Source organism: Niallia sp. 01092, assembly GCF_052318935.1.
Lineage (GTDB): Bacteria > Bacillota > Bacilli > Bacillales > Cytobacillaceae > Niallia.
On record NZ_JBQRKO010000001.1, the window covers coordinates 346,029 to 389,461 of the forward strand.

Consider the following 43,433-nt stretch of genomic DNA (forward strand, 5'->3'; position numbering starts at 1 on the left):
GTTAGCAATGTAAGTCTTCGATATGGTGACAGAAAATTATTTGAAGATGTTAATATTAAATTTACGCCAGGAAATTGTTATGGCTTAATCGGTGCAAACGGTGCCGGAAAGTCCACTTTTTTAAAAATTTTATCAAACGAGATTGAAGCACAAACTGGGAATGTCTCTCTTGGCCCCGGCGAACGATTAGCTATCTTAAAACAAAACCACTTTGAATACGAAGAATTCGAAGTATTAAAAGTAGTAATAATGGGACATGCTCGCCTTTATGAAGTAATGCAAGAAAAAGATGCTATTTATATGAAAGCAGACTTTACTGATGAAGATGGCATGAAAGCAGCTGAGCTTGAAGGGGAATTTGCAGAATTAAATGGTTGGGAAGCTGAATCAGAAGCAGCCATCCTTTTAAAAGGGCTTGGAATTGGTGAAGAGCTTCATACTAAAACAATGTCTGAACTATCAGGTTCTGAAAAAGTAAAGGTTTTGCTTGCGCAAGCATTATTCGGGCAGCCTGATGTTCTTTTATTAGATGAGCCTACCAACCATCTTGACCTTAATGCAATTCAATGGTTGGAAGAATTCCTTATCAATTTTGAAAATACCGTTATTGTTGTCTCACATGACAGACACTTTTTAAATAAAGTTTGTACGCATATTGCCGATTTAGACTATGGAAAAATCCAAATATATGTTGGGAATTATGATTTCTGGTATGAATCAAGTCAATTAGCATCTAAAATGGCTAGTGATGCCAATAAGAAAAAAGAAGAAAAAATTAAGGAATTACAAAACTTTATTGCTCGATTTAGTGCAAATGCATCTAAATCAAAACAAGCAACTTCTAGAAAGAAATTATTAGATAAAATTTCTTTAGATGATATTAAACCATCATCAAGAAAATATCCTTATGTAGCTTTCACGCCTGAAAGAGAAATCGGAAATGATTTATTGCGTGTTGAAAACTTATCTAAAACAATCGATGGCGTAAAAATTCTCGACAATATTAGTTTTATTATGAATAAAGAGAATAAAATTTCCTTAGTCGGAAAAAACGAGCTGGCAAAGTCAACCTTATTTAAAATCTTAATGGGTGAAATCGAACCAGACAGCGGAAGCTTTAAATGGGGGATTACAACTTCTCAAAGCTATTTTCCAGCAGATAACTCTAATTATTTTAGTGAAGACGATCAAACGCTTGTTGATTGGCTGCGTCAATATTCACCGAACGATCAAACAGAAAGCTTTTTACGTGGTTTCTTAGGAAGAATGCTATTCAGCGGCGAAGAAGTATTAAAAAAACCAAGTGTACTTTCTGGAGGAGAAAAAGTTCGCTGTATGCTTAGTAAAATGATGTTAAGCGGTGCAAATGTGTTGCTGTTAGATGAACCAACAAACCATTTAGACCTTGAATCGATCACTTCTTTAAATAATGGATTAATTAATTTTAAAGGTTCTTTAATTTTTGCATCCCATGACCATCAGTTTATTTCTACCATTGCCAATAGAATCCTAGAAATTACTCCAAATGGCTTAGTGGATAAACAAATGAATTATGACGAATATTTAGAAGATACAGAGTTACAAAAGCAAATTGCGCAAATGTATAAATAAGAAAAGTGGAAGCGCCTGTCAGACTTCAGAAAATTTATATTTCATAAAAAAAGTAGTGCATTTCGTAATTGAAATAGCACTACTTTTTTTATCAACTGGTAACTATACTTTATGAACGTTTTTTTGCAACTAGCATTGTTACTTGTGCTGAAGTAAATGGCAAAGATGACTTTTTCCGATAAGCTAAATATTTCGGTTCCCAGATATTACAATATTTATTCTTGAAATTTCTTAATCCTCGGAAATGGTAAAATGCATGACCATGATGAAAGATTTGATCTGCAATTTTCTCACTTAAAAATGAAAACCTCGATACACCAAGATTTGAAAGTGGCGCCATGCCAAGATTACAATAATGCACGTTCTGTTCTTGTAAATAAATAAACGTATGTAAAAATAAAAAATCCATTACACCAGTTGGTGCATCAGGCAAACTTCTCATTAAATCAACCGAATTCATTTCTTTATGATAGGTTGGGTTTAAGCTTAAAAAAGCAATGATATTTTTATTACTGTCGGTGACATAAACAATGCTGACAGTATTTATATAGTTCTTATCATAAAAACCTAATGAAAAGCCTTTTTCAACTCTCCCTTGCAACCATTCATCGCTCACATGCTTTAATTGATTAATTAAACTGTTATCGTGTGGAGGTGAGGAAACAAAAACTTGATACCCTTCTCTTTCAAATTTATTTTTTAATGCCCTTTGGTTTTTCATTTTTTTACCAGATAAAGAAAATTCACTAATATCAACATGACCTTCTTCACCCAGCTTAAAAAAGTCATAGCCGTTTCCATGTAGAAATGGAAGCATCGATTTGCTAGTTTGATAAAATACAGGTGTATAGCCATATGTATCAGCTTTTTCATAAAGTTCTTCAATTGCTTTTAAAAAGTAAGCTTCATCCCCAATAGGGTCTCCTAACACAATTAATTTATCTGCATATGTTTGATAAGAAAATAAAACATTTTTAGAACTGTTCCAAAATATATACTTATCATGTAAAAAAATTAAATGAGACAATGTTGTACCCTTGTATGTATTCAAATGCTCAATAATCTCTTTTTCATCTAGTTTAGAGTGGATTTTTATCCAATTTTTTGGCTTTTTTATTAAATAGCCCAACAAAATAATAACAAAAGCTAGGAATAGACCAATAGCAGCACTAATAAATAAACTCTCCGCATTTAATAAAACATATGGAGCAATAATAGAGGGTACTTTAAGTTGAGTTGATGGCAAACTTAAATACCCTAACCAAAGATATCCAAATGTAAAAAGTGCAATCACAAAAAAATCAAAAGTGATTTTCCCCCATGTAAGGACAAAGCTTTCTCGATAAAATCTTCCTTTCGAAAGTACGAGTAAAATAATAACACCGATGATAACTAAAGCCTCTTCATAATCCAACCCTTTTAAAAATGTACTAATAGCGGCTATTACAAGAACAAGCAACGTTAAATGATACGTTCTTTTTTCTCTATATTCAATCCCTCTTGCAAGCCCTAATAGAACAAACCCAGTACCTACAGAAACATTGTGGGTAATATTCATTACTTTAATACTTAATAGTTCTTGTGAAATTTGCAGTCTTGTTAAAATACCCGGCATGGCGGCTGAAACTAGCAGAATAATTCCAGATACAAACACAAGTATAGTTAAAAAGAAATGACTAATATTTTCAACGATTGTTTTTGGAATATTACTCCAATAGCTATTCCACTTTTTCCATAAATCGCCTAGAAATAAAAGAAGTCCAGTTAAAAACGGTACAAAATAATAACCGATACGATATAAAAGAAGCACTACTATTAATTTTTCAGTAGGAACCCCTAAATAATCAAATCCCCATAAAAACACTAAATCAAAACTCCCGATTCCACCTGGAATCATACTAACTATACCTGCACTTACTGCAACAAGGAAAATTTTTATAAAATCCCACGTCGAAACGGGTAGATGCATCATGCATGCTAATGAATATAAATAAAGAAAAACAAAAAGCCACTCTGTCAGAGATGCAGCAATTAATTGAATAACAAGACGCGGTGATTTCATTAAAGTATGTAATTTCGTTTTTTTAATAAAAAAACCAGCTAGAATAACCGGAAAAATTAAACCAACTATTAAAACAGAAACAAATAAAAAATGATGATTTTTGATTAAAGGCATGTTCCAGCTATCAAAAAAAACAAGCCATGCAAAGATACTGATTCCCGACAAATAAAACAATGTGACAAATGCAATTCCTTTTAAAAGAATTCTTTTGTCACTTTCATATTTTTTATAAAAAAAGGTTCTTAATGCAACACCAATTAAACCTCCAAAACCGAGTAAATTAGAAAATGAGTTGCTAATTAAAGAATACTTTCCTAATTGCTTTAAAGGGATCTTGGCTTTCAGCTGCTTTTTTAACACAATGTCGTATAAGAACATTGGGCTAATCGCAATAAATCCTCCTATCACAATATATAGAATAGAAAATGAATTTAGTTTTTTTAAATATTTCATTAATAAGTTTCTATCAATAGATAAAAACATATCACGAAGTTCTAAAGAAACTAGTAATAATAAAGTAAACGGAAATAGTATTTTTACAATTAAAAATAATCGGTCTTTATTTAAGAACGACATCGTTTTCACCTCTCAAATTGCATATAACATATGTAGCATATAAAAGAACAGACCCCCTTATCATAACGTAAAATGCTTGTATCGCAAACTAAAAAGGGAAAATTTATAAAAACTTCTTATTAAGAAAAGCAAAAGCGCCTTGCTTATCCCTTAAGAAAAATGTTCATTTGACACGAGAAATTGCTTTTAAATGGTTATTTCAAAAGCGGTATTCTCTGGCCGAAAAGAACACCACATCCTTCTGGCTTCAACATCCAACTTCAAAAATTTTATGCTAACTTATTTTTGAAACAACCTTTTTTTCTGTAGAGATTATGATGACTTTTCCTTCTTATTATTGGTCATCCAATAATAATCTAAGCATATATATAGAAAAAATTTACAATCAAGCAAAGTAAAACGCTTTCAACTATTGTATAACAGTATGTTATTTATCAATGGAATTTATATAACAGTTTTAATAACAAATAATTCTTCCTTTTAAATATTTTTTCTCCAAGAATCTAAAAAACACTGATATAACAAGAGTTCACATTTCAGACACAGAAACTTCGCAAGATGTACACATTTTTGTGAATAATATCACATTAAATCTGTTATAGTTATTTTAGCAAGAAATTAACACTCTGTTATATAGTTTTTCATAAAATGTTGAGGTGAATTAAAATGGAAAAAGTGGAAGCGAACTACTGGGATGGTTTTAAAAGTGGAACATGGCAAAAAGAAGTAAATGTTCGTGATTTTATCTTAAAAAACTTTAAACCCTATTATGGAGATTCAACTTTTTTATCAGGTCCAACTTTAGAAACTACTGAACTATGGGAACAAGTCTTAGCGCTTTCAAAAGAAGAACGCGAAAAAGGCGGCGTTTACGATCTAGATACTAATATAGTTTCAACGATTGTATCACATGGCCCAGGTTATTTAGATAAAGCAAAAGAAAAAATCGTTGGTGTTCAAACAGACGTTCCATTCAAACGTTCATTCCAGCCAAATGGCGGAATTAGAATGGCAGTGCAAGCATGTGAATCATATGGATATAAAGCAAGTGAAGAATTAGAACAATTCTTCACTGAGCATCGTAAAACACATAACGCAGGCGTTTTTGATGCTTATACAGATGAAATGAGACTTGCAAGAAAAGCAGCCATAATAACTGGCCTTCCAGATGCTTATGGTCGTGGACGTATCATCGGTGACTACCGCCGAGTTGCACTTTATGGTGTAGACTTCTTAATTCAAGAAAAACAAAAAGATAAAAAAGCAACTAGTTCTGTCATGTCAGAAGATACTATGCGTTTAAGAGAAGAACTTTCAGAACAACTTCGTGCATTAAACGAATTAAAACAATTAGGTGCAAGCTATGGATTTGATCTATCTCGCCCTGCAGCCAATACAATCGAAGCATTCCAATGGTTATATCTTGGTTACCTAGCTGCCATTAAAGAACAAAACGGTGCAGCAATGAGCCTTGGACGCGTATCTACTTTCTTAGATATATATGTAGAAAGAGATCTTGAAAACGGCACATTAACGGAAAAAGAAGCTCAAGAAATTGTCGACCATTTTATTATGAAACTTCGTTTAGTAAAATTTGCTCGTACACCTGAATATAATGATTTATTTAGCGGTGACCCAACATGGGTAACGGAATCTATTGGAGGTATTGCGAATGATGGCAGACCTTTAGTTACGAAAAATTCATTCCGGTTCCTTCATACTTTAGATAACTTAGGACCTGCTCCTGAACCAAACTTAACTGTTTTATGGTCTACGCAGCTTCCAGAAAACTTTAAAAAATTCTGTGCGCAAATGTCCATTCAAACTAGTTCTATTCAATACGAAAATGATGATATCATGAAACCACAATGGGGCGATGATTATGGTATTGCATGTTGTGTTTCTGCAATGGAAATTGGAAAACAAATGCAATTCTTCGGTGCTCGTGCGAATTTAGCAAAATGTCTATTATATGCAATTAATGGTGGTAAAGATGAAAAACTAAAAATACAAGTAGGTCCTACCTTCTCCCCTATTACTTCTGAATATCTTGAGTATGATGAAGTTATGGAAAAATTCGACAATATGATGGAATGGTTAGCAGGACTTTATATCAATACATTAAATGTAATTCATTACATGCATGATAAATATAGCTATGAAAGAATTGAAATGGCATTACATGACACAGAAATCCTTCGTACAATGGCAACAGGTATTGCAGGTCTTAGTGTTGTAGCTGACTCTTTAAGTGCGATCAAACATGCAAAAGTAAAAGTAATTAGGGATGAAAACGGCATCGCTGTTGATTTCGAAACAGAAGGAGACTTCCCTAAATACGGAAATAACGATGATAGAGTAGACAGCCTTGCTGTCGGTTTAGTGGAAAGCTTTATGAAAAAATTACGTAAACATGCAACATACCGTAATTCTCTTCATACAATGTCCATTTTAACTATTACATCCAATGTAGTTTACGGTAAAAAAACAGGAAATACTCCAGACGGCCGTCGTGCTGGCGAACCATTCGCACCAGGGGCAAATCCAATGCACGGCCGTGATACAAAAGGTACTCTCGCTTCCCTTTCTTCGGTTGCAAAACTACCTTATGATTATTCATTAGATGGTATATCTAACACATTCTCTATCGTACCAAAAGCACTCGGTAAAGAAGAAAATGCTCGTTCATCTAATCTAGTATCTATTTTAGATGGTTATGCTACAAAAGCAGGACATCATTTAAACGTAAACGTATTTAATAGAGAAACACTTTTAGATGCAATGGAACATCCAGAATTATATCCACAATTAACTATTCGCGTTTCTGGATATGCAGTTAACTTCATAAAATTAACACGAGAGCAACAAACCGATGTTATCAACCGCACATTCCATGAATCTATGTAATTAGTTTTATCTAAGGGGGATGGGAGCTTCCCTTCCCTCTCTTTAAATAGTAGTCTTGTAATACCCGCTGGTTGTTTTTTATTAAAGGAGCTATCAACAGCTGTTATTAAACCATAACAAATCGTAACCTTTGGTTTATTATGGAGGGTTGATTGCTCTCAAGCTTAAGTGAGTGTAGTCTCTCGAAAGAAAGATAGCACGATGAACTACGTTGAAGGGGTTCGGTAAAAACACACCTGACGGAATGTATCCGATGAGATGTTCTTTCAGTCTCCTGATCTGTGAGTGTTGAGGAAGAAAGCTAGCCTAGGTTATGGAAGCGAAACACCAAAAACACATGTCCGCCCTTTGACTTTAGCAAGAAGGAAAATACCCTTTTGGAGTTTGGTCAGAGATGACTTCTTATTGCTTAGTAATGGAGGAAAACTATCATGATTGGCAATATTCACTCAATCGAAACTTTTGGCACGGTAGACGGCCCAGGTATACGCTATGTTATTTTTACTCAGGGCTGTTTACTGCGTTGCCAATTTTGTCATAATGCGGACACATGGGAAATTGGAACAGGAAAGCAAATGTCCGTGAAAGATATTATGGATGATTTACAAACATACCTCCCTTTTATTGAAGCATCCGGTGGAGGTATTACAGTTAGTGGCGGAGAACCATTGCTTCAAATGCCATTTTTAATTGAATTATTTAAAGAGTGCAAAAAAATAGGCATTCATACAACTATTGATTCTTCCGGCGGCTGCTATTCAACTGCACCACTTTTTCAAGAACAGCTGCACGAACTATTACAATATACCGATTTAATTTTATTGGATTTAAAACATATTAACCGAAAAAAACATATATCTTTAACAGGAATGGGCAATGAACATATCTTGTCTTTCGCAACATTTCTGTCAGATAAAAAAATTCCTGTTTGGATTAGACATGTTCTTGTTCCAACCATTAATGACAATGAAGAAGATTTAAGTGGTCTTGGTGATTTTATCGCTACACTATCCAATGTTGAAAAAATTGATATCCTTCCCTACCATAAGCTTGGCGTATATAAATGGGAAGCATTAGGTCTGGAATATCCATTAAAAGACATTGAACCACCAAACGAAGACTCCGTTGACTTTGCTTATAATATCCTTACTAAGTCTTCTGCACATCAGCAATAAAAAAACATGAGGCATATACTCATGTTTTTATTGCTGATGAATATCATATGAAGAATTTTTTAAAATTGCAGCCAAAATTCAAGTGTTATGATGCAAGAAATGCTAAAAGAAATGAAAGAACAACTTTAATAGTGAAAAGAAAGGGTGTCATTTTCTCGACACCCTTTCTTTTTATTTCCACCAAGTATCAAACATGGAGACAGGTACTTGACGCTTATGTTCTGTAATTAAATAACGTGTTTCAATCTTTTCTGCAACATCTGATGGAACTTTTTTTCCTTCTAAATAGTCATCTAATTGATCATATGTAATTCCTAATTCTGTTTCATCCGCTTGTCCAGGATTACCATCTAATAAATCCGCAGTTGGTACCTTTAAGTAAATGCTTTCTTCTGCATTTAATTCCTTTAATAACTGTTTGCCTTGACGTTTACTTAAACCCGTTAATGGGAGTATATCCGCTCCGCCATCACCATATTTAGTAAAGAATCCCGTTACCGCTTCTGCAGCATGGTCAGTTCCTACTACAAGCAAATTTTCTTGACCGCCAATCGCATATTGTGCAATCATTCTCATTCTTGCTTTTACATTACCTTTATGATAATCTCTCAGCTGCTCACCTGTTGTCATATCATCATACACTACTTTTAACTGATCGACTGGATTTTTAACATTAAAAACATACTCTTTATCAGCTTGAATAAAGGAAAGAGCTCGTTTCGCATCCTCTTCATCTGCTTGTATGCCATAGGGCAGGCGCACCGCAATAAAAGTTGCGTCATATCCTTCTTCACGTAATTGTTCAGCTGCTAGTTGTGCTAATCTACCTGCTAGAGATGAATCTTGTCCTCCGCTTATTCCAAGTACAAATCCTTTTGCTTTCGCTTTTTTTACATATTCTTTTAAAAAAGTTACACGTTTTTTTATTTCCCCTTTTGGATCTATTTCTGGCTGAACATGTAATGCTTTAATAATTTGTTGTTGCAAACTCATGTTTAATCTCCTCCCTTTATTGTTTCATTTTTTATCGTTTTTTTCACTTTATCCAAATGCTGCATTTTATTTTCCCAACATAATGTACTTAAATCAACTGGATATTCTTCCGGATTTAAAGAACGTTTATACTCATCCCATAAAACATCCAAATTTTCACCAGCATATTTTTGAATGGCAAAGATATCAGGCGTTTGATAAATTAATTGACCATCTTTAAATATTTCCTTATGAATATCTTTTGCTACATAATTCGTTACAAATTTACTAATATACGTATGGGTCGGATGAAACATTTTTAATCGTTCTTCTTTTTCTGGATGTTCTGATTCTAAACAAATATAATCCCCTTCTGACTTTTGGTTCATACTATTAATAATCCGATACACTTTCTTTAACCCTGGCGTTGTCACTTTTTCCGGATTCCCACTTATTTTAATCGTATCCTGCATGTTGCCTTGTTCATCTTCAATGGATACTAGTTTATACACCCCACCTAATGCTGGTTGATCAAATGCAGTAATTAATTTTGTGCCAATGCCCCATACATCAATTCTAGCACCTTGCGCCTTTAAATTCATAATGGTGTATTCATCTAAATCATTACTAGCGATAATTTTTGTATCATGGAATCCTGCTTCATCCAACATTTTTCGTGCTTTCTTTGATAAATAAGCAAGATCGCCGCTATCCAGCCTGATACCAATAAAGTTGATGCTATCTCCAAGCTCTTTTGCTACTTTAATTGCGTTCGGCACGCCGGACTTTAGAGTATCGTATGTATCAACTAAAAAGACACAGTCCTTATGCCTTCTTGCATACTTATGAAATGCTGTGTACTCATCCCGATAAGCTTGAATCATGGAATGAGCATGAGTTCCAGATATCGGAATTCCAAATAATTTGCCTGCTCTTACATTAGAAGTGGATCCAAAACCTCCGATAAATGCAGCTCTCGTTCCCCATAGTGCTGCATCGAGTTCATGTGCTCTTCTACTGCCAAATTCCATTACTGTGCCATCACCAACTACATTTTTTATCCTAGAAGCTTTAGTAGCGATCAATGTTTGATAGTTCACAATGTTAAGTAATGCCGTTTCAATAATTTGAGCTTGTGCAAGTGGTGCTTCCACTCTTATTAACGGTTCGTTTGCAAAAACAATTTCTCCCTCCGCAACCGAACGTAAATTTCCTGTAAATCGAAAATCTTTTAAACATTCTAGAAAATCATCTTTAAATCCTTCTTTTTTTAAATAGTGAATATCACTTTCTGTAAACTGAAGATTTTGTAAATATTGAATAATTCTTTCTAATCCAGCAAACACAGCATACCCATTATTAAATGGCAGCTTTCTAAAATAAGCTTCAAAAACGGCATTTTTCTCCGCAATTCCATCTTCCCAATATGTCTCTGCCATATTAATTTGATAAAGGTCCGTGTGTAACATTAAACTATCATCTTCATATTTATAACTCATTTTGTCCTCCCAATACTGCAATTACACCTTTATTATATAGTTGTTTCTAATACTTCCTATCCTTTATTCGATTAATCCCTGCCATCTTCTTGTATTTTCTAAAAAAATAACTTCAACTCAATCTCGAAGCAATCACCCTTAGTATGTATAGAAATGATAAACACAAAAATAACGTGGATAACAATATCCATTTTTTTGCTTTGTTACGAAGTATGCAAGATTTGTCGATAACCTGATGAAAATTATTATATCGAACTTCCTTTTAGTTTGCCATTCTTTTCATGTTTCTATTTTCCTATTATCTTTACGTAACATGTAATTTTGGAAATAATATTTTGTTCCCTCTCATCTAATAATTTCAATCAAATTACCAACAGGTGTACCACTATCATACACCCTATTACAAAATATGAAAGGTAGAATTTAATCCATATAAAAATTTATCCTTCGTTCATAATGTCTTCTTCTTGTTTTTATTCGATTGTTTTAATCCTTTCATATATTTAAAAGTCCTCTAAGATAAAAAACATAAAAATCGTCACAATATTGCCTTATTTAAACTATAAATTCCATATCATCTTCTTTGCTTTCCTCTCATTTTTCCGGTATAATTTTATTGCTGAATACTAATAGAGGTGTATAAATGTTAGAATTCTTATTGGATATAACAACCATTCCAAGCTATCAAACCATTTACTTTACGATACTAGTTGGTTTAATGGTCAAATATTTTTGGGATTGGAATTTACAAACTACAGTTAATGAAAATGTCATTGCTTCCGAAAGCAGTATTAACTTTCAGGCTAGCATTGCAACCATAAATATAAATGTACAGAAATATAACTCCCCAATTTTACATTGGATTTGTAAAAATATAAGAAAACGAACAAAAAGTTCAGCAGATGATCCAGAAAAGCCTAATTCCTCCTATCTAACTATCTAAATTTTTCACAAAAATGGAGGAATTATTTTGAAAAAGTCATCTAAACAATTATTAGTTATTTTTCTTATTACCATTACTACGCTTTTATTGTCCGCTTGTTCTTCTACACAAGCTGGAAAAAGCGATGGTTTTTTTCACCATCTTGTAGTAGAACCTTTTGCTTCCTTAATACACAGTACTGCTATGTTATTTAATGGAAGCTTTGGATTGGCGATTATTTTAATTACGTTAATCATTCGTTTATTATTAATGCCACTTATGTTAAAACAATATAAAAAACAACAAGTAATGAAAGAAAAAATGGCAAAATTGAAACCAGAAATGGATTTGCTGCAAAAGAAGTTAAAAACAGCAAAAGATCCAAAAGAACAGCAAAACCTACAGCGGGAAACAATGGAACTTTATAGAAAACATGGGGTAAATCCGTTAAATATCGGTTGTTTGCCCATGTTAATTCAAATGCCAATATTAATGGGATTTTATTATGCAATAAGAGGTTCTGCAGAAATTGCTTCCCATTCCTTCCTATGGTTTAATTTGGGGCATTCTGACCTTGTTTTAACTGCTATTGCAGGAATCGTTTATTATTTACAATTTAAAGTTTCTCAAAATACGCTTCCTGAAGAACAGCAAAAGCAAATGAAACTATTTGGGTTAATGTCTCCCATTATGATTGTGATGGTATCTTTTCATGCACCAGCAGCCCTGCCTTTGTATTGGACAGTCGGAGGTACCTTTTTAATTTTGCAATCTATGTTAGGGAAAAAATTATATCCGCCAACTACCGTAACCAATACGATTAGTACAGAAAAATAATAATGGAAATAAAAAACTGTTAATCTTTTGATTAACAGTTTTTTACTCGTTTAATAACATGTTGTCTGTAGTTATTATTGCATTTTTTTCAAACTACTTTGACTGTACAAACACCTAAAAAGGCAAAGAAAATTCCACCTATAAAAGAAATTCCTGTATATAATAGAAAGTCTTTTCTTTTTTTAGAACGGAAAAGTTGAATGGCTTCCATAGATAATGTTGAAAAAGTTGTATAAGCTCCTAAAAAACCAACGCCAAACAAAAAATAGAAAGTTTCAGCTGCATGTATACTAACTAACACTCCTAAAAAAAACGAACCGCTCAAATTTACGATGATAGTCGGAATTGGAATTGAATACGTCCATCTTTTTTTCAAAAAATTAATCAGTGCAAATCGACTAATACTTCCTAAAAACCCTCCCGCAGCGATACAAGCAATCCATTTAATCATGTTTTAATCTTTCCTTTCAAAAAACTCATTTCACCTAGAATCATACCACCATATGCTGCAGACAAACCAAGAATCATGCTAGTTGCTATGTAAATACAAGCTTCCGCATAATGCTGATGTTCCAATAGCTTGATTGTATCAACACTAAAAGTAGATAATGTAGTAAAGGAGCCAATGATACCTGTCCCAATAGCGGTACTAATATCTTTTCGAATTGTTTGTCTTTCTGTGACAAAAACCGTAAAAACAGCAAGTAAAAAAGAGCCGAAAATATTAATGATACTGGTATTTAACGGATAGCTGTTAGCAAGTGGAATGAGACTGATAAAATATCTTGCTAAGCTTCCAATTATTCCTCCTATTCCAACATAAACATACACCAACAAATACTCATCTCCATTCGTTTTATCCATTCCATCAACAGCGATTAGATCTTTTTATGAATCAAAATGAAGGAAGAAAACAGTTGTTTTCTTCCTTCATTTTGGTTAAATATCTTGAAAGTAATCTTTGTAGAAGCCGCCAACTTTACCTGAATTATCAATGATAAAATAAAATTCTTCTGTTTCATTTTTTACTTCATAATTTTGACCCGCAGTTAAAACTCTATTAACAATATATTTATTTGCATCCGTATGTACACATTTAACCGTTTTCACCGTTTCTTTTTTTTCCCAATTTTGATGTATCATTTTTTTCTTGCCCCTTTCTTATATACTACCTTAGTATATAAGGAAAGGAATGGGCGATGCAACAAACTTCTCGAAATTCTTACCTTGTTTTTAAAATATGAACGATGTTTCAGTTCTGGCCGATTTCATTTCTTAAATCTAAAACTTTTTGCTACTTTCAACTAATTTCCAATCTCCATGTTCTATTTCTTCTACTAGCATTTGTTTCCGATTACAAATATAAATATATGCATGCCATTTTGCATTTTCACCGTATACCTCGATTAACATTCTTTCGTATATGTTATCTATTGCTCCCGGTATAAACTCTTCAAAATCATCTAGTTCCTTGATTTTTTCTACCGGCACTTCATATATTTCACCAACTACTTTTTTTTCTTGATCTAATGTAAGAAAAGGATAGCCTGCTCCTGCATCATACAGCTTTCCATAAACCCAAACTTCTTTTGCGATACAACGATATTACTGCACCATAAAATGATTTTGTTCCCCTTGTCTTAATGAACCGTATACAAACACATTTATCCACTTTTCCATATTAATCATCCTTAAGTTCGAATTAATTTTATATAATACTGACGGTTCCGCGGTCCGTCAAATTCACAAAAATAAATTCCTTGCCACGTTCCTAACAGCAATTTTCCATTTGAAATTAATATCGTCTGGGAAGCTCCCACCGTGCTTGCTTTCATATGTGCAGCTGTATTTCCTTCCAGATGACGATCTTTTTCCAACTCCCATGGAAAAATTTCATCAAAGCGACGAATCATATCTGAAACAACATCTGGATCAGCATGTTCATTTATGGTGATCCCGGCAGTTGTATGCGGACAATACACATAAGCAACTCCTTCTTTTACTTGATGCTTTATCACTGCCTTTTGTATTATTTCTGTTATTTCTATAAACATATCATGTTTTTTTGTATTAATTGTTTCTTTTGATAACATTACCTTTCTCCTTTCAATTTGATCATCCTAAATGTGAATGATAGTCGGTAGCCAATACTATAACTTTTCTTTCTTTTTCTTCTAATCCCTTTTTCTTAGCAAAGAAAATATGTTGTAACAAACTACCTATTTTTTTTTCCTATTGATATTTCACTTCTCATAGAGTGAAAAATAGGTTATGATTTAATTGTTAGAAAATTCAATCCATTTTATTTAAGGAGGAATGCTAAATGAAAATTATGAGTAATGAACAGTTAATCTTCTCTTATCGTGATGCATTAAAGGCCGGAAATGAAAAGGAATGGGTTTCTATACTTAAGGATGAAATTAAACGTCGTGGATTAAAACCTAATAAAGGCTAAATTTGTTGTCAAATATGGATGGATGGTGATGATAAACAGACTATTTTGATGATAACTGTTTTCCTTTCACCATCTTTTTCTTACACAACGGTTTTGCCGCAAACAAGTGCTGACTCCTAAAAGTCGATTTTTTCGAATTTTTTGGAGTCAGCTATTTTTGTATAAGAATAAAATTTTTGTGGTTTAATAACTGACCATATTCAGAGCTGTTCAAGGCGCTTCCGCTTTAGTTCAAAGATAAGAAAGTATAAAATTTTCAACTTAGACGAGTGTCTAGCTCCAGCGCCCTATCGACTTCAACGCTTCCCTCACCTCGTCTACGATAAGTCAACATCGACGCTTGCGCTCTTCGTGTTTCCTTTATCTCTGTAAGGTACACAATCTAAAACCGCCACGTCCTGTGGCAACGATTGTGTGATCCACATCCTGTGGAACTCACCTTTTTCCGTCGATGAGCAAGGGCGCTTGCGCTTTTCTTATTACGCCTCAAATAATAATGATTCTGGATCTTCTAATAATGCTTTTATTCTAGCTAAAAATGTTACTGCTTCTTTGCCATCAATAATACGATGATCATAGGATAACGCAACATACATCATTGGTCTATTTTCCATGTTTTTTTCATCAATGGCAACAGGGCGAAGTTGAATTTTATGCATACCCAGTATTCCAACTTGTGGTCCATTTAATATAGGAGTCGACAATAAGGAACCAAAAACGCCTCCATTTGTAATCGTAAACGTTCCTCCTTGAAGGTCACTTAACGATAATTTATTATTTCTTGCTTTGTTGGCAAAGTCCATTATATCCTGTTCAATTTCTGCAAAATTTTTACGGTCTGCGTCTCTTAAAACAGGAACCACTAAACCTTCGTCAGTTGAAACAGCAATGCCAATGTCATAATATTTTTTTAAAAGGATTTGATCTCCTTGTATTTCCGCATTTAATAAGGGCGCTTTTTTTAAGCAAGCAACGACCGCTTTTGTAAAAAAAGACATAAAGCCTAATTTCACATCATTTTCTTTTTGAAATTGATCTTTTCTACGATTTCTAAGTTGCATAATATTCGTCATATCCACTTCATTAAAAGTAGTAAGCATCGCTGTATTTTGCTGTACTTCTAAAAGTCTGTTCGCAATCGTTTGTCTTCTTCTCGTCATCCGAATTCGTTCCACTTTTTCCTCTTTTTCATCCTCTAGAACCATTGGGGCGCTATTTACTGCAGTATTAGAGTCAATGACAGGTTCTTTGACTTTCTTCGCTATTGGTTCATATTTTTCTACATCATGTACTCTAAGTCTCCCTAGTGGATCACTTGTAGGAACATTCGTTAAATCAATCCCTTTATTTCTAGCCATTTTTCGTGCAGCAGGAGAAGCTATCGGTTTATTTAATGATAAAGGAAGCGTTTCATTCTGCTTCACTTCTGGTTCTTGCACTTCATTTACGGAAGAGTCCTCCACTGTTGACATTTTTTCTTCCTGCAAAGCATCTTTTGATACGATGGCAATTGTTTCACCAACTAAAACCGTATCACCTTCCTTTGCTTTTAACTCTTGTAAGATACCGCTTTCCTCTGAAATAATTTCCACGTTCACTTTATCTGTTTCTAATTCAACAATATATTCCCCTTTTTCCACAAATTCGCCCGTTTTCTTTAACCATTGTGCTACCGTTCCTTCTGTAATTGATTCAGCTAGTTCTGGTACTTTAATTTCAGCCATTTAACATCCCCCTCAGTTCATTCCATGTTAATGCTTCTTCAATGATTCTTGCTTGTTCTTTACGATGCACATTTGGGTCCCCTTCTGCAGGACTAGATCTTCTCCGTCTGCCAAAATATTGCAGAGAAACAGAAGCAGGGACAATTTTTTTCAATCGAGGCTCCAGAAAACTCCATGCTCCCATATTTTTTGGCTCTTCCTGAACCCAAACCACTTCTTTCACTTGTGGAAAACGAGAAAAAATGTCTTTTAATTTATTCTCTGGAAATGGATAGATTTCCTCCACTCTTACTAGGTGGAATCGATGCATATTATGTTGCACTTTTAATGCTTGATGAAGATCGATCGCCATTTTACCAGTAGACAATATGATTCTTTTCACGTCGTTTACATTTTTAAATAGATTCTCTTCCTCCATTACAGACTGAAAACTTCCTTCACTTAGTTCCTTTCCATTTGATGCGACATCTGCATTTCTTAGCAAACTTTTTGGTGTCATCAGTACAAGTGGTCTGACTTCTTCCATATTTAAAATTGCAGCTTGGCGGCGTAAAATATGAAAATACTGAGCGGAAGAAGATAAATTTGCAACGGTCCAGTTATTTTCAGCAGCTAATGCTAAAAATCGCTCCAACCTGCCGCTGGAGTGTTCTGGTCCCTGCCCTTCGTAACCATGTGGAAGCAGCATTACCATTCCTGATTTTTGCCCCCATTTTGCTCTTCCCGCTGCAATAAATTGATCAAATATTACTTGAGCAGCATTGGAAAAATCTCCATATTGTGCCTCCCAAAGTACTAATGTTTCAGGAGCAAAAACATTATATCCGTATTCAAACCCTAACACTGATCCTTCAGAAAGCGGGCTGTTATGTACGGCAAATGATGCCTTTGCAGAGGATAAAGCATGTAACGGTGAAAAGGACATTCCTGTTACATGATCATGCAGCATAATATTTCTTTGGGCAAATGTACCTCTTTGTGAATCTTGTCCGGATAAACGAATCGGCGTGCCATCTTGCAAAATACTAGCAAATGCTAAAGTTTCCGCCAGCCCCCAGTCTATCTTGCCGTCTGCTTCTAAGGCATTTTCTCTTCTTTTAAGAATTTTTCCTAGCTTTTCAAAAATTTGAAACGAAGGCGGAAAATGAAGCAGCTCTTTGTTTATTTGTTTTAATCTTTCTAAAGGAACCGCTGTATGAATATCTGGAAGCAGTTTCTCCACCGAATTGGGTGGATTCTTAACTGTAGGTGCCTCTTTTTTCTTTGGCACTAATTCATAAGCTTTTTGTAATGTCGTGCGGACCTCTGTTTTTATTTCTTGCACTTCTTGTTCTGAAAAAACAGCTTCCTTCCTTAACTTCTGCTCATACAATTTTGTTACAGTTGGATGTTGTTGAATCAGTTTATACATTAACGGATTAGTAGTCATTGGCTCATCCATTTCATTATGGCCATATCTTCTGTAGCCAATTAAATCAATTAAAAAATCCTTTTTAAATGTTGCGCGATATTCACATGCTAAAAGTGCAGCCTTTATACAAGCTTCAGGATCATCAGCATTTACATGTATAACTGGAATTTCAAACCCTTTTGCTAAATCACTTGCATACCTTGTAGAACGGGAATCCATTGAATCAGTAGTAAAACCAATTGTATTATTAGCAATAATATGTATGGTTCCTCCCGTTCGATATCCTTTTAATCCTGTTAAATTTAATGTTTCCGATACAATTCCTTGTCCCGGAAATGCAGCATCTCCATGTATTAATATTGCCTGGGCAGAGTTAGAATCTTCGACCGGAAAACCAGCTTTACCCCGATCGTCTTGTGATGCTCTTGTAAAACCTTCCACTACAGAACCAACAAATTCTAAATGACTCGGATTATTGGCAAGTGATAAACGAACGGTTGATGTGCTGCTGTTTTTTAATTGCCGGTTTAACCCTAAATGATATTTAACATCTCCTGTCCATCCAAAACTGATTCCAACTGACCCTTCTGATGGTACTAATTGTTTATTTGGCGCATGCTGGAATTCAGAAAAAATCATTTCATACGGTTTTTCTAAAACATGTGCCAATACATTTAATCTGCCGCGATGAGCCATACCGATATTTATATTTTTTGCGCCATTCACCACAGATTGAGAAATAATTTCGTCTAGTATCGGCACCATTGTATCTAAACCTTCAATCGAAAAGCGTTTTTGTCCAACAAATGTTTTATGTAAAAAATGCTCAAATTCTTCTACTTCTATTAATCTTTTTAATAATTTTTTCTTCATAGAGAACCCATATTGTGATTGAAGACTGCCTGACTCTACTTTATTTTGCAGCCAGTTTTTTTCATGAAGGTCATTCACATGATAAAACTCGAATGCAATTGTGTTTGAATATACCTTTTTTAAATAATTGATTGCTTCATAACCATTTTTAATTGTTGGTGGTGCATCAGGACAAATGAATGATGCTGGTATATTTTCCAAATCTTCTTTTGATAAATGAACATGAGAATGCTCAAAAATGTCGTCTTCTCGTTTTTGATCTTTCAGCGGATAAATATCAGCTGCTAAATGGCCATATGCTCTTATTTTATTTACAAGTGTAACAGCCGCAATTACCTTTTCCATTTGAACAGTTTGATTAGAACTATTAAAAGAGGAAGAAGAGTCTTCTTTCCTTTCCAATGGAGGTCCCCAAAGATCAAAATGATGTCGTATATCATCTTCTACTGAATAAGGATCTTTTTCATACATTTCATATAATTCCATTGCAAGCCCAAGATTCGGCCCATAAAATTTTGGTTGACGTGAGCTTATTCCGTTAGTTGGCTTTCCCATGAAGAACCCCCTCCACCACAATTTAATTCATCGGTTATTACCTTATTTTCTAATTTACACTAAATTTGTACAAATTCAAAAAATAAACATTTAAAAATTTAATAAAAATTCTAGACTTTTGTTTAGAATGATTACTAATCATCATAGACTATCAGAATATTCACTTATTATACTACAGGATACATAGCAAAAAAATAAAAATCCTAGAATCGAATACGATTAACAAACATTGCAAACAAAATGTTTCCATTTCATGATTTATCGTATTTTTCATCAAAAAAAGACTGAGTGTATCAGCCTTGTAAAAAGTAGTTTATTCATTTATTCAGGAAAGTTACAATAACTTTTGTGCCTACTCCTTCTTGACTTTCAATAACAATTTCCCCTTCATAGTATTCCACTATTTTTCTGGCAATTGCAAGTCCTAAACCTGTCCCACCTTGTTCTCTACTTCTTGCTTTATCTACTCGATAAAATCGATCAAATACTTTCGGCAAATCTTGTTTTGGTATACCAATCCCGTTATCGGCTATCTTCAATACAAACTTTCTTCTCAGTTCCATTGTTTCAATCGTAATTTCCTTTTTTACGGGCGAATATTTAACCGCATTATCTAAAAGTATCGTAAGAATTTGTTGAAAATGTTGCTCTGTAACTCCATATAAATTAGTATACTGTATTTTTTCGATAAACTGAAAATCTTTATAAAGCATATGAAAATCTTTGACGGTATGGTGAATGATTTCTCCCACGTTTTCAGGCATAATCATACTTCCGCTCCGTGGATGATCAAGTTTTGATAAATTTAATAAGGAAAGCACTAGTTTTTTTAATTTCGCTATTTCTTCTACCGAAGCTTGCAGTGATTCTTCTAATATATCTGGATTTTTTTTCCCCCATCGATTTAGCATGGAAAGATGTCCTTCTAATATCGAGATCGGGGTGCGCAATTCATGTGAGGCATCTTCAATAAACTGTTTTTGCTGCTGAAAAGTATCATCAATTCGATCCATCATTTCATTAAATAAAGTGGAAAGCTCTGAAATTTCATCTTCTTGTGTATACACTGGGATTCTTTCTTTAAAACCGGCACTTTTAATTTTGTTCATCGTTTTTGTAATAATGCTTAATGGTTTTAATAATTGTAAAGATAGAATATAACCAATACCAGCACTTATAAGGATGGTTGTGAGTGCAAACAGCATCATTGCAAATGCTAAATGCTTCCTTACTAAATCATACGAATCCAACAACCGAATAATTTCTACTTTGCCGGAAAAGTCTTTCCCATTTAAAGATTGACTGTAAATCAATGATTGTTGTTTTCCGATTGTGAAATAACTGATTTTTTTATATCCAAGTAGTTGATTCGGTTCTATTATAGGAAAATCACCATTCATTTGAGATACTATCAAATTTCCTTTTTGATCAGTTACCCGTATTAGCTGATTTTTTGTATTTATTTTTTCCATAAATGGCACACTAGCTTGAATTTCTTCCTTTGCAAGAGATCCTGAACTAGAATGGAAGTTTTTTAATAACTCATTCATTGTTTGTTTCACAGAATTTTCTTCTTGTTTTAATAACCAAGAAGAAACCGTATGGTATTCAAAAAAAGTAAAAATGCTAAAGGTAAAAAAAATACTAGCGGATAACCATACTGTCAATTTCCACTTCCAAGATAAAAGGGATATTTTTTTTACGATGTTCATCTCATTACATATCCTATTCCACGAACGGTTTCAATATAAACTGCTTTACCGGTAGCATCAAGTTTGTTGCGTAAATAACGAACATATACATCGATTACGTTTGTTTCCACTTCTGATTCATATCCCCAAATTTTATTCAATAATACCTCCCGTGTCAGCACAATATTAATATTGTTCATAAACATGCTTAATAAGTCATATTCTCGTTTTGTAAGGGAAAGGATATGATCCCCTTTTTTCGCAATATGTGATTCCACTTCTATCGTGATATCTTTAAAGTTGAGGATCGTCATTTTTTGAGAAGACGGGTTGGCACCCACTCTCCGAAACAAAGCTCGTAAGCGTGCTAACAGCTCTTCTATTGCAAATGGCTTTACTAAATAATCATCTGCTCCGCTGTCTAGTCCTGAAACTTTATCAAGGACACTGTCTCTTGCTGTTATCATAAGGATTGGAGTATCTTTTACTTGCCTGATTCTCCGGCATACTTCTATTCCATTTAATTCTGGAAGCATTAAGTCTAATAAAATAATATCCCAATTTTCTGTCATTGCTTTATTTAATCCATTTCTGCCGTCTGAACAAACTGCGGCTTCGTATCCTTCATATGATAATTCTAATTCAATAAATCTTGCTAAGTTTTTTTCATCTTCAATAATCAAAATTCGTCTCATACTTCACTCTCACTGATTCGTATATTGTTACTTCATTTTTTTATGAAAACATAAATCCATTATAGCATGGGTAAATGCGATCATCTGATAGCTTAATAAAGAAACTGCCGTAATAGAGAAAAAACTAATCACAACATATCGTAAAATCATCAACAATTGGACCCTCTCCCTTCATTTGGCCGATATTCAGCAAATTTTCACTTCTCCCTTCCCCCAGATTTTTACTAAACCCTTCTTGTGATTCCGATTATCTCAATGGTAAATACCATTAACCTGTTACTGATGTTATTAATACTGTAAAAATAAATACAACTATGGTCTTTTTTCATTCTAAAACCTTATCGAGAAAAACAAATGAAAATAGTGTTAAAATTACATGAGAATATTTTTATAAAGGATAAAATCGAAATAAATGACACATTATAAATGATAGAATTCATTAGGAGGCAAAAACATGAACATAGGAAGAGCCATTGAGATTATGACCACTGGAGATATCATAAATGTTCGTTACCAGGGAGAAAGCGTGATTATTCAACATGTTGACGAAAACGCGAAAACAGCAAGAATCTATCCAAAAGCAAATCCGGATCAGGAGATGGAAGTGAATGTACAGCAATTATCAGAAGAACAATAACCACCATATAGTCAGTAAAAACGGACATAATACTATTTCATAACTCATAATTATCTCATAAGACATCATCATCATTTTCTAAACAACCTTATTATGTACAAATTTTCCCTTCTTTTAAAAAAAAGAGAATCATTAAAAAAATGGTTGCTATTCTTATCAAAGTATAGTAAATTTATAGAAAATTACATAGATAATTTCTTATCGAGAGAGGTTGAGGGAATGGCCCGAAGACACCTCAGCAACCTTCAGTCACACGAACTGAAAAGGTGCTAATTCCATCAAGTTAAAAAACTTGACAGATAAGGAGAATGACCTTATAAACTAACACAAGTCTTCTTCTTACTTTAGGAAGAAGACTTTTTTATGGAAAAAAACTTGTTGCTACTTCGGGTAATGAGTATCATTCACAGATACATATAAAACCTCGCCTCTTAAGAATAGAATTATAATTGTAATATTTAATAATATTGAAGATCAATTTCTGTAAAGAAAAACATCATTGATTATGAAGGAGTGTTTTACATGTATAAAGCAGAAACAAAGTTGGCGCAAATTGGTAACAGAAGTGATAATGCAACAGGAACGATAAATCCTCCTATATACTTATCAACTGCTTACCGTCATACTGGAATTGGTGAATCAACCGGTTATGATTATATCCGAACTGGAAATCCAACAAGGGAACTATTAGAAAATGTCATTGCTGATTTAGAAGAAGGAGATCGCGGATATGCATGCAGCTCCGGCATGGCTGCTATTCAAACCGTCCTTGCTCTGTTTCAAAGCGGAGATGAATGGATTCTTTCAAAAGACTTGTACGGTGGAACTTATCGTTTATTAGAACAAGGCTTTAAAAAATGGGGTCTTCGATGTTCGTACGTCAACACTTCAAATTCAGAAGAAATTCGTGTACAAATAAATGCTAATACGAAAGCTATTTTTATTGAGACTCCAACAAACCCACTGATGGAAGAAACAGATATTGCTGAAGTAGCTAAAATAGCGAAGGAAAATAACATATTATTGATTGTGGACAATACGTTCTATACACCAATTATTCAACAGCCTATTCTTTTAGGAGCGGATATTGTTATTCACAGTGCAACGAAGTATTTAGGTGGTCATAATGATGTACTTGCAGGACTTATTGTCGCTAAAGGAAAAGAATTATCTGATGAGCTTGCGATGCATCATAATGCTGCGGGTGGTGTATTAAGTCCATTTGATTCATGGCTGTTAATGCGCGGGATGAAAACATTGCCACTTAGAATGGCAAAACATGAAGAAAATGCACACGCACTTGTTTCCTATTTAAAAGAGCAGGAAAATGTCATTGATGTCCTTTATCCAGGCAGAGGCGGGATGATTTCTTTCCGTGTTATTGATGAAAAATTAGTAAATCCTTTTTTACAAAATTTACAATTAATTTCTTTTGCTGAAAGTTTAGGCGGCCCGGAAAGCTTTATCACTTATCCTGCTACCCAAACACATGCAGATATTCCAGAAGACATACGCATTGCAACAGGTGTTTGTAATAAACTATTGCGTTTTTCTGTCGGTATTGAAAATGTAGAAGATTTAATTAAAGATCTAGATAAAGCATTTACTTTAGCTAAAGTGGTTAAATAATAAATGATTATACATTTGAAATAAAACTGCTTCTTAATAATTATAATTTCGAATTCGGAAACAGATGTGGTAAATATGTCAATTCAACACGCCTCTATTTATCATCAGAAAGATATTGTTTCATTTGGCAATATGATTATAGTAGAAGTTTACACACTTCTAGAGAAGCAATAGAAGTAGTGAACGCACAATTAATAGATGAATACAAAGGCTTTGCTTTTGCATCTGGAATGGCAGTTATATCAACTGCCTTCCTTCTTCTTTCACAAGGAGATCATGTGGGTTATTATAGAGGGTGTGTACGGTCGTACGTATCGTATGGTTACTAGTGAATTAAACCGTTTTGCAATAAGCATGCCTTTGTAGACATGAATGAAAGAAAATAGGAGAATTACATTATATATAGATTTTGAGGTGTACAAAGATGTCCTTTCTTAAAAAGATGGAAAATGAAATATTAATAGCTGACGGAGCAATGGGTACACTTTTATACTCCTATGGAAAAGACAGTTGTTTAGAAGAATTGAACCTTTCTCACAGCGATAAAATAGAAGAAATTCACCGCGCTTATATAAACGCAGGTGCCAATTTAATCCAAACAAACACATATGCAGCTAATTATTTAAAACTGCAGCGATATGGATTAGAAGACTCTGTAAAAGAAATTAATAGTGCTGCTGTGCGTATAGCAAAAAAAGCAGCAAATAAAGACACCTCAATTCTTGGAACGATTGGTGGAAACCGAGGTATTAAACCACAAGCCATAACCTTGGAAGAAATAAAAAGAAGCTTTCGTGAACAGCTGTATTGCTTATTATTAGAAGGTGTTGACGGCATCCTTCTAGAAACATATTATGATCTAGAAGAATTACACACAGTACTTTCTATCGCCAAAAACGAAACAGATCTTCCGATTATTTCGCAAGTATCAGTTCATGAAATTGGCATCTTGCAAAATCAGCTTCCTGTTGCAGAAGCTTTTCGTCAATTAGAAGAATTAGGTTCTGACGTAGTTGGGTTAAATTGTCGACTTGGACCGCATCATATGATTGCATCATTACAAGATGTTCCTTTATTAAAACACGCCTATTTATCCGCGTATCCTAATGCGAGTTTACCAGCATACAATGATGGAAAATTCGAATACAAAGAGAATGCTGAATACTTCCAAAACTCAGCAATTGAATTTCGTAAACAAGGTGTCCGTTTATTGGGAGGCTGTTGTGGAACAACACCTGAACATATACATGCCTTTTCCAGTGCATTAAAAGGCACCCACCCTATTGTTGAAAAAACAATAAAAGAAAAGCATGTATTGAACCGTGTTGAAACTGTTCAGCCATTAAGAGAAACGAAACCGTTGGAACAAATTGTAACGGAAAGACCATCTGTTATTGTGGAGCTTGATCCACCAAGAAAATTAAATACAGATCGTTTCTTTGAAGGTGCTCAAAAACTAAAAGAGGTTGGAATTGATGCCCTTACATTAGCGGACAACAGCTTAGCATCACCAAGAATTTGCAATACCGCTCTCGGGTCACTAACGAAAAATAAAATTGGCATTCGTCCATTAGTGCATATTGCCTGCCGTGACCGTAATATGATTGGTCTTCAATCCCATTTAATGGGGCTTCACACATTAGGTTTGCATGATGTATTAGCCATTACAGGAGATCCAGCAAGAGTCGGCGATTTTCCAGGTGCATCGTCAGTTTATGATATGTCTTCCTTTGATTTAATTTCGATGATTAAACAATTAAACGAAGGTATGTCACTATCTGGAAAAGACTTAGGTGAAAAAACAAACTTTTCCGTAGCTGCTGCTTTTAACCCGAATGTTCGTCAAGTTGATAAAGCAGTTAAACGATTAGAAAAGAAAATAGAAGCTGGTGCGGATTATTTTATTACCCAGCCTGTTTATTCAGAAGAAAAAATTATCGAATTATATGAAGCTACTAAACATATTAATAAACCTATATATATTGGTTTAATGCCGTTAATCAGCAGCAACAATGCTGAATTCCTTCATAATGAAGTTCCAGGCATAAAAATATCTGATTCAATTCGAAACACGATGTTTGCGCATAAAGATAATCCAGTTCAAGCATGCAAAGAAGGTATAAAAATAACACAATCGTTAATAGATGTTGCAGCACAATACTTTAATGGCATTTATTTAATCACTCCTTTTTTACGTTATGAACTATCAGTTGAACTAGCAAAATACACACATGAAATCACTGCCCGTTTAAGGAGGACATCACATGAGAAAAGCAGCGTTAAAGGATGAACTAAAAAAGCGAATCCTGATTATGGACGGCGCAATGGGAACAATGTTGCAAAGAGAAGAATTAACTGCTGAGGATTTCGGCGGAGAAGATTTAGAGGGCTGTAATGAAAACCTAAACTATACTCGCCCAGATGTAATTTCAAAAATTCATGAAGAATATTTAGCTGCCGGAGCTGATATTATCGAAACGAATACGTTTGGTGCAACAAGTATCGTATTAGATGAATACAATTTAGCAGATACAGCTTACGAAAACAATGTCATAGCAGCAAAACTAGCGAAAGATGCAGTAGATAAATTTTCAACCGCTGAATGGCCAAGATATGTTGCCGGTGCTATGGGTCCAACAACGAAAACATTAAGCGTTACAGGTGGGACAACATTTGACGAACTCATCTCTTCATATGAAGAACAAACAAGAGGCTTAATTGACGGCGGCGTTGATTTACTTTTATTAGAGACAAGCCAAGATATGTTAAATGTAAAAGCAGGTTTTATTGGCATTCAACAAGCCTTTGCAAAAACAGGAAAAGAGCTTCCCTTAATGATATCAGGTACAATAGAACCTATGGGAACAACACTTGCTGGCCAGCCTATTGAAGCATTTTATATATCAGTTGAGCATATGAAACCTATTGCAATCGGCTTAAATTGTGCAACAGGACCTGAGTTTATGCAAGACCATATTCGTTCTTTATCTGAGCTTTCACAATTTGCTGTCAGCTGCTATCCTAATGCCGGTTTACCGGATGAAGAAGGACAATACCATGAAACCCCTCTTTCCCTTGCAGAAAAATTAGCAGGTTTTGCAAAGGAAGGATGGCTTAATATTGTTGGCGGCTGTTGTGGGACAACACCTGAACATATAAAAGCAATTGCAGATAAAATGCAAGAGCATGCACCTAGACAATCAGCATCTAAAAATGTTCATATGGTTTCCGGTATCGAACCATTTATTTATGATGACCCGACTCTTCGTCCGATCATGGTTGGAGAAAGAACAAATGTAATTGGTTCAAGAAAGTTTAAACGCCTAATAAGTGAAGGCAAATATGAGGAAGCGTCTGAAATTGCTCGTGCTCAAGTAAAGGGCGGCGCACATGTAATTGATATTTGTTTAGCGGACCCGGACAGAGATGAAATAAGCGACATGGAAGCTTTTATGCATGAAGTTGGCAAAAAAATAAAAGTTCCACTTGTAATCGATTCAACAGATGAAAACGTCATTGAAAAGGCTCTCTCCTATTCTCAAGGTAAAGCCATTATTAACAGTATTAACCTTGAAGATGGAGAAGAAAGATTTGAAGCCATATTACCTATCGTCCATAAGTATGGAGCAGCGGTCGTAGTCGGTACGATTGATGAAGTAGGAATGGGCGTAACAGCAGAAAAGAAAGTAGAAATTGCGAAACGATCGTATGAACTACTTACCAAAAAATACAAATTAAAAGGCAATGATATTATTTTCGACCCATTAGTATTTCCTGTTGGAACGGGAGATGAGCAGTATATTGGTTCTGCAAAAGCAACTGTTGACGGAATCAGGTTAATTAAAGAAGCTTGTCCTGATGTGCAAACAATACTAGGAATAAGCAATGTTTCCTTCGGCTTGCCCCCTGTCGGCAGAGAAGTGCTTAACAGTGTCTTTTTATATCATTGTACACAGGCTGGTTTGGATTATGCGATTGTTAATACAGAAAAACTCGAAAGATTCGCTTCCATTGACAAAGACGAAGTGTTGCTTGCTGAGAAATTATTATTTGATACAACAGATGAATCATTAGCAGAGTTTACTAACTTTTATCGTGGAAAGAAAAAAGAGCAAAAAAGTACTTTACCTGATATGACATTGGATGAAAGATTGGCATATTATGTAGTCGAAGGTACAAAAGAAGGTCTTGTAGAAGACTTAGATCAAGCGTTAATCAATTACAGTGCTCCTCTTGATATTATTAACGGTCCTTTAATGGACGGAATGAAAGAAGTTGGAAGATTATTTAATGATAACCAGCTGATTGTTGCCGAAGTTTTACAAAGTGCCGAAGTAATGAAAGCAGCTGTTTCTCATTTGGAACCACATATGGAAAAAAATGAAACAAGCTCTACTAAAGGAAAAATTATTTTGGCAACTGTTAAAGGGGACGTTCATGATATTGGAAAAAACTTGGTCGATATTATCTTAAGCAATAACGGCTACAAAGTAATTGATCTTGGAATCAAGGTCCCTCCTGCTGAACTTGTAGCAGCGATAAAAAAAGAACAGCCTGATATGGTTGGACTGTCCGGTTTATTGGTTAAATCTGCTCAACAAATGGTAATTACAGCATCTGATATGAAACAAGCTGGAATCGATATTCCGATTCTAGTTGGCGGTGCGGCATTATCAAGGAAGTTTACTGATACAAAAATTTCAAAAGAATATGAAGGACTTGTCCTTTATGCAAAAGATGCCATGAATGGTCTTTCTATTTGCAATCAGTTAACAGACCCAGAAGAGCTAATCCAGCTTAAAAAAGATCATGAGGAGAAACAAGAAAAGCTCCAAGCAAGCGAAACAAATGTTGCAGTAAAAACAGTGCAAAAACCAGTGAAGATAACAAAAACAATTAATCAAAACGTTCCTGTTTTTGTTCCGCAAGATACAAAAAGTCATATATTAACGAACTATTCTCTTCCACATATTAAACCATATGTGAATAAACAAATGTTGCTTGGCCATCATTTAGGTGTAAAAGGAAAAATTGACAGGCTTCTAGCGGAAAAAGATGAAAAAACAGTGAAAATAAATGAAACTGTTGAAAATCTGCTGCTGCAGGCCGAAGAAAATAATTGGATTAACCCCCAAGCTGTTTATCAATTTTTCCCTGCACAATCAGATGGAAATAAAGTACTCATCTATGATCCAGAAAACAAAAAAGATGTTATTCAATCTTTTGATTTTCCAAGACAGGAAAAAGCCCCTTTCCTATGCCTTGCTGATTATGTAAAATCAGTGGAAAGCGGTATAATGGATTATGTTGCATTTTTTGCGGTTACATCTGGAGACGGAATTAGAGCTGCTTCAGAAAGCTTAAAAGCAGAAGGTAAATTTTTAGAATCTCATGCTCTCCAAGCTTTGGCATTGGAAGTTGCAGAAGGATTTGCTGAATTAATTCATCGCCAAATCAGGGATAGATGGGGTTTCCCTGACCCAATTAATTTTACAATGAAAGATCGTTTTTCTGCAAAATATCAAGGACAACGTTATTCTTTTGGTTACCCTGCTTGTCCTGAATTAGACGATCAAAAAAAATTATTTGATTTGATTACCCCTTCAAATATTGGCATTAATTTGACAGAAGAATGTATGATGGAACCGGAAGCATCTGTATCTGCCATGGTATTTGCCCATCCAGATGCAAGATACTTTAATGTTCTAACAAGTTCAATATAATAAAAAAGGAAAAAATCCTATCGAAAAACTGATAGGATTTTTTCCTTTTTTTACAAGCTATGAAGAAGAAATTATTAAACTTAGACAAATAGCTAGTACAACAACTGTGCATTAGAAGCTAGACACTGACACAAATGCATCCAAGTTATCAACAGCCATAGAGAGTTCACTTACTAATAATAGATTGAATATCCATAAAAGGTGAAATTACTTTTTCAATCTTCTTCCAGTTTTTCTCTTTTGTATCTATGCCTTTTATTACATAATCTTTTTCCACTGTTTGCAGCGTAAAAGTCCATGAAGGAAGTGACTCATAGGGTGCACTTAGCTCTAGATCCCATATTTTTAATTTATATATTTCTTTTTTTAATGCTAAATAATCATTATCCACGACTCTTTTTCCAAATGGGAGCGTTTGTTTATTTGCTGAACGGTGCCATTCTTGAAAAATATAGGTCTCTTTCATAAAATCAATCGTAAATTTATACCAACAACTATCATGATTTTGATATTCGATTATTAGTTTTTTTATTTCTTTATCTGGAAGGATAGAAACAATATTATTGTCTACATAAAATAAGTCTTTTTTTCTGGTGATTGCTGATTTAATCGATGAAAGTGGAACTGGTCTATTTTCCTGTAACTGTTCGCTTGGAAGGTTATTTATTTCTTCATGAATAGAAAAAATGGTTGTCGGTCCTATTCTTTCTATTACGTCTAAGATTCTTTCATACATGCTGCTCATCAGACTTCCTCCGTTATTTTCAATCTTTTTCCTTATCTATGTGCTTCTTTCCACTAGTATAACAAACTAAAGTTATTTTCCATAGACTAATAGTTGCTTTATTTTGTGTATATATTTGTCACTAACAACATTACGGTTGTGCCAGAGTGTTGAAGAAATATCATTTGGAAACTTATTCAGGTTGATCGAAATTGCTTGACGCATCGCCGTGTAACGTTTTGTGAGGAGTTCAAGTTAGTAGTTGTAATAGAGAGCCGACGAGGAATAAGGAAAATGAAGAAAGCAAATGTTTTTCGACAGCCTGACACAGTATTACTGTTGTTCATTATTGGTTATAAGCAATAATTCATGATAAATGATTGTGCTCATTTCTATATAACCTACAGAGCTTAAGTGAATTCCGTCATCACTTATTAAATCAGTTAGTTCACCTGCGTTTTTAAGTGCTGAACGAATATCAATTGAACTAATATTTAATTGCTGAATTAATTTTTTTAACTGTAGATTATATAAACCATGCCAATGTTCAATGCCACCACAACAGCTTATCCAATGTCCAACGCTTGTTCCATATTTTTTCACAATAAATTGGTAATATCGTACAGGATCTAATGGAGGCAAGGTTAATAAAATAGGTTTGATATTGTATTCATTTAATTGTAAAATAATATTTTTTATATTGTTTATATATTCAGTCATCGATACAATTGGTTCATGATTTTTTTCCGGGAACTTGGCAACCTCGTCCCATATAAAATTGCAATCATTCCCTCCTATACCAATTAACACATAGTTTGGTCTTTCAGAAATGACATCTTTATTTAATCTTTCTACTAATAATCTTGAGTTATCATTAAAAACTCCTTTATTAATGATAACGGTCTCTTTTGTAGTATTCGAATTAAATAATTTTTGTAAAAAAGCTGGGTAATTTTCTTTTACGATTCGCAGTCGTCCTTTAATTACCGAGACGCCTCGCGTTAAACTATCACCAAAACAAACAATTTTCATCCAATCCACACCTTTAAGATTATTAGTTTTTTCGGATTTACAACATAAACCCCTTCGCTTTTCCTATTTATCAACAATTTCTTTCCATCCTTGTGCCGTTTCTTGAAAACCGAACTTCTTATATATATACTGTGCTGAATCATTGCCATTGGTTACAACTAAATAAAGTTCTTTATAGCCCTTTTTGTATAGTGATTCCATACTGTGAGCAAGCAATTGTGAAAAAAATCCTCTGTTTGTATGTTCCGGCAATGTTACTGCGTACATTAATACAGGTACATTTTGAAATAATGTAACTAAAGAAGCAGATACAACATGATTTTTTTCAATAAATAAATAAGAACAATCAAATAAAAAAGGACCAAACAGTCCCTTTAATAACGCTTTCAATTCTTTTTGATACATGATTAATGTCTCTCCTTTGTAATCGATATTATCTTTGAAGCCATGATAAAAAAGACTACTTAATACGCTTTGATCACTTTTTCGAACCGTTCTTATTTTTGCTGACTTTTTAATAAATGGAAAAAAAACAACGGGAGATAACGTCACCTTCATTTTTGTTCTCGTTATTTGATTCATGGTGACTTTTTCCTGCTGTGGCTCCATTTTTAGTTGTGTATTTTCCACCAAAACACCTCTTTTCTCATCATTCTACTCGTTATTTTAATATGTACTGATATTTCTCTTTAAAAGGAATTTCCGTATATTAATAATTTAATAACAAAAACAGGCAGTGAGATTTATTCCTCTACACTGCCTGTTTTCTATCTATTAAAAATTAAAGTTGTCAGGATCTGGACCTACTCGTTCATTTTTATTTATTTCATTTATTTTTTTGATATCTTCTTCATTTAACTCAAAATCAAAAATGGAGGCATTTTCAATGATTCGATGTTCCTTTATTGATTTAGGTATGGTAACAATATCGTTTTGAATATCCCAACGTAAAATAATTTGCGCAACTGATTTATTATAGGATGAGGCAATTTCTTTTAGTACTGGATGCTCTAATAGCTGACCTTGTGCTAATGGTGACCATGCTTCAACCACGATATTCTTTTCATTACAATAAGTACGTAACTCAGTTTGGCTTAATAAAGGGTGCAATTCAATTTGATTAACCATTGGAACAATTTCTGCGTCTTCTAATAAATCTTCCAGATGATGTTGATGAAAATTACTGACTCCGATACTTTTTACTTTACCGTCTTTATAAAGCGTTTCTAACGCTTTCCATGTTTCTTTATATTTTCCTTTGACGGGCCAGTGAATCAAATATAAATCAACATAATCTAATCCTAATTTCTTTAAACTTGTTTCAAATGCTGCTAAAGTAGATTCATAGCCTTGATCTGCATTCCATACCTTTGTTGTGATAAATAGGTTTTCTCTCGGTACACCAGCTTCTTTAATGCCTTGTCCTACTCCTTCTTCATTTTGATAGGCTGCTGCAGTATCAATACTTATATAACCTGCTTTAATAGCAGCTTTTACTGATTCGATAGCTTCTTGCCCATCTTGTACTTTCCAAACACCTAACCCTAACCTTGGCATGTTCACACCATTATGTAATGTGACTGTCGATTGTAAATTCATCTAACCCCTCCTCATCCATTACATTTTCTCATATTATTTCTTGTGAAAAAAGAATTTTGCTCAATGGAAAAATGAAAAAAATCAATAACGATTCATGAAATAGCACCTTATTTACTGTTTTAAAAAATGTCTCTGTTAAACTGCAATGTTGATATTTGCTAGAATCCGCTCCCTTTCCGCGGGAATAGTCCTCATTTGTTACGAAACGGACAGTTGTTCAACATTTAATCAAAACTGTTTAATGAATGCACCGCTAGCTGCTCGATTGTACTATCATCCATTGGCGGATTATGTAAACCGGCACGAACATCACGATAATATCGTTGCAACGGACTTTTTGCTGATAAACTTTGTGCTCCAACAATCCGCATAGCGAGATCGACTACTTCTATCGCTAAATTTGTTACCGTTAATTTAACTGCATTCAATTCAGGCTGCATGAACTCTTTTTCTTCTTCCTTTATTTCATCCCATTTTTTACTTACTGAATACAAAAAATGTTTTGCTTGCTGCATCTTTAATTCCATTTCACCAATTTTAGTACGAACATTCGGCAGGTCACTGATTGTGCCTGAAATACTGTTTGGAGAGTAATTTTTTGCAAATAAAACGGCTTCTTTTTGTGCAGCAGCTGCGATGCCAAGATAACAAGCTGGAATATGTATTAACCATGCATTTACTTTTTTGTGTTTATTTAAATCTTCCACATAAAAAGACTCTTCTATTTCTACATTTTCAAAATAGACATGATGACTGCCTGTCCCTTTTAGGGCAATACTATCCCATGTCTCATCAATTCTTATTCCATTTGTTTCTTTAGGAATAAGGAAATTCCCTACATCTTCAGTATTAGTTATGGAAGCTGAAACAATAAAATAATCTAAAACCGGAGACATCGTTGTAAATGATTTAAGTCCATTAATTACCCACTTATCCCCAATCTTTTCTGCATTTGTTTGTGGCTTTCCCCCTCTTGTCGGGCTGCCTGTCTGCGGTTCGGACGCTGCAGCATTAATAAGGGCACCATGATGTAATCTTTTATATAATTTTTCTAACAATTCCTGATCCCAGCTGCGTTCCTCCATATTTCTTGCCGCACCCATATGCCAACCAATCGATAAGGCTGTTGCACCATCACCTTGAGCAATCACTTCTTGTAACCGTACAAGTTCATAAAGGGAAATTTCCTGCCCCCCATATTTTTTAGGTATCGTTAAGGCAGTATAACCAGATTGTTGCAGCTCCGCGATATTTTCGTAAACAAACAATCCTTTTTCATCAATTTCAGCTGCTCTTTCTTTAAATCGTTCTGTTAAATTGGCCAATGCTTTTAACCGCTCATCTAGGGATTGCATTTCCACTAAATTTACATTCATTTTTTATCACCTTTCTTTTTTACATTATATACTTTAATAGAAAAAATCACCTATTAATATCCAACTATTCTGTGAATAAATTATTCTAAAAATAAACTATTTCCTGTGACATTATCCGATTTTTAATAATACGTTATTCATAATAGGAAAGATTTATAAGAAAAGCGCAGGCGCCTTGCTCAGCCCCGAAGAAAAATGTTCTCTTGACTCAAAAAGTGTTTTTTACTTTTAGAGGCAAGAGGTTATCTTTCACAGGGGCTAGGCGCCGGAGCTAGACACTAAACTAGGTTCGAAATTTTATCTTTCTTATCTTACAAAAAAGAACAATAGTTACTCCCATTGTATCATTATTTTTTCTTTAAAATAATCTTTCTGTATGTGTACCTTAAAAAAGGGAAAATTATGCTTGTTAGTAATTTTTATTTCAGAAAAAAGGAGGAGATTTCCCTAATACATGTTACAATAAACTAGCATAATACAAAGTACGAAGGAGAGTTTGTTTTGATTATAGGATTATTATTTTTAATTGCCTATTTACTTGGGTCGATTCCTTCTGGATTAATAATCGGAAAAGTTTTTTACGGAATCGATATTCGGGAGCATGGCAGTGGCAACTTAGGGGGAACCAATACTTTTCGAACTCTTGGTAAAAAAGCAGGATTCGCTGTTACCATTTCCGATATTTTAAAAGGAACATTAGCGACACTTTTACCTTATATGTTTGTTGATGACATCACGATAAATCCATTGATTTTTGGTGTTGTTGCTGTAATAGGGCATATGTATCCAATTTTTGCTAGTTTTAAAGGCGGAAAAGCAGTAGCAACTTCTGCTGGAATTTTATTAGGACATGAGCCATTATTGTTTCTATTTATCATTGTTATATTTTTTATCATTTTATATATTTCTAAATATGTGTCCTTATCTTCCATGACTGCTGCGGCTGCTGGCTTAATTTATTCCATTTTTTTATGGGATGATAAACTATTAATTGCTATATTAGCTATATTAACTGTATTTGTTGTGTACAGGCATAGAGCAAATATTAAACGTATTTTGCATAAAAAAGAACCAAAAGTAAAATGGTTGTAGAATGTAGGTTGTCTCAAAACGTTTGGGGCAGCCTCTTTTTTTACTTTTTTTCACAAGGCGCTGTTAAATTCCATTGTTGATTTTCAAAAGGTCAGGGAATCCACTCCCTTCCTATAAACCATATTATCGTTAAACAGAGCCTTCTTTAATATTAAGGCTGTTTTCTCAAAATTTGTTGTTTTTACATAAAACTTAGCAGCCTGAATAGATGTAGACTCCTGAGGGAAAAGCGAGAAAGACGAAGAGGCTCGGCACTCGTCCGCAGAAATCGAAGTGTATTCAAGCTGCGGGGTAAATAACTATAATCTATACGAAAAGAGTTATTTAAATGACATACCTGATTTTTTTCGACATAGACTCTATTAAGCAAAAAGTAATTTTATTTCGAGCACTTTATTAATAATGCGTGTTCAAAAAGAAGGACAGAGCCACGAAGCCCGGAGCGTAGTAGAGAGTTCGTGAGGATTAGTGGGAAGACGTAACGGAGCTATTTACAAGCTTGTGTTCCTGGACTTTTTGAATAACCCTAATTAAGGAAAAAATCATATTTTTAAAGGATGGTATCATTTATGAACTTATTAACAAAAGCGATAGAAAAGCTTCCTTTTCCATACTTCTTAATAAATCACAAGTTAGAGATAATCAGTACCTCGATTCCCCATTCTTCCTATTTAACGTCAACCTTTGCAGATTACATTCATTCAAATATAGATGATTTTTACTGTTTTTTAGAAAGTGACATAAATGAAATGGAATTAGCTGTTCATTTGCCCATACTTCAAAATGAATCATTCTATCGCATTTATAAAGTAAGAGAGGATCAATTATTCCATTTATTTTGTTTTCCATTAAAAAAACAAGATCAACATGTAGAAAGATTGTCAGACCAAATAAAAAATCAATTATTCGAGTTTCATCAACATATGAATGAGCAAAAAGTTTTTTTTGACCATACTATGCATACATTTAAAGAATTAGCACTTTCCAATGATTATAGTAAAAATATTGGGAAATTAGCAGCTGGTATTGCTCATGAAATTCGTAATCCGTTAACGACAGTAAAAGGATTTATTCAACTGATTAAACCGCATTTAGAAGAAATAAAAAAAGAACGTTATGCAGAAATTGCTTTAGAAGAGATTGACCGCGCAAATGATATTATTTTTGATTTTTTAAATGCTTCTAAACCAAAGGAAAATAATTGGAATTTCCTCTCCATTAATACGCTTATTCGTGATATTTGTACATTATTCGAAAGTGAATCTATCATGAAAAATATTACGATGAAACTGGAATTGACGGATCATGCTCCATTTATCTATTTTAATGAAAAACAATTAAAACAAGTTTTAGTGAATATCATTAAAAATGCTTTTGAAGCAATTGAAGAAAGTGCTAATAAACATACTGGTATAATCCTAATACGAACATCTTTAAACGAGTCAAACGTCTTCATAACAATAGAAGATAATGGATGTGGAATTAGTGATGACGGTGTTAAAAAATTATTTAACCCTTTTTATACAACAAAAGGCGAAGGAACAGGGATTGGCTTAAGTGTATGTAAAAAAATTGTGGAGGATTATGGAGGAAAATTATATGCTAAAAGCGAAGGGACTATTGGCACAACATTTTATGTAGAACTCCCCCTTTCCATAAAATTTTGAAAGAATGATTATTTTTAGATTCACCTTGTCATCTATTACTGCATGTTCGAACTGTTTTTTCATTTTAAGGATAAGAAAAGCGATAGCGTCTTGATTAGCCCTGACGAACAATGTTCATTTATACTTATTAAGTTATATGATTCATATAGTTCCATAAAAAAATGGTTTGTTTTATAATAATCATAGTACGTGTTCAAAAAGAAGGACAATTAAAGTGGAGGCACGAAAACCTAGAAGAAAGCATTGGTGATTGCTTCTCTTTAGGAATAAAGTGACGACGTAATGATGAGGTTCTCCTAATGATTTTTGAACAACTTATTATAAGGCTATTTTTGCATTCTATTCATATAAAATGAAAAGAGCTTTTAGCGTTTTGTTTGCAATATATCCTTAATGAAGCTAACTATTCATAAGAAAATGAGGTGTTCCGTAGCATGAAAATTTTTATTAGTGATAAAGCTGCATCTTGGTATAAAGAAGAAATGTTGTTAAAGGATGGAGATTATGTTCGATTTTTCGCCCGTTATGGTGGATGCAGTACGGTACAACAAGGTTTTTCCCTTGGGATTTCAAACGAAGAACCGATAAACATTGGTGTAAGTACCATTAAAAATGGTATTCACTACTATATTGAAGACAAAGATTTATGGTATTTCGACGGAAATGATTTATATGCAGAATTTAATGCAGATGCAAATGAGCCGGAGTATTTTAACGAAAAACAGCTATAAGAACAGTGCAAGTTCCTTGTTCATCACCGTACGGACTGTGGCAACATCGGTACTTGTACGTCCTGTACGTCGAAGCTGGATGCGGACACAACCGCCAAGTTATCCACAGTCCCATTTCGTTTATAATCTCCTAGACGAAAAAAAGTTGCGCCCTTTGTGAGACACTTCTCTTAATTGGGCGCATGCTTTTGTATCATTTAATATGGGTGGTAATTCCTTCTTTTGTTAATATTTTTGTTTGCACTTCTCCTACTAAATCAAAATGGGAATAGCCGTCTTTTCTTTTATGAATCCATTCTTCCTTCAGTCCGTGCTTTTTTCCCCAATTAATTAATTTTTCCATGTCTGAACAGCCAACCTTTGTGACAGTTTTACTTTTTGGAAAACGTTCGTCTAACCAATAATGAGTTAAAAAAGCAATTTCCCCCTTATCAATTTGACTTTTCCATGCAAGCAACTCTTTTCTGTTTATTCCAAAAGCCATTCATTACGCTCCTTTTTATTCTTAACACATGCATTACGACCAATTCAATTAGTGTATGAATTTCCACTTTTAAAAGATAAGATAAGGAGAAAATCATTTTTTATCGCTTATCCATGCTTTATTTTGATTTCTTCATATTTATTAAACCATTCAGGGAAACTTTTTTTAAAAGATTTTGGTTTAAAGCTGTCTTTACTCACAATAATATGAGTGGAGGAACCTACAACACAAGTTTCTCCCTCTCCATTTTCTACTCTATAACCATACGTTGTTTTTAATCCATCATTTAATTCCACCCATGTTTTCACAAACGCTTTATCACCATAGCGCAACGGCTTTTTATAAGTTGCTTGGATATCATATACAGGAGCAAAAAATCCTTGTTCTTCCATCTCTACATAACTAAAACCAATATCTTCTATTAGTCCTACTCTACCTAATTCAAAGAATTTTAAATAATTTGCATGATAAATAACACCCATCATGTCAGTATCTGCATAATACAGTTGTATTTCTCTTGTTGACACAAACTCTTTATTCAAATATGATTCCCCCAATTTAAAACGCTATTTTTTCCTTTCGTTCTTGATTAGAAAAGTGCAAGCATCTTGTTCATCGCCGTACGACTGGCTGGCTAAATGCGCCACTTCCTGTTGCAACGCCGGCACTCGTACATCTGTACATCTATCTGTACGTCGGAACTAGACACTCGTCTCTACCTTCAAAAATTTTATTCTTTCTTATCTTTGAACAAAGAAAGTGCATTACGTAAATCTATAGCTGTTAGTACACTATGCTCAGCTTCTTTATCGCCGTCTTTCTCTAAAAGGCGCAATGCTTGTAATTGAACCGCTTCATCAATTACATTTGTCGCAAATCTTCCGTTTCCTTGAATCGAGGTCGTATTTAGCTCCTGCATGATATACGTAATTGCTTCATCTGTTAATATATAGTCATAGCTAGAAGCATATACTTTCATAATATTTATTAATTGTTCTGCATTGTAATCTTCAAAGTGGATAAATTTTTTAAAGCGTGATTTTAACCCAGGATTGCTTGCTAATAATTCTTCTGTTTCATTTGGATAACCAGCTAAAATAACGACTAAATTTTCATTGTGTTTTGTCATTTCCATTACTAATGTATCAATTACTTCTTTGCCGAAATCTTGATTAGAACCATTTAATAAGGAGTATGCTTCATCAATAAATAAAACGCCTCCAAGTGATTCTTTTATTTTCTTTTTTGTTTTTATCGCTGATTGGCCGACATAACCTGCAACAAGATCTGCTCTGCTTGTTACAATCAAATGACCTCTTTTTAACATGCCGCAATTCTTTAAAAATTGAGCATATAGTTTAGCAACCGTCGTTTTACCAGTTCCAGGGTTGCCTGTAAAAACTGCATGGAGTTGAATAGGAAGCAGTGTTTGTCCTTTCTCCCTTCTTACTTGCTGCAATTTCACAAAAGCTATTATTTTTTTTAATTCTGCTTTCACTGCCTCTAAGCCGATTAATGATTCTAATTTTTCAGCTGGATTCTCAGAAAACATTTCTTCATCAATTGCAAAATCATCCTCTTCTAAAAGAGTATATGCTAAAAAATGTTGATCATTTAATCGTTGAGAACCTTTTTTAAAAATCGCATCAAGGACAATATTTTTTACGGCACGAGCATTGCCAAAGCTTTCATCTACTTCTTCCTTCTCCAATCTTTTTAACAGTTCTTTTTTTCCTCCTTCTGTTATCACATAATCATTATCACTTGCTATTTTATCGGCAATTTGCAAAAGTTCATGTTTATTATAATTAGGGAGATGAATCATATTAGAAGATGGAAAACGACTCCGTAGTCCGTGATTACTGTCTAAAAATTGTCTCATTTCCTCTGGGTATCCAGCTAAAATTACGGCAAATTTCCCACCAAACTCTGTGCCAGTCATTAAAGAAACTAATGTATCAATTGCTGCTTGTCCGTAATCATTGCTAGTTTGTCCCTCTCTTTTTAAGCTGTATGCTTCATCAATAAATAGCACCCCGCCTAATGCTTTTTTTACGACGGCACGGACATTTTCTTCAGTTTGCCCCATAAAACCGCCAATTAATTGGGAACGATCCACTTCTACTACTTCTTCACTTGGTAAAACTCCTAATTCATAATAAATACTAGCTAATAAACGGGCTAATGTTGTTTTTCCTGTACCAGGATTACCGGTAAAAATCATATTTAGGCTTAATTCATCTTGAACCGTATACCCTAAGGCTTTTCGTGATTTTTGATAGGTTAAAAATCGATAATAATCTTTTACTCTTTTTTTTACGGTTTCTAAACCAATCATTTGCTGTAATTCATCTAAAGAGGACTTTCCCTTCTTTTTGTTTTCCTCACTTGCAAATATATGCTTCCATTCTTGTTTTAGTTCGCTTAATTCTTCAATCAATTTTTTTACACTTTCATAATAAATAGAAGTATGAAATACCCCGCTTATCGATTCTTCGTATTCTTCAGCAGATTTTAATAATTGGGATGTTTTAATAATAACTTTATTTAATAAAGCAAGGATTTCATTATATTTCGTAATCAATTGGGAATTGCCAAAACTTTTTGCTGCAGTCAATTGGGCCTCCAGCTTCTCATTTTCCTCTTCTACATCATGTAAAAACTTTTTACAAATATTTATATACTGCTCTGCAACTTTACGTTTTGCTGTTCGATTATCCGTTTCTCTTATTGAAGGAAATATCAGCTCTTGTAATAGCTGTTGGTATTTTTGCCAGTCATGCTGTGACAAATAATTTGCAGCTTTTTTATTCGTTGGATCCAATTGTTGCGCCTTGTTTAACCAAGCTATCGCTATCGAATCTTGTTCATTCGTTTCCATTCGCGCCAAGGCAGCAATCGTTAATAGTATCGATAATTCTTTGCTATCCTGCTGTTCATTTAATGATTGAATAAGTTGTAATAATTTTTCTTCCGTTACCTTTATTCCTTTTTCAAAATAATTTTTTTCGATTATTTGAATGTTTGCCTCTATAGTCTGATCTATTTTATTTTCTCTGTTCATTTCGTTCACTTCACTCTATAAAATATTCTTGTATATAATCTTTTCACCTTATACTACCATATTCCCATTCTTTCGTTAATTAAAATGAAAGGATCACTAGTTACATTAATAAAAAACCAGCTCTCATTTCAGTAGACGAGAGCTGGTTTTTAAAGTATATTTTGAAATTAGTTAAGTGGCTAGGTTTAAAGTGAACTAGGTGCTTACGCTTTTCTTTGTCTAGCACCAGCGCCAAGCCCTTATGAAAAATAACCCTTCGCCTCTAAAAGGTTTGAGTCGAATGAACATTTTTCTTCAGGGCTAAACAAGTCGCTTACGCTTTTCTTATTCCCCTTTTGTTTGTATTACTTGAGGATGTTGTCCTGACTTATCTTGCATTTGTTTTCCTTTATTTCCACCAAACTCTTTTGGTTGTGTTCCAATATGGCTAGGAACAAAGTGCTTACTATCTTTTTTCGGATTACCCATAATATCAACTCCTTCTTTGTTATTATGCGCAATCTAAAAAAGATGATAATTGGTAATAACTGTTTTATAGAAGACAACAAGCACTTTAACGTACTTCTTTTAAGTGTTTTTTGCCAAGTCGTTCTTCCAGTCGTTCTTCAATTTTTTCAATCGCATCTTTGTCCTTTAATAATTGAAGCTTATTTTCTGATACTAATTCTTGAAAGGAACGTTTACGTGGTTTTCTCATTATTTAAAACTCCTTTTTATTCGATTATTTTCTATCTTTTCCGATAATCTCTATAATCATTAGGATTTTTTAGAAATTTTATTTTATACCTATAATTCATAATATAAAATTATTTCTGAAAATTCAAATGGTAAACTTGCAACTTGTATCCATTTTATTATAAATTATTTAAAACACAATCGCAAGCGCTTTCATTCATTTTGAATATTCTCTCATAATTGTAATTGGCATAGCGGAATAATATTTTTGCTTTATTACCCCATTTTCATCAATAAAAAAAGTGGTCGGAATGGTTATTATTTTATAAAGCTCATTCACTTTATCCTTTTCATCTAAAAGAATTGGAAAAGTTAAATGTCTATTATTTACAAAATCAACTACATCTTCTGTTCCGTCAATGTTTACTGCTAAAATGACAACCTTATTCCCACTTTCCTTAAAGAATTGCTGTATCGTTGGCATTTCCTGTTTACAAGGAGGACACCATGTTGCCCAAAAGTTTAGCATTACTTTTTTCCCACGATAATCTGATAATTTGACTGTATCTCCAGCAAGATTCTTTAATGAAAAATCAGGTGCTTTTGCTCCTATTTCTAACTCTTGTGCTTCGTTCTGTGCTGCTAATGTATCACTGCTGCAGAATATTAAGGTCAAGACAACTGAACACATTATTTTTTTCAGCATCTTACTTCTCCATCCTTTCATAAAATATGTAATTTTAGAATAACCAACCAAGCTTATTTTTACTTATCGTCTAGGAAATTATAAACGAAATGGGATTGTGGATAACTTGGCGGTTGTGTCCGCATCCAGCTCCAGCGCCTAGCTCTTGTGAAAAATAACCCCATGCCTCTAAAAGTAAAAAGCACTTTTTGAGTCATGTGAACATTTTTCTTCAGAGCTGTTCAAGGCGCTTCCGCTTTTGTTCTTCAGTATGAAGATATTTTTTAATATGTATTGGATGCGTAAAATTTATTTATTTCATCAAAAAAAACAACAGTTTTCTACTGTTG

General features: G+C 33.9%; 37 protein-coding genes and 1 riboswitch (1 of these 38 only partly in view). Of the genes, 13 read left to right on the plus strand and 24 right to left on the minus strand.

The window, feature by feature from the left end; genetic code table 11:
- On the plus strand, positions 1-1,611 hold the 3' portion of the coding sequence (locus ACTXGU_RS01725; RefSeq protein ID WP_443479753.1) for an ABC-F family ATP-binding cassette domain-containing protein. The gene continues 9 nt to the left of window position 1, outside the view; 1,611 of the gene's 1,620 nt are visible here — the last part of the coding sequence; its start codon lies off the left edge, out of view; it ends in the stop codon at positions 1,609-1,611.
- 109 nt (positions 1,612-1,720) lie between these two features.
- On the opposite strand, the gene mprF is transcribed toward ACTXGU_RS01725, so the two are convergent.
- Entirely contained in the window at positions 1,721-4,249 is a 2,529-nt protein-coding gene (gene mprF / locus ACTXGU_RS01730) for a bifunctional lysylphosphatidylglycerol flippase/synthetase MprF (protein ID WP_443479754.1), read from the minus strand.
- Positions 4,250-4,915: 666 nt separating this feature from the next.
- Here mprF and pflB point away from each other — a divergent pair.
- Together pflB and pflA are read left to right on the plus strand one after the other, a co-directional pair.
- Positions 4,916-7,156: a formate C-acetyltransferase gene (gene pflB, locus ACTXGU_RS01735; RefSeq protein ID WP_443479755.1), complete on the plus strand. Its 2,241-nt coding sequence runs from the start codon at positions 4,916-4,918 to the stop codon at positions 7,154-7,156.
- 431 nt (positions 7,157-7,587) lie between these two features.
- Entirely contained in the window at positions 7,588-8,331 is a 744-nt protein-coding gene (gene pflA / locus ACTXGU_RS01740) for a pyruvate formate-lyase-activating protein (RefSeq protein WP_443479756.1), read from the plus strand.
- Between the two features lie 171 nt (positions 8,332-8,502).
- On the opposite strand, the gene nadE is transcribed toward pflA, so the two are convergent.
- Together nadE and ACTXGU_RS01750 are read right to left on the minus strand one after the other, a co-directional pair.
- On the minus strand, positions 8,503-9,324 hold the full coding sequence (gene nadE, locus ACTXGU_RS01745) for an ammonia-dependent NAD(+) synthetase (protein WP_443479757.1): 822 nt from the start codon (positions 9,322-9,324) through the stop codon (positions 8,503-8,505).
- Positions 9,325-9,326: 2 nt separating this feature from the next.
- Positions 9,327-10,802 (minus strand): nicotinate phosphoribosyltransferase, encoded by a 1,476-nt coding sequence (locus ACTXGU_RS01750; protein WP_443479758.1) that lies wholly within the window; start codon positions 10,800-10,802, stop codon positions 9,327-9,329.
- Positions 10,803-11,445: 643 nt separating this feature from the next.
- Here ACTXGU_RS01750 and ACTXGU_RS01755 point away from each other — a divergent pair.
- Together ACTXGU_RS01755 and yidC are read left to right on the plus strand one after the other, a co-directional pair.
- Complete coding sequence (locus ACTXGU_RS01755) at positions 11,446-11,745, plus strand: hypothetical protein (protein ID WP_443479759.1); 300 nt, start codon at positions 11,446-11,448, stop codon at positions 11,743-11,745.
- A 27-nt stretch (positions 11,746-11,772) separates the two neighbouring features.
- The gene (gene yidC / locus ACTXGU_RS01760) at positions 11,773-12,561 is read left to right on the plus strand and encodes a membrane protein insertase YidC (protein ID WP_443479760.1); all 789 of its coding nucleotides are present in this window, start codon (positions 11,773-11,775) and stop codon (positions 12,559-12,561) included.
- An 88-nt stretch (positions 12,562-12,649) separates the two neighbouring features.
- Here yidC and ACTXGU_RS01765 read toward each other — a convergent pair whose 3' ends face one another.
- The 5 genes from ACTXGU_RS01765 to ACTXGU_RS01785 form a co-directional block, all read right to left on the minus strand.
- Positions 12,650-13,012, minus strand: coding sequence for a fluoride efflux transporter FluC (locus ACTXGU_RS01765; protein WP_443479761.1), 363 nt, complete (start codon positions 13,010-13,012; stop codon positions 12,650-12,652).
- On the minus strand, positions 13,009-13,425 hold the full coding sequence (gene crcB / locus ACTXGU_RS01770; protein WP_443479762.1) for a fluoride efflux transporter CrcB: 417 nt from the start codon (positions 13,423-13,425) through the stop codon (positions 13,009-13,011). Before crcB ends, ACTXGU_RS01765 begins: the two co-directional genes overlap by 4 nt.
- Before the next feature lie 75 nt (positions 13,426-13,500).
- Complete coding sequence (locus ACTXGU_RS01775; protein ID WP_443479763.1) at positions 13,501-13,704, minus strand: DUF6501 family protein; 204 nt, start codon at positions 13,702-13,704, stop codon at positions 13,501-13,503.
- 138 nt (positions 13,705-13,842) lie between these two features.
- Positions 13,843-14,157 carry a gamma-glutamylcyclotransferase family protein gene (locus ACTXGU_RS01780; RefSeq protein WP_443479807.1) on the minus strand — a complete coding sequence of 105 codons (315 nt, stop codon included), beginning with the start codon at positions 14,155-14,157 and terminating at the stop codon, positions 13,843-13,845.
- A 95-nt stretch (positions 14,158-14,252) separates the two neighbouring features.
- Positions 14,253-14,654, minus strand: a complete 402-nt coding sequence (locus ACTXGU_RS01785) for a secondary thiamine-phosphate synthase enzyme YjbQ (protein ID WP_443479764.1) — start codon at positions 14,652-14,654, stop codon at positions 14,253-14,255.
- 230 nt (positions 14,655-14,884) lie between these two features.
- Here ACTXGU_RS01785 and sda point away from each other — a divergent pair, with 230 nt between their 5' ends.
- A complete protein-coding gene (gene sda, locus ACTXGU_RS01790) occupies positions 14,885-15,016 on the plus strand; it encodes a sporulation histidine kinase inhibitor Sda (protein WP_443479765.1) in 132 nt (43 codons plus the stop codon).
- 479 nt (positions 15,017-15,495) lie between these two features.
- Here sda and odhB read toward each other — a convergent pair whose 3' ends face one another.
- From odhB to ACTXGU_RS01815, 5 genes are all read right to left on the minus strand, one after another.
- Positions 15,496-16,740, minus strand: a complete 1,245-nt coding sequence (gene odhB, locus ACTXGU_RS01795; protein ID WP_443479766.1) for a 2-oxoglutarate dehydrogenase complex dihydrolipoyllysine-residue succinyltransferase — start codon at positions 16,738-16,740, stop codon at positions 15,496-15,498.
- Entirely contained in the window at positions 16,733-19,579 is a 2,847-nt protein-coding gene (gene sucA / locus ACTXGU_RS01800) for a 2-oxoglutarate dehydrogenase E1 component (protein ID WP_443479767.1), read from the minus strand. The genes odhB and sucA overlap by 8 nt, the downstream gene beginning before the upstream one ends.
- Positions 19,580-19,896: 317 nt before the next feature.
- Positions 19,897-21,246, minus strand: a complete 1,350-nt coding sequence (locus tag ACTXGU_RS01805) for a HAMP domain-containing sensor histidine kinase (protein ID WP_443479768.1) — start codon at positions 21,244-21,246, stop codon at positions 19,897-19,899.
- Between the two features lie 41 nt (positions 21,247-21,287).
- Positions 21,288-21,965 (minus strand): response regulator transcription factor, encoded by a 678-nt coding sequence (locus ACTXGU_RS01810; protein WP_443479769.1) that lies wholly within the window; start codon positions 21,963-21,965, stop codon positions 21,288-21,290.
- Between the two features lie 27 nt (positions 21,966-21,992).
- Positions 21,993-22,121, minus strand: coding sequence for a hypothetical protein (locus ACTXGU_RS01815; RefSeq protein ID WP_443479770.1), 129 nt, complete (start codon positions 22,119-22,121; stop codon positions 21,993-21,995).
- Between the two features lie 298 nt (positions 22,122-22,419).
- Between ACTXGU_RS01815 and ACTXGU_RS01820 the strand changes: the two genes are divergently transcribed.
- From ACTXGU_RS01820 to metH, 4 genes are all read left to right on the plus strand, one after another.
- Positions 22,420-22,602 (plus strand): H-type small acid-soluble spore protein, encoded by a 183-nt coding sequence (locus tag ACTXGU_RS01820; RefSeq protein ID WP_443479771.1) that lies wholly within the window; start codon positions 22,420-22,422, stop codon positions 22,600-22,602.
- Positions 22,603-22,797: 195 nt separating this feature from the next.
- Positions 22,798-22,908: riboswitch (SAM riboswitch) on the plus strand.
- Between the two features lie 216 nt (positions 22,909-23,124).
- Positions 23,125-24,231 carry a methionine biosynthesis PLP-dependent protein gene (locus ACTXGU_RS01825; RefSeq protein WP_443479772.1) on the plus strand — a complete coding sequence of 369 codons (1,107 nt, stop codon included), beginning with the start codon at positions 23,125-23,127 and terminating at the stop codon, positions 24,229-24,231.
- Positions 24,232-24,655: 424 nt separating this feature from the next.
- Positions 24,656-26,521 carry a bifunctional homocysteine S-methyltransferase/methylenetetrahydrofolate reductase gene (locus tag ACTXGU_RS01830; protein ID WP_443479773.1) on the plus strand — a complete coding sequence of 622 codons (1,866 nt, stop codon included), beginning with the start codon at positions 24,656-24,658 and terminating at the stop codon, positions 26,519-26,521.
- Complete coding sequence (metH, locus tag ACTXGU_RS01835; protein ID WP_443479774.1) at positions 26,496-29,954, plus strand: methionine synthase; 3,459 nt, start codon at positions 26,496-26,498, stop codon at positions 29,952-29,954. Before ACTXGU_RS01830 ends, metH begins: the two co-directional genes overlap by 26 nt.
- 166 nt (positions 29,955-30,120) lie before the next feature.
- Here the strand turns inward: metH and ACTXGU_RS01840 are convergent, their stop codons facing one another.
- The 5 genes from ACTXGU_RS01840 to ACTXGU_RS01860 all read right to left on the minus strand — a co-directional run bounded on the left by ACTXGU_RS01840 (position 30,121) and on the right by ACTXGU_RS01860 (position 34,685).
- The gene (locus ACTXGU_RS01840) at positions 30,121-30,699 is read right to left on the minus strand and encodes a hypothetical protein (RefSeq protein ID WP_443479775.1); all 579 of its coding nucleotides are present in this window, start codon (positions 30,697-30,699) and stop codon (positions 30,121-30,123) included.
- A gap of 312 nt (positions 30,700-31,011) precedes the next feature.
- Positions 31,012-31,710 carry an SGNH/GDSL hydrolase family protein gene (locus ACTXGU_RS01845; RefSeq protein ID WP_443479776.1) on the minus strand — a complete coding sequence of 233 codons (699 nt, stop codon included), beginning with the start codon at positions 31,708-31,710 and terminating at the stop codon, positions 31,012-31,014.
- 63 nt (positions 31,711-31,773) lie between these two features.
- Positions 31,774-32,340, minus strand: a complete 567-nt coding sequence (locus tag ACTXGU_RS01850) for a GNAT family N-acetyltransferase (protein WP_443479777.1) — start codon at positions 32,338-32,340, stop codon at positions 31,774-31,776.
- A 144-nt stretch (positions 32,341-32,484) separates the two neighbouring features.
- The gene (locus tag ACTXGU_RS01855; protein WP_443479778.1) at positions 32,485-33,309 is read right to left on the minus strand and encodes an aldo/keto reductase; all 825 of its coding nucleotides are present in this window, start codon (positions 33,307-33,309) and stop codon (positions 32,485-32,487) included.
- Between the two features lie 224 nt (positions 33,310-33,533).
- Positions 33,534-34,685, minus strand: a complete 1,152-nt coding sequence (locus ACTXGU_RS01860; RefSeq protein WP_443479779.1) for an acyl-CoA dehydrogenase family protein — start codon at positions 34,683-34,685, stop codon at positions 33,534-33,536.
- 501 nt (positions 34,686-35,186) lie between these two features.
- Here ACTXGU_RS01860 and plsY point away from each other — a divergent pair.
- The 3 genes from plsY (at position 35,187) to ACTXGU_RS01875 (ending at position 38,175) form a co-directional block, all read left to right on the plus strand.
- The gene (gene plsY / locus ACTXGU_RS01865; protein ID WP_443479780.1) at positions 35,187-35,777 is read left to right on the plus strand and encodes a glycerol-3-phosphate 1-O-acyltransferase PlsY; all 591 of its coding nucleotides are present in this window, start codon (positions 35,187-35,189) and stop codon (positions 35,775-35,777) included.
- 569 nt (positions 35,778-36,346) lie between these two features.
- Positions 36,347-37,444: an ATP-binding protein gene (locus tag ACTXGU_RS01870; RefSeq protein WP_443479781.1), complete on the plus strand. Its 1,098-nt coding sequence runs from the start codon at positions 36,347-36,349 to the stop codon at positions 37,442-37,444.
- A 434-nt stretch (positions 37,445-37,878) separates the two neighbouring features.
- Entirely contained in the window at positions 37,879-38,175 is a 297-nt protein-coding gene (locus ACTXGU_RS01875; RefSeq protein WP_443479782.1) for a HesB/YadR/YfhF family protein, read from the plus strand.
- Positions 38,176-38,368: 193 nt separating this feature from the next.
- Here the strand turns inward: ACTXGU_RS01875 and ACTXGU_RS01880 are convergent, their stop codons facing one another.
- The 6 genes from ACTXGU_RS01880 to ACTXGU_RS01905 all read right to left on the minus strand — a co-directional run bounded on the left by ACTXGU_RS01880 (position 38,369) and on the right by ACTXGU_RS01905 (position 43,104).
- Positions 38,369-38,659: a hypothetical protein gene (locus ACTXGU_RS01880; RefSeq protein ID WP_443479783.1), complete on the minus strand. Its 291-nt coding sequence runs from the start codon at positions 38,657-38,659 to the stop codon at positions 38,369-38,371.
- Positions 38,660-38,766: 107 nt separating this feature from the next.
- Positions 38,767-39,201, minus strand: coding sequence for an acyl-CoA thioesterase (locus ACTXGU_RS01885; protein WP_443479784.1), 435 nt, complete (start codon positions 39,199-39,201; stop codon positions 38,767-38,769).
- A 188-nt stretch (positions 39,202-39,389) separates the two neighbouring features.
- The gene (locus ACTXGU_RS01890; RefSeq protein ID WP_443479785.1) at positions 39,390-41,723 is read right to left on the minus strand and encodes an AAA family ATPase; all 2,334 of its coding nucleotides are present in this window, start codon (positions 41,721-41,723) and stop codon (positions 39,390-39,392) included.
- A 324-nt stretch (positions 41,724-42,047) separates the two neighbouring features.
- Entirely contained in the window at positions 42,048-42,191 is a 144-nt protein-coding gene (locus ACTXGU_RS01895) for an acid-soluble spore protein N (RefSeq protein WP_443479786.1), read from the minus strand.
- Between the two features lie 85 nt (positions 42,192-42,276).
- Positions 42,277-42,420, minus strand: a complete 144-nt coding sequence (locus ACTXGU_RS01900; protein ID WP_443479787.1) for an FbpB family small basic protein — start codon at positions 42,418-42,420, stop codon at positions 42,277-42,279.
- A 195-nt stretch (positions 42,421-42,615) separates the two neighbouring features.
- Positions 42,616-43,104, minus strand: coding sequence for a peroxiredoxin family protein (locus ACTXGU_RS01905; protein ID WP_443479788.1), 489 nt, complete (start codon positions 43,102-43,104; stop codon positions 42,616-42,618).
- Positions 43,105-43,433: the final 329 nt, after the last annotated feature.

Bases quoted from the DNA above. Each gene is read 5' to 3' on its own strand.
- ACTXGU_RS01765 (WP_443479761.1), bottom strand. From the start codon at position 13,012: ATGATTAAATGGATTGCTTGTATCGCTGCGGGAGGGTTTTTAGGAAGT.
- ACTXGU_RS01825 (WP_443479772.1), top strand. From the start codon at position 23,125: ATGTATAAAGCAGAAACAAAGTTGGCGCAAATTGGTAACAGAAGTGAT.
- ACTXGU_RS01750 (WP_443479758.1), bottom strand. From the start codon at position 10,802: ATGAGTTATAAATATGAAGATGATAGTTTAATGTTACACACGGACCTT.
- odhB (WP_443479766.1), bottom strand. From the start codon at position 16,740: ATGGCTGAAATTAAAGTACCAGAACTAGCTGAATCAATTACAGAAGGA.
- ACTXGU_RS01870 (WP_443479781.1), top strand. From the start codon at position 36,347: ATGAACTTATTAACAAAAGCGATAGAAAAGCTTCCTTTTCCATACTTC.
- ACTXGU_RS01895 (WP_443479786.1), bottom strand. From the start codon at position 42,191: ATGGGTAATCCGAAAAAAGATAGTAAGCACTTTGTTCCTAGCCATATT.
- mprF (WP_443479754.1), bottom strand. From the start codon at position 4,249: ATGTCGTTCTTAAATAAAGACCGATTATTTTTAATTGTAAAAATACTA.
- pflB (WP_443479755.1), top strand. From the start codon at position 4,916: ATGGAAAAAGTGGAAGCGAACTACTGGGATGGTTTTAAAAGTGGAACA.
- ACTXGU_RS01890 (WP_443479785.1), bottom strand. From the start codon at position 41,723: ATGAACAGAGAAAATAAAATAGATCAGACTATAGAGGCAAACATTCAA.
- ACTXGU_RS01855 (WP_443479778.1), bottom strand. From the start codon at position 33,309: ATGAATTTACAATCGACAGTCACATTACATAATGGTGTGAACATGCCA.
- ACTXGU_RS01845 (WP_443479776.1), bottom strand. From the start codon at position 31,710: ATGAAAATTGTTTGTTTTGGTGATAGTTTAACGCGAGGCGTCTCGGTA.
- ACTXGU_RS01755 (WP_443479759.1), top strand. From the start codon at position 11,446: ATGTTAGAATTCTTATTGGATATAACAACCATTCCAAGCTATCAAACC.
- ACTXGU_RS01900 (WP_443479787.1), bottom strand. From the start codon at position 42,420: ATGAGAAAACCACGTAAACGTTCCTTTCAAGAATTAGTATCAGAAAAT.
- ACTXGU_RS01820 (WP_443479771.1), top strand. From the start codon at position 22,420: ATGAACATAGGAAGAGCCATTGAGATTATGACCACTGGAGATATCATA.
- sda (WP_443479765.1), top strand. From the start codon at position 14,885: ATGAAAATTATGAGTAATGAACAGTTAATCTTCTCTTATCGTGATGCA.
- ACTXGU_RS01875 (WP_443479782.1), top strand. From the start codon at position 37,879: ATGAAAATTTTTATTAGTGATAAAGCTGCATCTTGGTATAAAGAAGAA.
- ACTXGU_RS01785 (WP_443479764.1), bottom strand. From the start codon at position 14,654: ATGTTATCAAAAGAAACAATTAATACAAAAAAACATGATATGTTTATA.
- ACTXGU_RS01830 (WP_443479773.1), top strand. From the start codon at position 24,656: ATGTCCTTTCTTAAAAAGATGGAAAATGAAATATTAATAGCTGACGGA.
- ACTXGU_RS01860 (WP_443479779.1), bottom strand. From the start codon at position 34,685: ATGAATGTAAATTTAGTGGAAATGCAATCCCTAGATGAGCGGTTAAAA.
- nadE (WP_443479757.1), bottom strand. From the start codon at position 9,324: ATGAGTTTGCAACAACAAATTATTAAAGCATTACATGTTCAGCCAGAA.
- ACTXGU_RS01905 (WP_443479788.1), bottom strand. From the start codon at position 43,104: ATGCTGAAAAAAATAATGTGTTCAGTTGTCTTGACCTTAATATTCTGC.
- pflA (WP_443479756.1), top strand. From the start codon at position 7,588: ATGATTGGCAATATTCACTCAATCGAAACTTTTGGCACGGTAGACGGC.
- ACTXGU_RS01840 (WP_443479775.1), bottom strand. From the start codon at position 30,699: ATGAGCAGCATGTATGAAAGAATCTTAGACGTAATAGAAAGAATAGGA.
- crcB (WP_443479762.1), bottom strand. From the start codon at position 13,425: ATGGATAAAACGAATGGAGATGAGTATTTGTTGGTGTATGTTTATGTT.
- ACTXGU_RS01775 (WP_443479763.1), bottom strand. From the start codon at position 13,704: ATGATACATCAAAATTGGGAAAAAAAAGAAACGGTGAAAACGGTTAAA.
- metH (WP_443479774.1), top strand. From the start codon at position 26,496: ATGAGAAAAGCAGCGTTAAAGGATGAACTAAAAAAGCGAATCCTGATT.
- ACTXGU_RS01810 (WP_443479769.1), bottom strand. From the start codon at position 21,965: ATGAGACGAATTTTGATTATTGAAGATGAAAAAAACTTAGCAAGATTT.
- sucA (WP_443479767.1), bottom strand. From the start codon at position 19,579: ATGGGAAAGCCAACTAACGGAATAAGCTCACGTCAACCAAAATTTTAT.
- ACTXGU_RS01880 (WP_443479783.1), bottom strand. From the start codon at position 38,659: ATGGCTTTTGGAATAAACAGAAAAGAGTTGCTTGCATGGAAAAGTCAA.